Raw genomic sequence first — 55,706 nt, 5'->3', positions numbered from 1 at the left:
GTCAAAGATGCGCTTGGAATGGGCGTCGTGGTCCTCATACTCCATCGCCGGAACCTCGGGCAGCAGATGCTCGCAATCCTCATAAAGGTCCCAGTATTTCTTGCGCGCGACATAGGGGTCGTGCGGGTGGGTAAAGGACACCGTCATCGCCCAGGGACGGTCATCCTTGCCCCGCGCCAGATCGTAAAGCTTGGCCTTGGCGTGATAGGCGACCTCGTCGTCGTATTCCATCTGGTTGGAGATTTCCGCGACGCCTGCCCCGGTCACTGAGCCCATATTGTGATACCACCAGTCGATCCGCTCGCCCGGCTTGCGGTAATCCGGAGTCCAGCCGAAATCGGCCGGGTAGATATCCGTGGTCAGGCGCTCCTCGAACCCGTGCAGCTGGTCAGGGCCGACAAAATGCATCTTACCGCTGAGGCAGGTGTAATAGCCCGCACGGCGCAGGTGGTGCGCGTAGGTCGGGATATCGCTGCGGAATTCGGCGGCGTTGTCATAAACGCCAGTGCGCGAGGGCAATTGCCCGGACATAAAGCTGGCCCGCCCCGGAGCACAAAGCGGCGAAGCGGTATAGGCATTGGCAAAACGCGTCGAGCGCGCCGCCAGTTTCTTCAGGTTGGGCGCATGCAGCCAGTCCACCGGACCATCCGGAAACAACGTCCCGTTCAACTGGTCCACCATCAGGATCAGAATATTGGGTGCAGTCATGCGCCTCTCCTGTTTCATTTTGTGCTGAGCTCCGGCCAATCCGGAAAACGGCAGCTGTTGCTGCGGGTCCTGCCACGCGCGATCTGCACGGCACCCCGGTTCTGTTCTGCCCTACCACGACTTGCCGGTAAGCCAAACAGTTTTTTGTACCGCCATACAAGTTATTGAAGCCACATAACATCGCTTGTATCCGGCGCGCATGTAACGCAAAACTGCGTTATGGGACGAAAACGCATCCGAGATATCCGCAACGAAGAGCTGATCGAAGCCACCATCGTTGCCGTGCACAAGCGCGGTTATGGTGTTGTGACCATGGCCGAAATCGCCGCTGAAGCCGGAGCCTCGGCGGCGTCGATCAACTATTACTTCGGCTCCAAGGAAGGGCTGATGGAAGCCACGATGCGGCACCTGTTGCGCAAGCTGCGGACCGCCATGGTCGAAGGCTACGCCACTGCGCGCACGCCGAAAGAACGGCTATACGCGGTGATGGATGCGAACTTTTCCGACAATCTGTTCACCGTGACGCAATGCAGCCTGTGGATGCAGTTCTGGGCCAATGCGCCCTACTCGCCGCGTCTGTCGCGGCTGCACCGCATCAACAGGACCCGGGTGCGCAGCCATTTTCTGGCCGAGCTGCGGCATCTTCTGCCCGAGGCAGAGATTGAAACCGCGCGGCAGGCCCTGCAGTGCTATATGGACGGTGTCTGGCTGCAGACCGCGCAGTCCGAAGGTCCGGTCGATCCCGAAGCCGCACGGCGCGCGGCGCACAGAGTCGTGGATCTGGCCCTGTCATAAGACCGGCCCAACTGCATACAGGTAGGACCTTCAGACCTTGGTCGCAGGCACCGGCGGTGTGATGGCGCGACGCTTCAGAACCGCCTCGCGCCAGGTGATGAAACTGATTGCTCCAAGGATCAGCGCGCCGCCCGAGACCACCCAGATATCGATCGCCTCGTCAAACACCAGCGCGCCCAGAAGCGTCGCCCAGATCAGCTGCAGGAAGGTCACCGGCTGCGTCACCGCAACCGGCGCCGCCGAGAAGGCAAGCGTCATCGTGTAGTGCCCCGCCGTGGCGAAACAGGCCACCGCAAAGAGAATGCCAAGCTCAGCCAGTGTCGGGGTCACCCAGACCGCCGCCGCAAAGGGCGCCAGCCCCGCCGTCACCCAAAGCGACAGCATGGCTACCACCACAACCGGATTGGTGCCGTCCACGGTGAATTTGGCCAGCAGGTAGGAGCCGCCAAACACCACCGCCGCTGCCAGCATTGCGATATGCCCGGGGGAGATTTCCCGAAACCCTGGCCGCAGGATGATCAGCGCACCAATCAAAGCCGCGATGATCGCCGCGATCCGGCGCAGGGCCAGTTTCTCCCCCAGAAACACAGCCGCGCCGATGGTTACGTAAACTGGTGCCAGATAGTTCATCGCCGTAACCTCGGCCAGCGGGATCTGAGTCATGGAAAAAAACCACAGCATCACCCCAAGCGTATGCAAAACGCCGCGTCCAGCAAACAGTCCCCACAGCTTGGGCGTCAGCTTGGTCTGACGCAGCGCGCCAATCATCGGGATCAGGAACACCAGCCCCAGAAGGTATCTGAGGAAGGCGGATTCGGCAGGGGGGATCCGCCCGCCCAGGTATTTGACCAAGGCCGTGACCGCGACAAAGTTCAGCCCGGTCACCAGCATCCAGAAAATGCCCATCACGGGATTAGTGTCCCGGTCTTTTGTCTGCTGCGCATCACTCATGACGCCAGACAGAACACCCAAACGGCAAAGGGTACAACCCTGAACATGGCAATTATTTTCGGCATCCGCCTTTGCCCGCAAAGCGCTCTGCCTCGCCCAGCACTTGCCCTCCCTCAGATCAACAGGAGGTTCGCTGCAATGGCCCACATTGTCAGCCCGACAACTGCCTCAAGCACCTGCCAGGACCGGGGCTTGGCAAACACAGGCGCCAGTAGACCCGCGCCATATCCAAGGGAAAAGAAAAACGTGAAACTTGCCAAAACGGCCCCAAGGCCAAAGATCAGCGGCGCCGGATCCTGCGCCGAGATCGTGCCCAAGAGAACCACCGTATCGAGATAGACATGCGGGTTGAGCCAGGTCAGCGCCAGCACCGTCGCCAGAACCGGCAGCAGCGGCGCGCTCTGATTGCCCTGCCCCGCCGCCTCCAGAACGGCGCCGCCGCGCCAGGCCGCCAGCAGACTGCGCGCGCCATACCAGATCAGGAAAGCGGCCCCGCCAAAGCGCATGATGGCCTCGATCCCCGGCAGCGCCTGTGTCAGCGATCCGAACCCCAGAACCCCGGCATAGATCAGTACCGCATCCGAGCCTGCACAGGTCAGGCAGATCCAGAATACATGCTGCCGCCGCAGCCCTTGCCGCAGCACAAATGCGTTCTGTGCCCCGATCGCAAGGATCAGGCTAAAGCCAAGGGCAAATCCGGAAACAAGGCTGGCTGACATGCGGGGCGTCTTTCTTTTGGAACTCTTCGCGCTTTGACTAAGCGCCGCAGCCCGGATAATCCAATTAATTATGATAACCCAGATTAAGCATAGCTAATGCAACTCGACCCCAATCACCTTTCCGCGCTCCGGGCCGTTTTACACCATGGCTCGTTCGAGGCTGCGGCCCATGCCCTTGGGGTGACGCCCTCGGCCATTTCACAGCGGATCAAGGCGCTGGAGGACCGTACCGGCATCGCACTGGTCCTGCGCGGTGTGCCCTGCACCGGCACGGCGGCGGGGCTGAGGATTGCCAAACACGCCGAGGATATCGGCCTTCTTGAGGCGCAGCTGGCGCGGGAGCTGGCGCTGGAAAACGGCACGGCCCCGGTGCGTCTGCGCATCGCGGTCAATGCCGACAGCCTTGCCAGCTGGTTCATCGACGCGATGGCCGGAACTGACGGCGTGCTGTTCGATCTCCTGGTGGACGATCAGGATCACAGCGCCGACTGGCTGAAGCGCGGCGAGGTCTCAGCCGCGGTCACCGCCAGCACCCGGCCCGTGCCCGGGTTTGATGCCTACCCGCTCGGCACGCTGGACTATGCGGCAACCGCCAGCCCGGACTTCATGGCGCGCTGGTTTCCAGACGGCGTCACGCCAGAGGCCGCTGCCGAGGCGCCCTGCATGATCTTTAACGCAAAGGACAGACTGCAGCAGCAGTGGCTGGAGCGGAACGTGGCACCCCGGTTGTCGCCGCCCGCGCACTACCTGCCCTCTACCCAGGCTTTTATCGAAGCCGCAGCTGCCGGTCTCGGCTGGGGCATGAACCCGCTTTCCATCATCGGGGAAGAGCTGCACAGCGGCCGTCTGGTGCCACTCATCCCCGACACAATCCTGCCGGTTCCGCTCACGTGGCAGGTGGCGCGGGTGATGGCGCCTGCCCTTGCAGAGGTCACCCGGTCTGTGCAGACATCAGCGCGACGGCATTTGACCCAAGACCGTTAAGACCAATCGGAAAGACCCCTCATGTTTTCACAAGACTCTCTCAGCTATGATCCGCTGCCATTGCCCGACCGGGCCGCGTACACGGATGCGCAGATGCAGGAAAAGGCGACTGAGTTTCTCGCCCATATGCAGCGGCGCCACACGGTGCGCGATTTCACAGATCAGCCGGTGCCCCGACAGGTGATCGAGGACTGCATCCGGGCGGCGGGCACCGCGCCATCGGGCGCCAACCACCAGCCCTGGTTCTTTGCGGCCGTTTCGAACCCAGAACTGAAGGCCCGGATCCGCGCCGAGGCTGAGGAAGAAGAACGCAAGTTCTATGCAGGCGGCGCTGGCGATGAATGGATCAAGGCGTTGGAGCCGATCGGCACCAATGAAGACAAACCGCATCTGACCATCGCGCCCTGGCTGATCGTGGTCTTTGCCCAGCGCTGGGGCGAGTTTGCGGACGGCACCCGTTACAAGAACTACTACGTGCCCGAAAGCGTGAACATTGCCACCGGCGTTTTGCTGACGGCGCTGCATACCGCTGGACTGGTCAGCCTGACCCACACGCCGAACCCGATGAAGTTCCTCAATGGCGCCCTGGGTCGCCCGACCTCGGAAAAGCCTACGATGATCATCGCTGTAGGCCATCCGGCAGAAAATGCTATGGTTCCCTCAGTCGCCAAGTTCAAAAAACCTCTGGAGGAGATTTGCCAGGTCTTCGAATGACAGAAAGCCCGGTGTGACACCCGGGCCAGTCTCTCTGCGGCGCAGCCTTGGCCTGCACGTGGTTCTGCCACGGGCCGGGGTTCTGCTGGTCTGGCTGGCCCTCAATCATTTCTTCTGGCTGCCCGTGTCACTGGCCTGGGGGCTGATCGCGGCGGATGGGGTGTTGCTGGCGTGGCAAAGCCGCGATTTGCTGCGCAGCACCGATGGACACATCCGCAGCACCGGGTCAATGGCGCCGGTCTGGGGCAGCTATCTGGTTCTATTGTTTGCAGGATTTGCGACACTGACGCAGTGGTGGGGCGCCTTGCTGACCGCCGGACAGGTGGAGACTCTGCCCTATGCCAAGCAGCAGGAACAGGCGCGCCAGCAGCTCTATAGTCTGACCCTGTCCGATGATGGCCGCACGCTGATCTTTACAGGCGAAATCACCCACGGGCTGACCCGGCGCATAGCAGCAACGCTGGACGCGGCGCCAGAGGTCCGCTCTCTGCATCTGACCGGCCCCGGCGGGCTGATCTACGAGGCGCGCGGCGTGGCCAAGCTGATCCGGACCCGTGGCCTTGATACCCAGGCTGCCGACCTATGTGCCTCTGCCTGCACAGTGATCTTTGCCGCTGGGCAGGAGCGCCTCCTCGCCCCCAAGGGACAGCTCGGATTTCACGGCTATGCACTGATGTTCGAAGGCGGGCTGCCGCAACTGGACCTGAAGAAAGAGCAGGAGAAGGACCTGTCCTTTTTCCTGCAGCAGGGCATCAGCGAAGGGTTTGTGCAGAGGGTCTTTGAGGTGGCCAACTCCGACCTTTGGATACCGGAGCACGCGGAACTGCGCGCCGCGGGCGTGATCACCGCCGGGGCCGACTGAAAAGCTCAAAACGCCACAATTGCGGTGCCTTTTACGGTGCTGACACGTTACAGGCCGGTTTTTCTTGCGCGACGCATTCCCCGTGCCTAGCCTGAAATCGTTCAAATTCAGGATATGTTATGCGCTTTGTCACTGCCGGTTTATGCCTCGCCTTCTCTGCCGCTCCTGCCTTTGCAGGCCTTGAAATCTGCAACGATGCCGGGCGCAGCCTCAGCGTGGCGATCGGATACGCCGATGGCGACACCTGGGTATCCAAGGGATGGTGGAACATCGATGCGGGCGATTGCAAGACGCCGCTCGGCGGGGATCTGAAGAATCGCTACTATTACTACCGTGCCAATTCTTCGGGTTCGGCCTTTGCCAGCGGTGATTTCACCTTCTGCACCACCTCACAGGCCTTCACAATATCGGGAGATTCCGAGTGTGCCGCACGGGGATATGAGAGCACCGGCTTCCGCAAACTGGACACCGGCAAGACCGCGAAACAGTTCACCCTGACGCTGGTGGACAATTCCACCAGCAAGAGCGAAACCACACCGAAGCCCGCCCCTCCGCCACCGGCACCTGCTCCAGCCACAGGCCCCGCCCCGGCGGGCACCTATGGCGAGCCCTATTCCAACATGGCCAACCTGCAGGACTGCACCTATGAGGGCGCCCGCACCTGCAGCTTTCACGCCGACGGCACCAAGTTCTACGTCTCCGATGACGGGCGCACGCCGCAGTTCGTCTTTGCCATCATGGAGAAACTGGACCCCGGCACGCCCATCGAGGTTCAGGGCGATCTGGAAGCCATTTACGACCGCAGCGCGGATGTTGTGCTGCGCGATATCACCATTCGTCCCTGGACCAACGCGGATTCGATCCTGAACCGGATGCAAGGCAGTTGGTACTCGGTCGATGATCCCAATTCCCAGTTCAACATTCTGGGGTCTGAGCGCGACAACACATATGACGGTGCCATCACCGGACGCGACTATATTTCCGTGTCAGACTGGTGTGACAGTTTTCAGGGCGCAGGCCCTTACCTTTATGCGCGCGAGGAAGAGACCGGCGAGAGCTACTGCTATGCCATCGACAGCATGTCCGATTTCGAAATGACCCTGATGTATCTGCCCGGCGGTAATTTCCTCAGCTACCGCAAGCTGGACTGACCTTTCGGCACCCGGGAGCCCAAACGCAAAAGGCCCGCCAGATTGGCGGGCCTTTGTCTTGTACTACGAAGGTTCTATAGCCGCGTTACAGCTGCGCCATGACCTCGTCCGAGGCTTCGAAGTTGGTGGTGACGCGCTGCACATCGTCGTCATCTTCAAGCGCATCGACCAGCTTCATCAGCTTCTGCATGCCTTCCAGGTCCAGCTCTGTGGTGGTGGTCGGCTTCCAGATCAGCTTTGTCGATTCAGACTCGCCCAGTTCCGCTTCGAGCGCGTTGGAGACATCGTTGAGATCGGTGTCGGCGCAGTAGATGATATGACCATCTTCCGAGCTTTCGACATCCTCGGCGCCCGCTTCGATGGCCGCCATCATCACGGTGTCCGCATCGCCAACCGAAGCCGGATAGGTCACCTCACCCTTGCGGTCGAACATGAAGCCGACCGAGCCGGTCTCGCCAAGGTTGCCGCCGTTCTTGGTAAAGGTCGAGCGCACCGTCGAAGCGGTGCGGTTCTTGTTGTCGGTCATCGCCTCGACGATCACCGCAACGCCGTTCGGCCCGTAGCCTTCATAGCGGATCTCGTCATAGTTTTCCGCATCGCCGCCGATCGCCTTTTTGATCGCGCGTTCGATCACGTCCTTGGGGACCGATTGGCTCTTGGCCTCTTTCACCGCAAGACGCAGGCGCGGGTTCTTTTCAGGATCCGGGTCGCCCATCTTCGCGGCCACGGTGATTTCCTTGGCCAGTTTGGAAAAAAGCTTTGAACGCGCGGCGTCCTGACGACCCTTGCGGTGCTGAATATTCGCCCATTTTGAGTGGCCTGCCATGCGCCAGCCTCCATTTCTACCGATTGATCTTGTCGGGGCGTTTGATACAGCCCTGCATCGCGGGCCGCAAGAGATTGGTGCCAAAGCCACCTCAGCAGCACGCCTCAAAGCTTGAGACACACAAATCCGTCCGGGTTTCAGGCCAGTGCTGGCATCGGCTGCAGCTTTGCGCGACACTGCCCCCATTACCGGAATGACTGTCCCGGCGTTTGCAGGGCTTCATGCCGGATTTAACCAGGGACAGGCAGCAATGACATTTGACCAAGGCATGCTTTTCACCATCTTTGCAGCGGTCTTCGGGATGCTGCTCTGGGGGCGCTACCGCTATGATCTGGTGGCCTTTTCAGCGCTGATGGTAGCGGTGGTGATCGGCGTCGTCCCGGCCAAGGATGCCTTTGCCGGTTTCGGCCATCCTGCGACGCTGGTGGTGGCACTGGTGCTGATCGTCTCGGCCGGGTTGGTGCGGTCTGGCGCGGTGTTCCTGATCACCCGCACGCTGGTCGACAGCAGCCGCGCCCTGGGCCTGCATATCAGCTTGATGGGCGGGATCGGCGCGGTCCTGTCGGCCTTCATGAACAATGTAGCTGCGCTCGCCCTGTTGATGCCGGTGGATATCCAGACCGCGCGCAAGGCGGGCCGCGCGCCGGGGCTGAGCCTGATGCCGCTGAGTTTTGCAACGATCCTTGGCGGCATGGTCACGCTGATCGGCACCCCGCCCAACATCATCATCGCGTCGATCCGCCAAGACACCCTTGGTGAGCCCTTCCACATGTTCGATTTCGCCCCGGTCGGCCTTGTTGCCTCGGTTGCCGGTCTCGCCTTCGTGGCCCTGATCGGCTGGCGCCTTATTCCGCAGCGCGAGAACGCCGCCGGCGCGTCAGAGGCGCAGATTGCCGATTACATCGCCGAATTGACAGTGCCCGAAGAGTCCCCCCTGATCGACAAACGCCTGGGAGAGCTGGACAGCGAGGCGGAAAAGGCGGACGTGGCGATTCTGGGTCTGATCCGGGACGGCAAACGGCTTTATGGTCGTGCCGCCGCATACAGCCTGCGGGCCGCCGACACGCTGGTGATCGAGGCCACGCCCGAAGCGCTGGACGAGTTCCGCACAGCGCTGTCGCTCGATTTTGCCGATGCCGCACGGCAGGAAAAGCTGACCGCCGCGGGCGAAGGGCTGGAACTGGTCGAGGTGGTGGTACCGGAAACCGCGCGCGTCAACGGGCGTAGCGCCCAGGCCGTCGGCCTTGCCTGGCGGCAAAGCACGGTCCTGTTGGGCATTTCCCGGCAAGGGCGGCGTCTGACCAGCCATATCCGCCAGACCACTATCGAGCCGGGCGATATCCTGTTGCTGCTCTGCCCACGCGACCGCAGCGCCGATGTGACCGAATGGCTTGGCTGCCTGCCACTGGCCCAACGGGGCCTATCCGTCACCGCCAATGATAAAACATGGATGGCCATCGGCCTGTTTGCTGCGGCTGTAGCGGCGGCCTCGGTGGGCCTTGTCTACCTGCCAGTGGCGCTCGGGTTGGTGGCGATTGCCTATGTGCTGACCAAGATCCTGCCGGTGGCGGAGATCTATGATCACGTCGAATGGCCTGTGGTCGTTCTTCTGGGCTCGATGATCCCACTCGGCGCCGCGCTGGACAGTTCCGGCGGCACCCAGCTGATCGCCAACGGTCTGATCGGCTTGACCGAGGGCCTGCCTGCCTGGGCGATCCTGACCGTGCTGATGGTGGTCACAATGACGCTGTCGGATGTGCTGAACAACACGGCCACGGCCATTGTTGCGGCCCCGGTGGGTATCCAGATGGCAACGGCGCTGAATGTCTCCCCAGACCCGTTCCTGATGGCGGTCGCCGTGGCGGCCTCTGCGGCGTTTCTGACTCCCATCGGCCACAAGAACAACACGCTGGTGCTGGGTCCCGGTGGCTATCAGTTCGGCGATTACTGGCGCATGGGACTGCCGCTGGAAATCCTGGTGATCGCGGTTTCGATCCCGGCCATCCTGTTCTTCTGGCCGATGTAATCGCGCCTCAAAGAGGCCAGAAAAGCGGGATAAGGGCCGAGGCCAGCAGGCCGATGCTGAGGTTCAGCGGAATGCCCACGCGCAGGAAATCAGTGAACTTGTAGCCACCCGGACCATAGACCAGCATATTGGTCTGATAGCCGATGGGTGTCGCAAAGGACGCCGAGGCTGCCACCATCACCGCAACAACCAGCGGACGCGGATCCAGCCCCATCGCCTGGGCAAGCCCGATTGCGATGGGGGTCACCACGACCGCCACCGCATTGTTCGACACCAGCTCGGTCAGCACCGACGTCAGCAGATAGACCGCCCAGACCAGCAGGAAGGGCGGCAGGCCGGACAGGCCCGGTGCGATGGCATTGACGATCAGCGCAACCGCGCCCGAGCTTTCCAGCGCAGCGCCAATCGCCAGCATCGAGAAAATCAGCGCCAGTAGCCGCCCGTCGACAAAGGAAAACGCCTCATCCGCGTCGATGCAGCGGCTGACCAGCACCAGCGCCACCGCGACAACCGACAGCATCAGGATCGGCGCAACGCCCAGCGCGGCCAGCAGCACGATCCCCAGAAGCGCAGCAATCGCAAGGGGTGCGTGGCTACGGCGATAGGCCCGCTGCGTCGGCTGAGAGACATCGGCCATATCCGTATCCGCCGCCAAACGCTGAATATCCGCTGGGGCGCCTTCCAGCAGCAGGGTATCGCCGACCCGCACCACCAAATCGTCGAGCTGCACACCGATATTCTGATTGCGCCGGTGCACCGCCAGCACATAGACACCGTAGCGGCGACGCAGGCGCATGGCGCCCAGCGAGCGCCCGACCAGACGGCAACCGGGGGTGATCAGAACCTCGACAGTCTTGGTCTCCACCGCGGACACCTGATCGACGCGCTTCAGCTCCTTATTGCTTTGCAGGCTCAGAAGTTCGGTCATCTGTGTGCGCAGCACCACCCGATCCCCGACCTGCAGTTCAACGCCCTTGAGGTTCCGCCGTAGCGAGACATCGCCGCGGATGACGTCGATTAGGCGTACGCCCGGACGTTTGAACAGCTGAACGCCGGAAACCTCACGGCCGATCAGGTTGCTTTCGGGGGGAATGACAGCCTCGGTGAAGAATTTCATCTTCGAACGGTCGCTCAGCAGGTTGGCCAGGTTATCCCGGTCCGGCAGCAGTCGCGGCGCGATGAAGCGCAAGTAGACCATGCCCCAGATCACAAGAATGACCCCTAGCGGCGTGACTTCGAAAATGCTGAAAGCCGCCAAACCCTGTGCCCGGGCCACACCATCCACCAAGAGGTTGGTCGAGGTACCGATCAGCGTCAGCGTGCCACCCAGGATCGCCGCATAGCTGAGCGGGATCAGCATCTTGGAGGCCGAGACATCCAGCGTGCGGGAGATCTGGATGAACACCGGGATCATAACCACCACGACCGGCGTGTTGGAGACGATAGCAGAGGCGCCCACGACGAAGGCCATCAACATGGCAACGGCCAGCTTGGGGCTGACCTCGGCCTGTTTGCGGGCAATCGCGGTAAAGGCATCCAGCGCCCCGGTGCGCACCAAGGCCCCCATGATGATGAACATCGCCGCAATCGTCCACGGCGCCGGGTTGGAAAGCACCGGCAGCGCCGCATCATAAGGCAGAACGCCGGTGATCAGCATCAGAGACACCCCAGCGAGGGCCACCACCTCGGTCGGGTAGGTTTCCTTCAGAAAGGCCAGAAACATCAGTGCGACGATCAGAAGGGTGATCAGGGCGCTGCCGTTCTGAGCGACTTGAAAGACATGCATGTGCGGCAAATATCCCACCTGGTTTGCGATGCTGCGGTCCCGCCCATTATGCCAGACCGGCACAGAGTGTCCCCGATCCCAAATTGCGGGGCAAGCACTTCTGCACCCCGGCCACAAGCATTTGGCATCTCACGATGGTTTCAATGCACATTTGGTGGCCGGAGCGACAGGTCAGTGGATCAGACCGGCGCCGCGCCTTGCAGCAGACCACCGTCCCGGACCATGTGAATTTCCTTGGCCGCGCCGGTGCGGTCGTCTGTTACGATAAAGACACCCGACAGGGTCGCCTCCCCTTCCGCCGGGGTGAAGCGGCTTTTGGGCATGCCAGTCAGGAACCGGCGCATCGGTTCGGCCTTATCCATGCCGATGACGGAATTGTAGTCGCCGCACATACCCGCGTCGGTCAGATAACCGGTGCCTTCGGACAGGAGTTGCGCATCAGCGGTAGGGACATGAGTGTGGGTGCCGACCACCAGCGAGGCCCGGCCATTGCAGAAATGCCCCATCGCCATCTTTTCCGAGGTCGCCTCGCAATGCATGTCGACGATCACCGCCTGCGCCAGCCCGCCGCGCGGGTGCGCCTTCAGCACGCCTTCGACAGCGCCAAAGGGATCGTCATAGGCCCGTTTCATGAACACCTGACCCAGCGCCTGCGTTACCAGCACCTTGCGCCCGCCGGGCGCGTCGAACAGGCGGTGCCCCCGCCCCGGTGCGCCTTTCGCAAAATTCAGTGGCCGGATGATGCGCGGTTCCTTTTCGATGAACTGCATCATGTCCTTTTGATCAAAGGCATGATCGCCAAGGGTCAGACAATCGGCCCCGGCATCAAGCAGAAGCTTGGCGTGATCGCCGCTGAGCCCCATGCCATTCGACGCGTTCTCGCCGTTGACCACAACAAAATCCAGCCGCCACTCCTTGCGCAGTCGCGGCAGGTTTTCGGTGATGGCACGGCGCCCCGCGCGGCCCATCACATCGCCTAGAAACAGAATTCTCATGGCTCAGTCCTAGGCGGCGCTGCGGCAGGGAACAAGCCCTCTGGACGTTCATTGCGCTGTTTTTCGCGCCAAACCCCACTGAAACAACGCAGCCTAAGCCCCCTCCTTATCGGGAAAACTGGAGGATACGGCTTTCGGTCACGATCATGTCAAGCGGCTGATCGGTCGGCTCCAGCGGCAGATCTTCCGCCTCCTGCGCATCAAAGGCAAAGCCGATGGCCAGCGTCGCCCGCTTGCTGCGCAAGAGCTCCAGCGTGCGATCGTAAAAGCCGCCGCCATAGCCAAGCCGCCCGCCGGACCGATCAAAGGCCACCAGCGGCACGATCAGGATTTCGGGTTCAAAGAAGTCATCCACCGCAGGCACCATCGCGCCGAATGGTCCTTCACGCAGCGGCGCATCGGGTTGCCAGCGGCTGAACCGCAAGGGCAGACCTGCACCTTCGATCACCGGTACGCCGACCACACCATGAGCCGCGGCTTCGGCCATGGCAGGCAGCGGATCGATTTCGGTGCGGATCGGCATGTATCCGGACAATGGAACACCGCGATACCCGGCCAGCACCTCGGACAGATGTCCGGCCGCGCCGGGTTTGCCCATATCGAAGGCCTCTTTACGCCGGGCAAAGGCCGCCTTGCGCGCTTGTGCCTTGATCGCTGCCAGATCCGCCATTGCTCCCTCCTTTGCCGGGATTGAATGCCTAGAGAAGAACCAGCCCGGCCAGACCGAGGAAGGCAAAGAATCCAACGATATCGGTCACCGTCGTCACAAAAGCCCCCGAGGCAAGTGCCGGGTCCACATTCATTTTTTCCAGCATAACCGGCACCACGGTCCCGGCGAGGCCTGCCACGACCAGATTGATTACCATCGCGACGCCAATCACCGCGCCAAGCTGCGGCGAGCCGAACCACAACAGCCCGACACAGCCCATCACAACGGCAAAGATCAGACCGTTGACCAGCCCCACCAGAACCTCACGCCGGATCACCCGCCAGACGTTTGATCCTGTCAGGTCGCGTGTGGCCAGCGCACGCACCGCCACCGTCAGCGATTGGGTGCCGGCATTGCCGCCCATCGAGGCCACGATGGGCATAAGCACGGCCAGGGCCACGAACCGGGCGATGGTATCTTCGAACATTGAAATCACCATCGACGCCAGCACGGCCGTTACCAGGTTGACCGCCAGCCAGGGGAACCGCCGCTTGGTGGTGTCAATCACCCGGTCCGACAGGCTGCCTTCGCCGACACCGGCCAGGCGAAGGATGTCTTCTTCGTGCTCTTCATCCAGAACCGCCATGGCATCATCGATGGTGATGACACCCACAAGACGCCCCTCGTCATCGACCACCGGGGCCGAAATCAGGTGATACTGGTTAAAAGCATAGGCCACGTCTTCCTCGTCCTGATCGGCGGGAATGACCTGGAAGGTTTCTTCCCTGAGATCGGTAAGCGGTACCTCGCGTCGGGCCGACATGATCCGGCCAAGAGTGACATTGCCCACCGGATGCAGGCGCGGACTGACCATGACCACGTGATAGAACTGCGCTGGAAGGTCCGACCTTTCGCGCATGAAATCAATCGCCTGCCCCACCGTCCAGTGTTCCGGCGCCATCACCACTTCGCGCTGCATCAGGCGGCCGGCGGAGTTTTCCGGGTAGCTCAGCGATTGCTCGATCGCGACCCGGTCGGAATCCTCCAACGCGTCGAGAATGGCTTCCTGCTGCGGCTCTTCAAGGTCCTCCAGCAGGTCGACCACATCGTCGCTGTCCAGATCCCGGACTGCTTCAGCCAAAACCTGCGGGTTGAGGATCGCGATCACTTCCTCGCGGATCGCCTCGTCCAGTTCTGACAGGATTTCGCCGTCGAATTCGCGGTCATAAAGCCGGATCAGCCGGGCCCGGTCATAGGCGTTCACCTGCTCCAGAAGGTCGGCGATGTCGGCCGCGTGCAGCGGCTCCATCAGGTTCGCCAGCTCGGCCTTGTCGTTGGTATCCACAGCATAAAGGATCTGCGCCACGCGGCGGCGATCCAACATATAGGCGTCGTCCTGGCCCTTGTCGGTCCCGATGGTCTCGTCGCCTGTGCTCATACGCTGCCCCTTCCGATGCTTGTCCCATGAATAGAAGAAGCTGCTACCGGAAAACAATGACAATGACACAATTTACCGCCGCGCGCGCCGCGCGTATCCTGCATGCGGTGAATTCGCACGAAAGGACAGCACATCATGAGCAACGCCCACATCCTGCGGGGACAGGTCCTGTCCTTTCAAGGCTCCCCCTTTGCCACGGAGGCACCGCAGGAAGCGGCAAGGCTGAGCGAGGCAGTGGCCGTGCAGGATGGGAAGATTGCCGCCGTCGGCAGCTTTGACGATCTGCGCCAGAGGTTTCCCGCAGCCGCGTTGCATGATCACGGGGAGAAGCTGATTCTTGCCGGCTTCGTCGATGCGCATGTGCACTATCCACAGACCGCCATTATTGCCAGCTGGGGCAAGCGGCTGATCGACTGGCTGAACAGCTATACCTTCCCCGAGGAGATGCGCTTTGGTGATCGTGCCTATGCCGATGAGATTTCGGCCCGCTATCTGGACCTGACCGCTGCCCATGGCACCACCACGGTCTGCAGCTATTGCACCATCCACCCCGAAAGCGTTGATGCCTTCTTCACGGCGGCGCAGGCGCGCGGGCAACGGGTTGTGGCGGGTAAAACCTGTATGGACCGCAACGCCCCAGAAGGGCTGCAGGATACGGTTCAGTCTGCCTATGACGACAGTGCGGCGCTGATCGCGCGCTGGCACGGGATCGACCGGCTGGACTATGCGATCACGCCGCGGTTCTCCCCCACCTCTACCCCTGAACAACTAGAGGCCATCGGCGCCCTCTGGGCCGCCAACCCCAGCTGCCTGATGCAAACCCATCTGAGTGAACAAACGGATGAGATCGCCTGGGTCAAGGATCTGTTCCCGGATGCCCGCGATTATCTGGACACCTACGAGGCCTTTGGCCTGTTGGGCGCACGTGGCCTTTACGGACATGCCATCCATCTGGAACCGCGCGAACGTGACCGGCTGCGCGAACATGGCGCCGCGCTGGTGCATTGCCCTACCTCGAACACCTTCATCGGGTCCGGGCTGTTCGATATGGCCGGGCTGATGGCCGAAGGGCAGCGGATCGGCCTTGCCACCGACACCGGCGGCGGCTCCAGCTTTTCCATGCTGCGCACGATGGCGGCAGCCTATGAGATCGGCCAGCTGCGCGGCACCCCCCTGCACGCGGCCCAGCTGTTGTGGCTGGCAACGCAAGGCTCGGCCACGGCGCTGCGGCTCGAAGACAAGATTGGCAATGTCGCCCCGGGCATGGAGGCCGATCTTGTGGTGCTCGATCTCGCCTCCACCCCCGCCATCGCCCAGCGCGCCGCCCGCGCCGATGACATCTGGGAGGCCGCCTTTGCCACCATCATGATGGGTGATGACCGGGCTGTGTCCGAAGTCTGGATCGGCGGGCGGCAGGTCTGACGCCCCGCCCCGCCTGCAGCCTTCCGTTACGCCTTCTCGGCCAAGGCGCGGGCCAGCTGCCCATGGCGTTCGATCAGCCGCGGCAGCTCAAGGCTGGTGACCTCGCCTGCCGAGATGATCTGACGCCCTTCCACGAACAGATGCTTGACCTGTGTCGGCCCGGCCAGCAGCAAGGCCGCCGGGTCCCAGCTGCCGCTGGAGGCAACGCCGGTCACATCCCAGACTGCCACGTCGGCGCGTTTGCCGGGGCTGAGCCGACCGCAATCGGGACGACCCAGAATATCAGCGCCGCCACGGGTGGCGATTTCCAGCGCCTCATAGGCGCTCATGGCGTCAGCGCCCTGCGCAACCCGCTGTAGCAGCATGGCCTGCCTCGCCTCGCCGATCAAGTTGGCGATATCGTTGCTGGCCGAGCCATCAACGCCCAGCCCCACCGGCACCCCGGCATCGCGCATCGCCCGTACCGGTGCGATACCGCTGCCAAGGCGGCAATTGGAACAGGGGCAATGCGCCACGCCGGTCCGGGTGCGCGCAAACAGATCGATTTCCTGCGCGTCCAGCTTGACGCAATGCGCATGCCAAACGTCATCGCCGGTCCAGCCCAGTTCCTCGGCATATTGGCCGGGACGGCAGCCGAACTGCGCTTCGGAATAGGCGATATCCTCATCGTTTTCGGCCAGATGGGTATGCAGCATCACGCCCTTGTCACGCGCCAGCAACGCCGCATCCCGCATCAGGTCGCGGCTGACCGAAAACGGCGAACAGGGCGCAAGCCCCACCCGGCACATGGAGCCCTCAGAGGCGTCGTGAAAGCCATCAACCACGCGGATCATATCTTCAAGAATGGACGTCTCTTGCTCGACCAGGCTATCCGGCGGCAATCCCCCGTCGCTTTCCCCGATGCTCATGGCGCCGCGTGTCGGGTGAAAACGCAAACCGACCTCGCGGGCGGCATGGATGGTATCCTCCAGCCGCGCGCCGTTGGGATAAAGGTACAGATGATCAGAGCTGAGGGTACAGCCGGAGAGAGCCAGTTCCACCAGCCCCAGCTGGGCAGAGACGAACATCTCCTCCGGGCCAAAGCGCGCCCAGATCGGATAGAGCCGTTGCAACCAGCCAAACAGCAGCGCGTCCTGCGCCCCGGGCACTGCGCGCGTGAGGTTCTGATAAAGATGGTGGTGCGTATTGACGAGGCCCGGCGTCACCACGCAGCCCCGGCCAGAGACGATCTGCCCTGTCGTGCGCAACCCCTGCCCCACCTTGGCAATCTGACCGCCCCGGATCAGAACATCTGCATCGTGCAATACGCGGTCCGCATCATCCATGGTGATGACGGTGGTGGCATTTTGAATCAGGATTTCCTGCATCGGTTCACACTCCTTTGTCACCCGTTTCGGTTTTGGAAGTGTGAACTGGCCCGACAGAATACGGGTAAAGGACTCGGGCCGTGGCGGTGCTATACAGCACTGCCATGGCCGCGCTCAAGCCCCGGACGGGACCTGATCAGCTGTTTTTCAATAGGGCCAGCGCCGCCGCGTGCAATTCGGCATTGGCGGCGGCAAGCACCCGGCCGCCTTCATGAGCCGGGCCGCCCTCCCAATCAGTTACGACACCGCCTGCAGCCTGGATCACTGCGATCGGGGCCTGCACGTCATAGGCGTTGAGGCCCGCCTCGATAACCAGATCGATCTGCCCCGCCGCCAGCAGTGCATAGGCGTAGCAGTCCATGCCATAGCGCGTCAGCCGGACCTTTCCGGAGACACGTTCGAACCCGGCACGTTCTTCAGGGGTGCCGACTTCGGGAAAGGTGGTGAAAAGGATCGCCTGATCCAGCGCCGTGCCGTTACGGGTCGCCAGATCGCGTGCGCCCTGTGGCCCGGTCATCTGCGCCAGCCCGGCCGCGCCGATAAAGCGTTCGCCGGTGTAGGGCTGATCGATCACGCCCAGCACTGGGCCGTCTGCCTCGGACATGGCGATCAGCACCCCCCAGGTCGGCGTGCCGCTGATGAAACCGCGGGTGCCATCGATAGGATCCAGAACCCAGGTCCGGCCAGAGCTGCCTTCGACGGGAGCGAATTCCTCGCCCAGGATACCATCATCAGGGCGCAGCTGCGCCAGCACCGCCCGCATCGCCAGTTCCGCCTCGCGATCAGCGACGGTGACCGGATCGAACCCGTCCTCCAGCTTGTTGTCCGCTCCAAGAGTGGCGCTGCGAAAATACGGCAGGATCGCTGCGCCGGCCGCATCGGCCATCTTCTGCGCAACGTCCAAATCGGAATCAGGGTTCTGTGTCATGCGATGGCGGTGCCATCTGGCCGCACGCTATTCAAGAAAAAAGACCCCGAAGGGTCTTTTCACTTTCAGGCTGCGTCGCTGAGCACACGGGCCAGCTCGAACAATCGCCTGCGCTGGTTCTCGGGGATCGCGTAATAGGAACGCACCAGATCCAAGGCCTCTTTATCGCCCATCAGATCCTCAGGCACCGACGCCTTGTCTGCCTTGTCGGCAGGGGCCTTATCCTCTTCCTGTAGACCATCAAAGAAGAAACTGACCGGGACGTCCATCGCGTCAGAAATATCCCAAAGGCGGGAGGCGCTGACCCGGTTGGCACCGGTTTCATATTTCTGAATTTGCTGGAACTTGATGCCGACTTTCTCGGCCAGTTGCTGCTGTGTCATACCAATTAGCCAGCGACGGTGACGGATCCGTTTGCCGACATGCACATCTACAGGATGAGCCATGTGCTATCTCCTAGTTATACCAAAGTGGTTCGCGCCCAAGTAGCCGCGATGATTGCTAAATCCGTCAGGATATCAACACTGGCCCGCGTTACCGGACCCTCTAAAACCGCGACAGAGGCTCAACCCCTCAGCTGAGCTTACGACCTCCACGGTTGAATTCAAGTGCGACAAAGGTCAGTCGCGGTTGAAGATATCCAAATACATGATTTCATGCATCATTTTGTCATGCTAATGCGACCAACAACATGTGAAATAATGCCTCCCCATAAATAGCGAGGTGAATTTGCGGCGTCTGTTGTCAAACAGTCACGCAACGAATCACCTTTCGCGCGGCAAAACCAAGAGGACATCATGCAGGCTTATCAGGTCACCGCCTTCGACGCCGCCCCGAAACTGATCGAAATTGCCTGCCCGGCGCCGGCTGCAGGACAGATCGCTGTCAGGATCGCCGCCTGCGGGCTGAATTTCGCGGATCTGCTGATGCAGAAGGGCACTTATCAGGACACCCCCACCCTACCCTTCGTACCCGGCTTGGAGGTCTCTGGCACGGTAACCGCGCTGGGAGAAACGGTAACAGAGTTCAAGATCGGTGACCGGGTTGCAGTCTTCTGCGGTCAAGGTGGCTTGGCTGAAGAAGGTGTGTTTGACGCCAGCCGCGCGGTCCGCATTCCGGACAGCATGAGTTTTGAACACGCCGCCGCGCTGCAGATCGCCTATGGCACCAGCTTGGTGGCGCTGGATCACTGCGCCCGGTTGCAACCGGGCGAAACCCTGCTTGTCACCGGCGCTGCCGGAGGCGTTGGGCTGACCGCAGTGGAGATTGGCAAGCTGATGGGCGCCCGCGTTATTGCTCATGCGCGCGGCGCCGACAAACTGGAGGTGGCCCGGGCCGCTGGAGCGGATCACGTGATCGACGACAGCGAGGATCTGCGCAGCATCGTAAAGGACCTGGGCGGCGCCGATGTTGTCTATGATGCGGTCGGGGGCCCGGTGTGGAAAGCTGCCTTTAGGGCGACTAACCCCTGCGGGCGGCTGCTACCGATCGGGTTTGCCAGCGGCGAAGTGCCCCAGATCCCGGCCAATCATCTTCTGGTCAAGAACCTGACCGTGATCGGCTTTTATATCGGCGGCTACATGAAAGCCCGGCCAGAGGTCATTCAGCAGGCCTTTGCGACCCTGTTCGACTGGCACGCAGCCGGTCGGATCAAACCGCATATCAGCCACGTCCTGCCACTATCGCAGGTCACGGAAGGAATGGAGCTGCTGCGCAGCCGGGCCTCGACCGGGAAGGTCGTTATTACCCCGTGACAGGTAAATAGAACCGGGAAATCGCCATCGCACGGTTATAGGGCCATGGCGATCACATCCCTTTTCGAGAGCCGTTTATTCCCTCAGCCCCTTTGATCAGCCCGCTGCGCGCAACTGCGCCGGACGCAGAGCGGCAAACCCCTGCCGAATGATATTTGCCAGATCGCCAACATACTCGGCCCGCACCCGATCCGCGCCATAGAGGTTGATCTGCTGCACCGGCAAGGCAGGCAGCACGCCGCCGTGTTCGATGACCTCCTGATGCGCAGGTTGGGTGCCCTCCAGCAGAACACCAATGGCAAGGTCCGCGCTCACCGTGGCCTCCACCGTGCGGTCGGATTCGCTGTCCACCGCCATATCCCACTCGATCCCAACCTCATCCAGTGCTGCGGTTGCAGAGGCCCGGAAAATACAGTTGCGGCAAAAGCCAAGACGCAGCGGTTGCTGCCGCCAGGCGGAGCCGTTCACCGCGCCGATCCAGCGTAGCGGCATTTCGTGGATGGGCTCGCCACCCTCGCCCGCAGTTCCTTCGGTTGTCAGGATCAGGTCATAGGCCCCTTTGGCGAAGCCGGCCTTCAGATCGCGGGTATTCGAGGTCACCAGATTGACGCTGACGCGGGGAAAGCTGGTGTTGAACCGCTGTAGTACGCGCGGGATGACCGGATAGACCACGTCATGCGGCACCCCCAGAACAACCTCACCTTCAAAAGCCTGATCGGTCAGCCGGGTGATCACCTCGTCATTGAGCGCGACCATGCGGCGAGCATAACCGAGCAGCTGTTCCCCCGATGGGGTCAGGGCAATGGAGCGCCCCGACCGGTCCAGCAGTTCAAGCCCCAGCAACTCCTCCAGCCGTTTCAACTGCATCGAAACCGCCGATTGAGTGAGATGCAAAAAACCTGCTGCGCGTGTCACGCCACCGTTGTCTGCCACTGCCACAAATGAGCGCAGCGTCGTCAGGTCCAAATTTCTAATCATCACGACCTCTGATGGAAGATATCAAAAACATTCGTTTCCAATATTAATCACACTCCCCCATATACATCAACAGAATTGATAAAGGCCCAAGATACCATCACGAACGAAAGAAAGGACAAGAGTCATGACCTATATCTCCACCACCTCGGTCAGCCCGAAACCCCGCCGCAGCCTCGCGGATCGCATCAAAGGCGCATTCGCTCTGACCCGCCAGCGGCGCGCGCTGGCAAAACTGGACGCTGAGGCGCTGGCAGACATCGGCATCAGCCGCGACGCCGCCAAGGAAGAGGCCCGCCGCCCATTCTGGGACGCACCGGATTCCTGGACGCGCTGACAGAGACCTCACAGATGACAAATGACGACTGAAGGCGCACCCGCTGTAATGGTGCGCCTTTTCATGTTTTTGCGGCAAATCTTTTCATCGCAGACTTGAACCGTATGGGCTTTGACCCGATATTTGACGGGAATGTTGTGCATGGCCGTTGAACCGGCTGTTCCGCGCAACTGGGGAGACTTTTTGAAAACGGAGACCATGATACATGGCACAGTTTGACACCATTCGTTCTACAGCAGGCGCACGCACTGCCGAGATCGATGCGGGCCTGCGCGCCCATATGAACAAAGTCTACGGCACCATGTCCGTGGGCACGTTCATCACCTTTCTGGCCGCCTGGGCCATCTCGGGCCTCGCGGTGACAACCGATCCGTCGGCCGCCTCTGCACAGCTGAGCGCCGACAAATATCTGACCAGCCTCGGCTATGCGATCTACGCGTCGCCGCTGAAGTGGGTGATCATGTTCGCGCCGCTCGCCTTCGTGTTCGGCTTTAGCGCCGCCATCAACCGCCTGTCGGCCTCGGCCGCGCAGCTGGTGTTCTACACCTTCGCAGCCGTCATGGGCCTGTCGATCAGCTCGATCTTCCTGGTTTTCACCGGTGAATCAATCGTTCAGGTATTCCTGATCACCGCCATCGCATTCGCGGGCCTTTCCCTGGTGGGTTACACCACCAAGAAAGACCTTTCCGCAATGGGCACCTTCCTGATCATGGGGCTGATCGGCCTGATCGTGGCTTCGGTGGTGAACATCTTCCTGGCGTCCTCCGCCATGGCCTTCGCCATCTCGGTGATCGGCGTTCTGATCTTTGCAGGCCTCACCGCCTATGACACCCAGAACATCAAGAACACCTACCTGCAGATGGCCGAATCCGGCGATCAGGAGTGGCTGGGCAAAGCCGCGATCATGGGCGCCCTCAGCCTGTATCTGGACTTCATCAACCTCTTCATGATGCTGCTTCAGCTGCTTGGGAACCGCGAATAACGCCACCGGCCATACCAAGATTTCAGCAAGGGGCGGATCACAGCGATCCGCCCTTTCTTTATGCCCAGCCGTTTCTTTTTTGGCTGGGCCTTTTGAACGGACCACAGGATTTAGAAGATGAAGATTACCGATATCACTGCCCGTGACGCAGGGCGTATTGTTCCCTTGCTGCGGGACCTCCATGCACAGCACGCGGAAGAACAACCCCTCCGCTACCCGTCTGCCCCGGCGGACAGTGACATTGCAGACTGGCTGTCAGACTGGATGGAAAAGGACGGGATACAGGCAATCGCCGCGCAAAGCCCCGCAGGCGCCCTGATGGGCTATGCTATCTATGAGATCGAAGACCAGCCTCACCTGCCGGTGATGCGCGGCGGCAAACGGATCCAGTTGCATCATATTGCCGTGGATCCGCCATTCCGCCGTCTGGGAGTTGGTCAAGCACTGGTGACAGAAGTGAAATCCCGCTGTCAGACACTTGGCATCGACACGTTGACCACAAGCTTTGCCGTCTTTGACACGGCCTCAGCCGGGCTGATGAGCAGCATGGGATTGCAGCCGGTTACGACCGTCGCGGAATGGCGCGCCTGAGGCTCATCTCCACAAGCCCCCAGACCAGCTGAGAGGGGGCTCAGGAGCAGCTTAGACCGGTGGCAAGGGCAACCGTGCCCCGGTCGCTGCCGAGCACCTGAACCTCGCCCGAGACGCTGCAGCCGCTTTCGCGCGCCGCAATGGTCTGGAAATCCGCAGGGGTCATGTCAGGCAGGTTGCCAATCACGCTATGTGCAGGGGCGCTGAGCACCGCGAGCCCGGTCGAGCCCGCCCGTACAACGGAGAGCGACAAAGCCCGGCCCTGCACCTCGACCCGCAGGGTCTGGCTGCCCGAGCGCGGCGCTGTCGCAGGCTGCTGAGTTCGACCAGCGGTCAGGGACAGCGGCCCGGCCATCACCGGCGCCGGAACCGGCACCACGCCCGCAATCGTCGCCTCCGGAGAAGGCGCCACGGCCACGGCAAAAACCACGCTGAACAAGATACGCCTGAACATACTATCACCCACTTGTCTCATTTACCCACGTAAACAAGTTACGACCGAAATGAGGCGAAAAGGGGAACTATCCTTTCGTACAGGCGGCTAAACTATCGGGTAATTTTTTCAAATTCGAACAAGCTCTCACCTGCCCTGCGCCTGCAACGACCGCCGAAAACCCGGCTCCAAAAACGAAAAAGGGCCACGCGCGCGGCGTGACCCTTTTTGAAAATCCTGTATGCCGGATGGGCTTACTTGATTTTGCCTTCTTTGTACTCGACGTGCTTGCGCGCAACCGGATCGTATTTCCGGATGACCATTTTTTCGGTCATGGTGCGTGCGTTTTTCTTGGTCACGTAGAAGTGGCCCGTGCCCGCGGTCGAGTTCAGGCGGATCTTGATGGTCGTCGGCTTCGCCATGGTGCTTCTCCTGCGTCCGAAAAGGCAGGGGGCCTCTCGGTAAATTCCTATATGAGCGTGCGCTTTTACCTGCACTGCCCCCCAAGTCAATAGGATTCGGGGGGATATTTTGCGCAGAAGGCCTGTAAGCCGGATTCTGTCCCGAGACTTGCGCCTCATGGACGGCCATTCATCTGCGATACGCATTGCTGCGTACCTCTAGCTGCCAACCCGGCCCCTCTTGGCTAAAGCATGCCTAGCGGCGGTATCCCGTTGCCGGGACCTGCCCGCGCGGGGGCCCTATTTGGCGTTGCTCCCGGTGGGGCTTGCCGTGCCGCCCCTGTTGCCAGGGGCGCGGTGGGCTCTTACCCCACCGTTTCACCCTTACCGCGCCCTGATCCGTTGCCGGGGGCACGGCGGTTTCATTTCTGTGGCGCTATCCGTCAGGTTGCCCTGCCCGGGCGTTACCCGGCACCGTTGCTTTAGGGAGTCCGGACTTTCCTCGCGGAGGGCAAGCCCCCAGCGCGGCCGTCCAGCCTTCTGCGCAGGGCTGCACCTAGGCCCTGGGGGCTGACAGGTCAAGGGTGGTTACAGCAGGCACCTTTCAGACCCAGAGGTCTGCCTGGCCCAGCGGCGCGAAATCCTCCGCACAAAGCGGCCCGCGGGCCTGGGGACGATAGCGCAGCCGCACAGCTGCCAGCAGCGTCTCATCCTCCACCGGGGCGGTATATCCGATGTCGCGGGCATAGGCGCGGAAACGCGCCATATCGGCGCTCTCTGACTCCATCAGGCTCTGCCCTGCCGCCTCCGCTTGCGCTACCTGCCGGGCCAGTCCCTGACGGGCCAGCCGCGCCCAGTCAAACCGGGTACCCGGATCGCATTTGCGTCCCGGCGCCATGTCCGAATGGCCGATCACCCCCTCGGGCGCGATATCCCAGCGGTGCAGGATATCGCCCAGCAACCGCTCCAGCCGCGTCATCTGCGGTTCGGAAAACGGATGATCGCCGCGATTGTCCAGTTCGATACCGATTGACCGGGAATTGAGATCCTCCAGCCCGCACCATTCGCCAGCGCCGGCGTGCCAGGCGCGTTGCGCCTCCTCCACCATCTGCCAGAGGGTGCCATCCTGCCGGATCAGATAATGAGCCGACACCTCGGCCGCAGGATCACACAGCCGCTGCAAAGCAGCCTCAGCCGTCTCCATCGCCGTATAGTGCAGAACCACGAACTGCGGGGTCAGCCCATCACGACGCGGACCGAAATTGGGGCTGGGATGCCAGATTGCCCCGGCCTCATCCCCTGCCCTGTCAGACCCGGACATCAGGAGTCTTCGCGCAGGACCAGACGATAGGGAGACGGGTCCCAGCCGCAGGCGTAGCCATCCCCATCCGGGTCCAGCGCGTAGCGGTCGCGTTTGGGGCCGCCGGCCTCAAGAAACGCCACTTGGGCCAGCTCGGGCGAAGCATAGCCTGCGCAATTACGCGACGAGCGGGCCTTGAGATTGATACCCGTGCGGCTGAAGATGCGGTTGCCCGGCGGGTTGGAAGTGCTGAGCGCGTATTGCACGATATTGGGATCCCGGTTGCCCGCAGAGACCGTGGGCAGCGCCGTCGGCTCCACCACCTGATACTGCGCACGCTGCCGTTTCAGACGCTCTGCATCGCTTTCGATGGTCTGGCGCGACGACACCGCATCAAAGCTGTTTTCGTCCGACAGACGCGGGTTGCCGCCAACGATCTGCGGCGCAGGGTTGTCCGGGCTTGCTTCAAGCGGCGCCTCGCCAGAGTTGGCCTGCGCCGCACTCAGGGCTGCTGCCGTTTCGCGAGCGATATCGGCATTGCTGCCAGTGCCAACCGAGGCTCCAGCCGCAGCGACCGAGGTGGCTCCGCTCTGATCTGTCGGCATTGCCAGGGGCGCGCCAACAACCTGAGGCGAGGGGATCAGTGGATCGCCGTCGATCGTGGTGCCCTGCGCCGGACGGGCGGCGAAGGGATCGCCGTCCACGCCCACCCCGGCCGCGCTGTCCGGCACTGGCGGGCTGCAAGCTGCAAGGGCCAGAAGACTGCCAGCGGCGGCGAGGGAGACGAAGACGCGCATCGGGATCACCTGTTTATGGTCGTATGGTTCATGCTCTTGTTTGAGCCGGTTTTACCACCATTTCCCCGGCTTTGCCACAAACCCGGCGGCCTGCTCCAGCGCATAGGCGGTGTTCAGCAGATCGCCCTCTTCCCAGGGGCGGCCGATCAGCTGCAGGCCCAGCGGCAGACCCTGTGCATCGACACCCGCAGGCACAGAGATGCCCGGCAGGCCCGCAAGATTCACAGTGACGGTAAAGACGTCATTGAGGTACATCTGCACCGGATCCGCATCGGTCATTTCACCCAGGCCAAAAGCAGCAGAGGGCGTCGCCGGTGTCAGGATCGCGTCCACGCCTGCGGCAAAGACATCTTCGAAGTCCTTCTTGATCAGGGTGCGAACGCGGCGGGCGCGGTTGTAATAGGCATCATAGAAGCCTGCCGACAGCACGTAGGTGCCGACCATCACGCGGCGCTGCACCTCGTGGCCAAAGCCTTCGGCGCGGGTTTTTTCGTACATCTCGGTGATGCCATCGCCTGCTTCCAGCGTGGCGCGGTGGCCGTAGCGCACCCCGTCATAGCGTGCGAGGTTCGACGAGGCTTCGGCCGGGGCGATCACGTAATAGGCAGGCAGCGCGTATTTGGTGTGCGGCAGCGAGATGTCGACGATCTCGGCGCCCGCGTCCTTCAGCATGGCAGTGCCATCGGCCCAGAGCTTTTCGATCTCGGCGGGCATGCCTTCCATGCGGTACTCTTTCGGGATACCAATCTTCTTGCCCTTGATGTCGCCGGTCAGCATCGCCTCGAAATTCGGCACGGCCAGATCGGCGCTAGTGCTGTCCTTGGGATCATGCCCGGCCATGGCTTCCAGCATGATTGCCGCGTCACGCACCGATTTGGTCATCGGTCCGGCCTGATCCAGCGAGGAGGCAAAGGCCACGATGCCCCAGCGCGAGCAGCGCCCGTAGGTGGGTTTGATGCCGACGGTGCCGGTAAAGGCCGCAGGCTGACGGATCGAGCCGCCGGTGTCGGTGCCGGTCGCCGCAAGGCACAGGTCGGCCGCCACGGCAGCCGCAGAGCCGCCCGAGGAGCCCCCCGGTGTCAGCTTGGCATCGCTTCCGTCACGCCGCCAGGGGCTGACCACATCGCCATAGGCAGAGGTTTCGTTGGACGAGCCCATGGCGAATTCGTCCATGTTCAGCTTACCCAGCATCACGGAACCGGCATCGACCAGTTTCTGCGAAACGGTCGACTCATACTCGGGCTTGAAGCCTTTAAGGATGTTGGAGGCCGCCTGGCTGTCCACGCCCTTGGTGCAGAACAGATCCTTGATCCCGACCGGCAGGCCGCACATGGCAGGCGCATCGCCTTCCTTGATGCGGGCATCGGCTGCCTTTGCGCGCTCCAGCGCGATCTCGGGCGTCTTGTGCACGAAGGCGTTCAGCGCATCGGCGCCTTCGATGGCCTTCAGGCAGGCTTCGGTCAGCTCGACAGAGGTGGTGTCGCCTTTGCGCAGGGCATCGCGGGCCTCGGCCAGGCCCAGTTTGTTCAGATCGCTCATGTCTTACTCCACCACCTTGGGGACCGCAAAGAAGCCCTCGCGGGCGTCGGGGGCATTGGCCAGGATCTTGTCCTGCTGATTGCCATCGTTCACCACATCCTCGCGCCGCTTCAGACGCTGCGGCGTGACCGAGGTCATCGGCTCGACCCCTTCCACGTCCACTTCGTTCAGCTGTTCGATGAACCCAAGTATGGTGTTGAACTCGTCTGCCAGCGCAGGCAGCGCGTCCTCTTCGACCTTGATCCGGGCCAGTTTGGCCACTTTGGCGGCAGTGCTTTGGTCAATCGACATGGAAACCCTCATCTCGTGTTACAGACGCGTTTACCGCCGCGCCGTCCGCGCCGCAAGCGGGTCTGCACCGAAAACGGGTGTCTATACACAGGCTGGTGGGCGCAGGAGCGTTTATTCGCAGTTATTGTGCATCCGCCACATCGCGGGATCATGACCCTCCGGCACCGCGTCGCAAGGATCAGCCGCATAGCCGCGCAAGCGATTATAGGCGGCGATCTGTTCGCCCGAGAGAAACTGAACCGTCTGCAAATGCCGGGACAGGTGGACATACCGCAGATCCGCCCGCGCCGCGCCTGCTTCGGAGACCAGGCGCCGCAACTCATCGGCGTCGGGGTTGCCTGAGGCAAAGGCCTGATCAAGACGTTCTTCGGCCGCAATGAAGTCCTCTGCGGCCTGCTGCGCGTCGGCGGCCATTTCGTGATGGATCTGGCGCACCTGCTCGATCTGCGCCGCGCTCAGCCCGATCTGCGGTGCCAATTCCAGAAGATGCGCGGGCCCGGGCCAGCCATTCAGTTCCGCCGGAAGAGCAAAGCCCCAGCCTTTGCCCGCGCGCAATTCTGCGATGTCCGCATCCGAAAGGCTTTTGATTCGCCGGGTTTGCTGCCCGGCATAGGGTTGCGCGTCATCACCCTGATGCTGCTGGTGCCCCTGGTGCCCTCCCGCGCCCTCGGCATGGCCGGGCGCAGCGGATATCGGCGCAAGTGCCAGCAGGCTCAGAAGAACGGTGGCCTTCGACCCGATCATTGTCACAGCACTGCCTCCCATCATGTTCTGACGCCCATGAGGGCACATTCACCGCTAGAGCACAAGTTTACTGCGAAACACTGCGGACCGGGTGCCCCTGACCGGGCTTGCAGGACAGCAAACCGATGGAAACAGGCATTCAGCGTGCTAGGGTAAGAGCAGACAAATCAAGGAATTGGGAGAGACACCATGAAGATCATCTGGCTGGGCCACGGCAGTTTCCGTTTTGAAACCGAAGGAAAGGTGCTGCTGCTGGACCCCTGGCTGACCGGCAACCCCAGCCTGCCCGAGGACCAGCATGATGCCGCCATCGAAGGCGCCACCCATATCATCCTGACCCACGTGCATTTCGACCATGTGGTCGATGTGCTGCCGCTCGCGAAAAAACTGAACATTCCCGTGGTTGGCCAATATGACATCATGGGCTTCTGGGGCGAAACCGAAGGGGTCGAAACCGTCGGCTTCAACAAGGGTGGAACCGTCGATCTGGGCGGGCCGAAACTGTCGATGGTGCCTGCTTCGCACAGCTCGACCTTTGCCAAGCCCGAAGGCCCGCGCACGGGTGGGTCGGAAGTCGGCTATGTGCTGCAGGCCGAGGGCAAGACGATCTATATTTCCGGCGACACCGCGATCATGGCAGACATGGACTGGATCGGGGATTACTACAAACCCGATATCGGCATTCTCTGTGCTGGCGGTCACTTCACCATGGACATGAAGCAGGCGGCCTATGCGGCCAAGAAGTACTTCAACTTCAAGACGGTAATCCCCTGCCACTACAAGACCTTCCCCCTGCTGGAGCAATCCGCAGAGGATCTGAGCGCAGGCCTGCCCGGTGTCGAGGTGATCGAACCTGAGGTAATGACCGCGCTTGAGGTCTAAACCGGCTTTGTGAACGCCGCCCGCGCGCGGGCGGCCTTTTCTCTGCAGCAGCAGCCCAGCGCGTGGTCATTGATCAGCCCCATCGCCTGCATGAAGGCAAAGACGGTGGTGGGGCCGACAAACTTCCAGCCACGTTTCTTTAGCGCCTTTGACAGCGCCACGGAGTCCGGGCTGGTCGACCTGGTCTGCGGCTCGGGCAGGCTGTCCGGGTCCGGCTCAAAGCTCCAGAAAAACGCGGCGAGCGATCCAGCTTCTTCGACCAACTCCTGCGCGCGTTTCGCATTGTTGATCACGGCTTCGATCTTGCCGTGGTGGCGGATGATCCCGGCATCCTGCAACAGGCGCTCCACATCCGCATCGGTGTATGTGGCGATGACATTCCAATCAAAGCCCGCGAAAGCGGCGCGAAAATTCTCGCGCTTGGCCAGAATGGTGCGCCAGCTGAGGCCGGACTGGAAACTTTCAAGACAGATCTTTTCGAACAACCGGATATCGTCGCTCACCGGATAGCCCCATTCCGCATCATGATAGGCGTCAAATTCAGGTGCGCTGGCACTCCAGCCGCAGCGCGGCTGGCCGTCTTCTCCCACGACAATCGCGGACATCGCCTTCCTCCCGGCTCGACCAATGAAACAAAAAGCGAACATGGCATGGTGTGCATGGGCCGTCCAGTGCCTAAACGCGCGCGCCACCCTGCCCCGTCGCGCAAGACAGCAGCGCCGCCAGCAGGTCCAGTTCATCCTCCTGCGCCAACCGCCCTTTACTGCGCCAGGCAATGGAGAGCGCGCATTTGACCGCTGCCCATTGCAAAAGACGCTGACGATCCACCGCAAATCCTACTGACCAGAGATCGGCCAGCATCCCGATCCGACGCGGGTCGCGGGTCAAATCGGGGTTCCCATAGGGATGGCGAAAGGCATTGGCCAACTCGTAGGTCCGCTCTCCAACGATTCCCTTGGCATCAAAGGCGCAATACCCGCGCGGCGTCCTCATCACGTTGCCATGGTGCAGATCCCCGTGCAGCGGGCGCACATCTACCTGCGTGTTGAGAAGTTGGCGGGCCAGGGTCTGACACGCGGCAATCGCCGCCTTGCCCCCTACCGCGCAACTTGGTGCAGGTTTCAGATGGAACAGCGCATCAAAACGGTCTTCCAGCCGGGGATAGCCCTCCGGCGCCTGCCCTGCGCCGGGATGCAGGCCAGAGGCGACCTTCACCAGCTCGCGCGCAGCCGTTTCGTCCTCACCGGCAATTGCGAGATCGGCAAGCGACGGCCCCTCCAGCCATTCGATCAGCGCTGCATCCGGGCGCAGGCCATAGACCCGGGCCGCGCAATCCTCCGGCGCAGCCTGCAGAAACCGAAAGCCGTCGGCCTCGCTGCCCATGCCCCGGGCACCGTAGTATTTCAGCACCGCGACACCGCCCCCGGCGCGGGAGACTTTCCAAAGGCTGGCAATGGCGGTGGTCGCGATCCACTCCGGCGCCGTCACCCTGAAAGCGGCAAGGATCTCTTCCGGCGGCTTCACATGCCCTTCCACTCCGGCCCCCTATCGTTTTGCAGTGAAGAACTCTTTCAGAATGGCAGCACAGTCCGCTTCGGCAATCCCTTCGTAGACCTCCGGCACATGGTGTGCCTGCGGATGTGAAAACACACAGGCCCCATGGGCAACGCCGCCGGATTTGGGATCAGAGGCGCCGTAGTAGACCCGCGCGATACGCGCCGCTGCGATGGCCGCCGCACACATGGCGCAGGGCTCCAGCGTCACATAAAGGTCGTAGCCCGTCAGTCGCTCCCCTCCCGCTGCGGCGCAGGCGGCGCGGATCGCAAGGATCTCGGCATGGGCGGTGGGATCGTTCAGCTCGCGGGTGCGGTTTCCGGCCCGCGCCGCGACCGTTCCGTCCGGCGCGATCAGAACCGCGCCCACCGGCACCTCGCCGCGCGCGGCGGCAGCGTGGGCCTCTTCCAGGGCCAAGGTCATGTGAGAACGGAAAACCATGGCCTTCCCTGCCGTAGAATGCCCGCTTTCGCAAGACGCCGGAATGCTCTATGGCGAGGGGATGAGCAAAACACCCGCATCCCCTAAGCGCCCGCACCGCCCCAAAGGCCCGGCGGGCAAAGCCGCGAAACCGTCGCGTCCCGACGCCACTGCAGGCGACAAGAGCACGGGTACGCCCGAAGGTGACCGGATCGCCAAGGTTCTGTCGCGGGCCGGCGTTGCCTCGCGGCGCGAGGCCGAGCGGATGATCGCCGAAGGGCGGGTTGCGGTGAATGGCAAGGTGATCGACAGCCCCGCGCTGAACGTCACCACGCGGGACCGGATCCTGATCGACGGCCAGCCCCTGCCCGAGGCAGAGGCGCCGCGCCTGTGGCTCTACCACAAACCGGCCGGACTGGTGACCACCACCAGCGACGAGATGGGTCGTAAAACCATCTTTGACGAACTTCCCGAAGATCTGCCGCGGGTGATGACCGTCGGGCGGCTTGACCTCAATTCCGAAGGGCTGCTGCTGCTGACCAATGATGGCGGCATCAAGCGCAAGCTGGAACTGCCCTCAACCGGCTGGCTGCGCCGCTACCGGGTGCGTATCAAGGGCCGCCCGCAAGAAACGGATTTCGAGCCGCTGCGCAAGGGGCTGGTGATCGACGGCGAGACGTTCCAGCCCATGGCCGTGGCGCTGGACCGCCAGCAGGGGGCGAACGCCTGGCTGACCGTGGGACTGCGCGAAGGCAAGAACCGCGAAATCCGCCGCGCCATGGAGGATATCGGGTTTTCCGTCAACCGCCTGCTGCGCCTGTCCTACGGCCCGTTCCAGCTGGGAAATCTGAAACCCGGTGAAGTCGAAGAACTGCGCCCCCGGGTGATCCGCGATCAGCTTGGCCTGGAAGACGACACCGAAGAGACGCCACAGACCGACCGCCCCCAGCGGCGCAAACTGATGCGCGGCAAGCGCCCCGGCGGCCGCAAACCCGGCACTGACGCCCCTGCCCCCTATAGCGGCGGCGGCGCTGGCAAACCGCGTGGCAAATCGCAGGCCAAACCACAAGGAGCCCCGACGGGCAAATCCGGCCATACTGGCGGCGGCAAGCCTGGACAGCCCGGCAAACCGGATACCCGCGGCAAGGGACGCGGCGGCAATGGCGCAAAGCCCGGCAATCGTCCAATCGGCAAGAATCCCCGCCGCTGAGGCATTTGCCCGACACTTCCCCCTAGCAAGGCGGCCTGCAATCCCTTAGATTTCAGGCATGTAAATCGTGTCATGGGGGAACCCGCGTGCAGAAAGTCGCCTTCGCCGCCCTGCTTGTTCTGATGTTCGGACTGAGCACCGGATGGATTGTGGGAGGCTGATCCATGGCACAGAGGTATGGCGGCAAATACAGCCCCGATGGCGCCGGTGATCCGGCCGCCTTGGGTGACACATCCCCGCCGACGGGCAAAACCAACTCCTTTCGCAGCGCACAGGTCGATCCTGTCGGCGCCCGTGCCAACACCATGTTCGTGCCTGGAGGCGTGCTGCTGATCCTGTCGCTGAACGACGGGGCCACGGGTCTGGCGCTTGGCGGGATTGCAGCTGCCCTCTGGACCGGGGCCGCCTTTCTTCTGCGCGAAGGGTTGCGGGCCGAAACCGCCTTTGCCGCGCGCCGTGTCGCGCGCAAACCGGCCTTGCCGCGCAAGATCCTCGCCTCGGTTTTGACCGGCGCCGGGGCCGCGCTGGCCGCCTGGAAGGCCGAACCGGGGATCATGATCGCCGCCGTCTACGGACTGGCAGCCACCGGGCTGCATCTGGTCGCCTTTGGCCTTGACCCTTTGCAGGACAAGGGCGTGGAGGGCGTGGACGATTTCCAGCAAAGCCGCGTTGCCCGCGCCGTGGATGAGGCCGAAGCCTACCTTGACGCCATGCGGGACGCGGCGCTTAGGGCGCGTGACCGGCAGCTGGAGGCGCGTGTGGATCAGTTTCAGGCTGTCGCCCGAGACATGTTCCGCACCATAGAAGAAGACCCGCGCGACCTGACCGGTGCGCGCAAGTATCTGACCGTCTATCTGCAGGGCGCGCGCGATGCGACGATCAAATTCGCAGACATCTATGCCCGCAGCCAGGATCCGCAGGCCCGCAGCGACTACCTTGCCCTGCTGGAGGATCTGGAACAGAATTTCGCGGCCCGTACGCAAAAGATGCTGCTCGAAGACCGCAGCGACCTGACCATCGAAATCGACGTGCTGCGCGACCGCCTGCAGCGCGAAGGGGTCCACCTGGACCGCAATTGACACTTTGACCCGAGGAACGCCACCGATGTCCGAGACCGTTCAGAAGAAAGCAATCGAAGCCGAGGCCATGGTCACGGAGGTGACGGGCGTCGCGCTTGCGGATCCCACGGGTGACATCCAGCCGCTGGAGCAGGCGGATGAAGTCACCAGCGAAGCGATCCGTCGCCGCATGGGCGAAATCGACATGAGCGACAGCAACTCGATCATCGGCTTCGGATCCGGCGCGCAGGCCGAATTGCAGACCATCAGTCAGGCGATGCTGGCCGATGTGCGCAACAAGGACGTCGGACCCGCCGGGGATTCCTTGCGGGATATCGTCACCACGATCCGCGGCTTTTCCGTCTCGGAACTGGACGTGCGCCGCAAACCCACCTTCTGGGAGCGCCTGCTGGGCCGCGCTGCGCCCTTTGCCAAATTCACCGCGCGCTATGAAACAATCCAGGCGCAGATCGACAAGATCACCGATGATCTTCTTGGCCATGAACACGGGCTGTTGAAGGACATCAAATCGCTCGACATGCTTTATGAAAAGACGCTGGCATTTTACGACGAGCTGGCGCTCTATATCGCGGCAGGCGAGGCCAAGCTGGGTGAGCTGGACAGCAGCGAAATTCCCGCGCTGGAAGAAGCCGTCGCAGCAGCCGCCGAAGCCGACCAGGTGATCCGCGCGCAGGAACTGCGCGATCTGCGCGCCGCCCGGGACGATCTGGAACGCCGGGTGCACGACCTGAAGCTGACCCGGCAGGTCACCATGCAGTCGCTGCCCTCGATCCGTCTGGTGCAGGAGAACGACAAATCGCTCGTGACCAAAATCAACTCGACGCTGGTCAATACCGTGCCGCTCTGGGAAACCCAGCTGGCGCAGGCGGTCACCATCCAGCGCTCGGCCGAGGCTGCTGCAGCGGTGCGCGATGCCAATGATCTGACCAACGAGCTGCTGACCTCCAACGCGGCCAACCTGCGCGAAAGCAACAAGGCGATCCGGCAGGAAATGGAACGCGGTGTGTTCGATATCGAAGCGGTGAAACAGGCCAATGCGGATCTGATCGGCACCATTCAGGAAAGCCTGCAGATCGCCGATGAGGGCAAGGCCAAACGCGCCGCTGCCGAGGGCGAGCTGAAAAAGATGGAAGCCGAGTTGCGCGATACGCTGGCCGCCGCCAAGGCGCGCCGCGATGGCATCGGCGACAATGCCGGCACAGCGGTTCCGTCCTGACCTGATGATCTGGCAAAAACGTCATAGGTCGGCGGCGATTTGTGCCGAAGGCAGCGCCGGGCGGGCAATATCCGCGCCTGTACGCCTTGCCGCGCTTTTGGGGCTGGGCCTGCTGTCGGCCTGCATGCCCATGGGCCGCAGCGAGTCCGTCGTGCCAAAACCACGTCCGGCTGCCATGGTCGCGCCCGCTGCGCCCTCGGCCGCCAGCGCAGAGTTGCGGCAATATTACCGTGTCCTGCAGCAGGACCTGCTGACGCGAGGCCTTTTGCGCACCGATGGCGGCGGACCCGATACGCCTTATGATGCCCAGGATCTGGCGGAAAACTTCGAAGCGATTTCCTTTTTCAACGAATACGCCGGGCGCGGTGGCGGCGCCACAGGCGGCCTGAGCCGCTGGTCCGGGCCGGTGCGTTTGCAAGCAGAATTCGGTCCCTCCATCCCTGAAAGCCAGCGCCGCGCCGATGGCGGGCGGGTTGCCGAATACGCGGCGCGGCTGGGCCGGATCACCGGCCACCCGGTTTCGGCGGTGGCGAAGCGCGGCAATTTCCACGTCCTCTTTGCCAGCAAGGACGATAGCGCCTTTGTGGCCAAGCGGGTGCGCGAACTGCTGCCCAATATCAGCCAGAACGATTTCCAGCTCTTCGTGAACCCGCCGCGCACGCATTATTGCTTTGTTCTGGCCGGCGGCGCCCAGGGCAGCCCCTTCGACTATATTCGCGGCGTTGCGCTGATCCGCGCGGAGCATCCCGATCTGGTCCGGCAAAGCTGCATCCACGAGGAAATCGCACAAGGCCTGGGCCTGCTCAACGACAGCCCCCGGGCGCGCCCGTCGATTTTCAACGACGATGACGAATTCGCCTTTCTGACCAGCCATGACGAAAAGCTGTTGCAGATGCTGTATGATCCAAGACTGAAAACCGGGATGAGCGCAGAAGAAGCCCGCCCGATCACCCGCATTATCGCCCGCGAAATCATGGGACAGCCCCTGTAAGGTGGCCCTTGCGCCCATCGATGAGGCTCCCAGCAGGCACACCGTAGGAAGAGGACCTGAGATATGGGTATTTTCGACTTTCTCACCGGAGAGTTCATCGACGTCATTCACTGGGTCGATGACACCCGCGACACCATGGTCTGGCGGTTTGAACGCGAAGGCCATGAGATCAAATATGGCGCCAAGCTGACGGTACGTGAAGGACAGGCAGCCGTGTTCGTGCACGAAGGCCAGCTGGCGGATGTCTTCACCCCCGGTCTCTATATGCTTGAGACCAACAACATGCCGGTGATGACGACGCTGCAACACTGGGACCACGGGTTTCAGTCGCCATTCAAATCCGAGGTCTATTTCGTCAGCACCACCCGGTTCAACGACCTGAAGTGGGGCACCAAGAATCCGATCATCTGTCGCGATCCGGAGTTCGGCCCGGTGCGTCTGCGCGCTTTTGGCAGCTACTCGGTGCGGGTGGTGGATCCGGCGCGCTTCCTGACCGAGATCGTCGGCACCGATGGCGAATTCACTATGGATGAAATCAGCTTCCAGATCCGCAACATCATCGTGCAGGAGTTCAGCCGCGTCGTTGCCAGCTCGGGCATTCCGGTGCTGGATATGGCCGCCAATACCGCCGATCTGGGCAAACTGGTTGCGGCTGAGATTTCCGCCACCGTGGCCGAATATGGCCTGGCGATCCCGGAGCTCTATATCGAGAACATCTCTCTGCCGCCTGCGGTCGAACAGGCCATGGACCGGCGCACCCAGATGGGGATCGTGGGCGATCTTGGCCAATACACCCAGTTCGCCGCTGCCGAGGCGATGGACGCCGCAGCCCGCACCCCGAACAGCGGCATGGGCGCCGGTTTGGGAATGGGGATGGGCATGGCGATGGCCCAGCAGATGGGCAATGCCATGTCGCAGGGTGCAGCGGGTCAGCCGTCAGGTCCCTGGGGCGCCCGCCCCGCGCCCGCTGCGGCGCCGATGGCCCCGCCGCCGCCCCCGGTCGAGCACGTCTGGCATATCGCGGAAAACGGTCAGACTTCCGGTCCCTATTCCAAGGCGCGTCTCGGACGCATGGCGCAGGAAGGGCAGCTGAAGCGCGACACCCACGTCTGGACGCCCGGCCAGGATGGCTGGCAGCGGGCCGGTGATGTGGCCGAACTGGCGCAGCTTTTCACCATTCTGCCGCCTCCGCCCCCACCGCCTCCGGCGGGCTGACTCCGGGGCGCCAACCGCGCGCTCCGGGCCTTGACTGTCGGCCTGACACAACTGAGCCGGGCCGACATGTCGTCACTATTGCAGGCTCTTGCGCCAGACCATCATGTGTTTGGTGAGTTCCTTGGTCTTTTCATCGAACGGCTTGCCCAAATCCAGATCGTGTTTGGCCGCATCCAGATCGCCACGTTCGATCTTTTGTGCGATGGCGCCGGCAAATTGGTGGAACTCGGAATGCAGTTTCTTCGCACGCACATAGTTTGCATCCCCTGCCATACCGGCTTCCGTACTAGGCGAATGCAGCCACTGGCCGAATTTGCACTTGTCATCACAGCAGATGTCACACGAAGGCGTTTCAAGTCTGCCGCTGATGGTGCCCGTGCGAAGGTGAAGTTTCCATGTGCTATGGGCCTTGATGGCTTCGGAAATCTCATCCTGGATAGCCGCTACAGACATACTCATACTCCTTGTTACTGAACACTTCTGCCGTAGCCCTTCACAGGTTAATCAAACATTAAGCTCACATCTCAACCCTCACCGTGAATTCCCCTTGATCGACTCGGTTCCGCCGGGAAACATAAATAAAAATCAATTAAATAAACAACGACCGGAAAAAATCGTTACAATTTGAGAGAGCGCCGTGCCATCTTCCCCTCCTCCCCCTCCGCCTGCCACCGAAAACACTGATTCTGCCGCTGTGCCGGATGAAACCCATCGTTTTCCCTGCGAGCAATGTGGCGCCGATTACCGGTTCGACCCGCAATCCGGAACCCTGACCTGCAGCCATTGCGGCCATACCGAAGAGATCAACGGGGGCCCTTGGCGCGGCGGCGCCCTGCGCGAGTTGGACTTTCGGGCCGCGCTGGATCGTCAGCTGCCAGAGGCCGACATGGAAACCACGCGGGTTTCCAAATGCCCCAACTGCGCGGCAGAGGTCGAATTCGATCCCACCACCCACGCCCGCGAATGCCCATTCTGCGCAACGCCCGTGGTCACGGACACCGGCGAAAGCCGCCACATAAAACCCAAGGGCGTCCTGCCTTTCGCCATCGACGAACGCGCGGGCCACAAAGCCATGACAGACTGGCTTGGCCGCCTGTGGTTCGCGCCAAACGGGTTGAAGGAATACGCCCGCAAGGGGCGCCGGATGGAGGGGATCTATGTCCCCTACTGGACCTATGACGCCGACACCCGCAGTTCCTACTCAGGCCAGCGCGGCACGGTCTACTACGTGACCGAAACCGTCATGGTCGATGGCAAACCGCAGGCCAAGCAGGTCGCAAAGGTGCGCTGGCGACCGGTGTCAGGTCGGGTCAAACGCTTCTTTGACGATGTGCTGGTGCTGGCGTCGAAAAGCCTACCCAAACGCTATACCGATGCGCTGGAACCCTGGGATCTGTCGGCGCTGGAGCCGTATCAACCGCAATATCTAGCCGGGTTCCGGGCCGAAGCCTATGCGATCTCTTTGCAGGACGGTTTTGAGCAGGCCCGCGCCCATATGGACCGGGTGATCGAACGGGATGTGCGGTTTGATATCGGCGGCGACCGTCAGCGAATCTCGCATATCGACACGCAAGTCTCAGACGTTACCTTCAAACACATTCTGCTGCCGGTGTGGCTAGCGGCCTATAAATACCGAGGCAAGACCTATCGTTTTGTGGTCAACGGACAATCCGGACGGGTTCAGGGCGAACGTCCCTACTCCGCCTGGAAAATCGCAGGCGCAGTTGCCGTCCTGGCTGTCCTGATCGCCGCAGCAATCTATATCGGGAACCAGCAGTAAGCCTGCGACGTTCAAGCCCCCCGGACATGCCGATGCGCACAGCCCCGATCCGGGGCTATGCGCCACGTGTCGCCGGACTGCCCGGCATTCTGTCCAAGGCCGAAAAAGCCTCAGGATTTGGAGATCTTGATCTTCTTCGCGGTCTCTGGCTGTTCCAGCGCCTTCTTGGGAACGCTGATATGAAGCACACCATCCTCCATATGCGCCGCTGCCGCAGCGCCATCAGCATCTTCCGGCAGGCGGAAGGCACGGCGGAATGCACCATACTGGCGCTCGCTGAAGTACCAGGTATCGCCTTTCTTCTCGGTCGAGGTCTTCTTTTCGCCGCTGATGGTCAGAACGCCATTGTCCACCGTCAGTTCCACATCCTCATCGGTGACACCCGGTAGTTCCATGGTGATGTCATAGGCTGCATCCCCCGAAGAGGCCTCGGTCGCCGGGCTCAGCCAATCTGCAACCCGGGCACCAAATGCACGAAAGGGATCATAAAGCGACGGCCAGAAACCGCTTTGTTCGGTCTTTTCTACCATTGATCTTCCTCCTGTTTCGAACGCGGGCAGCGTATCTCAACCGGTGAGGTCTCGATTTGATCCATCTCAATTCTGGCCTTGAACCCCGTGGCACCGCTGGCCATTGTGGCGCCGCACCACAGCAGGAGAGTTGCAGATGACCACGAAGTCAGCCGATCTGACCGAACTGGACGCCCTGATGAAGGACCGTCACAGCTGCCGGGCCTTCCGCCCGGATCCGGTTGACCGGGAGGTGATCGAGCAGATCCTGCGCTGCGCCCAGAAAGTCCCGTCCTGGTGCAATGCCCAGCCGTGGAAAGTGACCATCACCAGCGGCGCCGAAACCGACCGTCTGCGCAACGCGCTGACAGAGGCTGCCATGGCGGGCGGACACGCACCGGACCTGAGTTTTCCGGACGGCTATTCAGATGAATATCAGGCGCGGCGCCGGGAATGTGGCTGGGCGCTGTACGAAGCGGTCGGAGTGACCAAGGGTGACCGCGCCGGATCTGCCCGGCAGATGATGGAAAACTTCAACCTTTTCGGCGCGCCCCATTGTGCGATCCTGTCCTCACCTGCCGAACTTGGCCCCTATGGCGCAATGGACAGTGGCGGTTTCGTTGCCGCCTTTACCCTAGCGGCGCAGGCGGCAGGGGTCGCCAGCGTCGCGCAGGCCGCGGTCGCGTCCTTTGCGCCGATGCTGCACGAGATGCTGGAGATCCCGCAGGACCGGCTAATCCTCTGCGCGATCAGCTTTGGCTATGCCGACCCGGATCATCCGGCAAACAGGTTCAGAACCACCCGGGCCCCCCTGCCCGAATTCACCGACTGGCGCGGCTAAGTCATCGACAGAAAAGGACGACAATCCCCATGCGAGCCCTCATTCAGCGCGTCAGCGAAGCCTCAGTCACCGTCGATTCCGAAGTGACCGGCGAGATCGGGGCCGGGCTGTTGGTTTTGGTCTGCGCGATGGAGGGCGACACCGAAGCCGAAGCCGATCATCTGGCGGCGAAGATTTCCAAGCTGCGCATCTTTCAGGACGACGCGGGCAAGATGAACCGCTCGGTCCGCGACATCGGCGGCGCGGTTCTGGCGGTGAGCCAATTCACCCTGGCGGCAGATACAAGACGCGGCAACCGGCCCGGGTTTTCCGATGCCGCCGATCCTGAAACCGGCGCGCGGCTTTATGCCTATTTCTGCGAGGCGCTGACCGGTCTTGGCCTGCCGGTGGCCACCGGGCGGTTCGGCGCCGACATGAAGGTGCGCCTGCTGAATGACGGCCCCGTTACGATTTGGATGGACACCGCCGGGTAAGAATTTTTCCGACCAGACCGGTCCTTTGCCCACGTGTTGTCGGGGGCGATTCTCTCTTCTGCCGCCGCGATTTGGCCATATCTGCACGCAATCCCGGCATCGCACTACGAATGCGCAAAACCGGCATACGCATGTCGTTTTTAGTGAATTTTTGCCTTCCCCCGGTTTTCATTCACAAAAATGCGGCATACCACTGGCAAAACGCGACCTGTCGCTGGCATGTGTCCCGCCGCTTTGGCCCCGGACGCCGCTGCGGAACAGGTATTAATGCTTGCTAGGCCGCCGCAAATGCGCAAATCTTGAATAGCCAATCAAGAAAAAGCTGTTTGAAGCGGCAAATTCAACTGGGAGACTTCAATGAAAGATCAACTGTATTTCCTCGCGCGTCAGGCTGCCACGGGCATGATGAGCCGCCGCGAATTCATGGGCCGCGCCGCTGCGCTGGGTCTCACCGCTGCTGCAGCCAACTCGCTGCTGTCCACCGAAGTCATGGCCGCAGGCCCCCAAAAAGGCGGCACCATCCGCGTCGGCCTGCAGGGCGGCAGCACCACCGACAGCCTGGACCCGGCGCTGGCCACCAATCAGGTTGCCCTGTCGCTGATCCGTCTTTGGGGTGAATCCCTGGTCGAGCTGGCCGACGACGGCGGCATCCAGGGCAAGGTCGCGGAAAGCTACTCCGCCTCCGCAGACGCACGTGTCTGGACCTTCAAGATCCGCCAGGGCATCACCTTCTCCAACGGCAAGCCCGTGACCGCCGAAGACGTGGCGCAGACCCTCGACCGCCACTCGGGCGAAGACACCAAATCCGGCGCACTGGGCATCATGCGCAGCATCACCAACATCTCGACCGAAGGTGACAGCGTCATCATCGAGCTGGACAGCCCCAACGCCGACCTTCCCTACCTGATGACCGACTACCACCTGGCCATCCAGCCCGGCGGCGGCAAGGACGATCCGGCAGCCGCGATCGGCACCGGCCCCTATATCCTGAAAGAAGTCGATATGGGCGTGCGTTTCGTTGCCGAGAAGAACCCCAACTACTGGGGTGATCTGGGCAATGCCGAAACCATCGAATACGTGGTGATCAACGACAACACCGCCCGCGTTGCCGCGCTGCAATCGGGTCAGGTCGACATGATCGACCGGGTACCCCCGCGCACCGCGAAACTGGTTGACCGCGCGCCGAACATCAACGTGCATTCCACCAGCGGCCCCGGCCACTACGTGTTCATCATGCACTGCAACACGGCGCCCTTTGACAACAACGACGTGCGGATGGCGCTGAAATACGGCATCAACCGTCAGGAAATGGTCGACAAGATCCTCAATGGCTACGGCACGGTCGGCAACGACTCCCCGATCAACTCGTCCTATCCGCTTTATACCGAGTTCGAGCAGCGCGAGTTCGATCCGGACAAGGCGATGCACCACCTGAAGAAATCGGGTTACGACGGTGAGATCCTGCTGCGCACTTCGGATAACTCCTTCCCGGGCGCACCGGATGCGGCGGCCCTGTTCCAGCAGTCCTGTGCAACCGCAGGCATCAACGTCAACGTCAAGCGTGAGCCGAACGATGGCTACTGGTCCGAGGTCTGGAACAAGCAGCCCTTCTGCACCAGCTACTGGGGCGGTCGTCCGACCCAGGACCAGATGTACACCACCGCTTATCTGTCGACGGCGGACTGGAACGACACCCGGTTCAACAACGAAAAGTTCGACCAGCTGCTTCTGGCGGCTCGCGCCGAGCTGGACACTGCCAAGCGGACCCAGATGTATGCCGACATGGGCGCCATCCAGCGCGACGAAGGCGGCCTGATTTGCCCGATGTTCAACGACTTCGTCGATGCGACCTCGGATAAGCTGGCAGGTTGGGTCGACGGTGCAAAAGGCTTTGCCCTGATGAACAGCTACGCACCGCACAAAATGTGGGTGAAGGCATAACATGCCCCTCCTGTTAAAACTTTTGGCCCAGCGCATTGCGCTGGGTCTTCTCCTGCTGTTTCTGGTTTCTGCCCTGATTTTTGCCGGGACAATGATCCTGCCCGGTGACGTTGCGCAATCGATCCTGGGACAGTCCGCCACGCCCGAGGCGCTGGCCAACCTGCGTGCCGAGCTTGGCCTGAACGAGCCCGCGCTGCAGAGATATTTTGACTGGCTCGGCGGTATCATGACCGGCGATCTGGGAACCGCCCTTACAAGCGGCAGCGACATTGCAGAAAGCATCGGCAAGCGCCTGTCGAATACGCTTTTCCTCGCTTTCTGGGCTGCCGTCATCGCGGTACCTCTGGCAATCTTCCTTGGCCTGCTGGCCGTGCGGTTCAAGGACCGTTGGCCCGACAAGCTGATCTCGGCTGTCACGCTGGCCTCGATCTCGATCCCGGAATTCCTGATCGGCTATGTGCTGATGTACCTGATCGCGGTCAAACTGCGCTGGTTCCCGTCGGTTGCGATGATCAACGACAACATGTCGCTGGGTGAAAAGCTGAGCTCCATCGCCCTGCCCGTTGCGGTTCTTACCCTCGTCGTTCTGGCGCATATGATGCGCATGACCCGGGCTGCGATCCTCAATGTGATGCAATCGGCCTATATCGAAACCGCCGAGCTGAAGGGCCTCAACGGCTTCCAGGTGATCTTCCGCCACGCCTTCCCGAACGCCATCGCGCCAATCGTCAACGTTGTGATGCTGAACCTTGCCTATCTGGTGGTTGGTGTCGTCGTGATCGAAGTCGTCTTCGTCTATCCCGGCATGGGCCAGTATCTGGTCGATCACGTGTCGAAACGGGACGTTCCTGTGGTGCAGGCCTGCGGTCTGATCTTTGCCGCCGTCTACATCGGTCTCAACATGGTTGCAGATATCGTTGCCATCCTGTCGAACCCGCGTCTGAGGCATCCGAAATGAAAAATATCCCCATTTCCGCCCTCATCGGGCTGTTCTTTACAGCGCTCTACTTCCTGATGGCCATCCTGGCGCCGCTGATTGCCCCCTATGGCATGGCCGAGGTCGTCGGTGACGTCTGGGAGCCGTCCTCGTCCGAATTCTTGCTCGGCACCGACAACATCGGCCGCGATCTGCTGACCCGCATGATCTATGGCGGGCGCACCACCATCTTCATCGCAACCATGGCCACGGTGGTTTCCTTCACACTTGGTTCGGTTCTTGGCTTCTTTGCCGCCGTCACCGGTGGCTGGGTTGATCAGGCACTGTCGCGCTTTGTCGATCTGGTGATGTCGATCCCGACGCTGATCTTTGCCCTCGTGGTTCTGTCGGTGACACCGGTCACTGTTCCGATGCTGATCATCGTGATGGGTCTTCTGGATTCCACCCGTGTCTACCGTCTGGCCCGCGCCGTTGCGGTGGATATCGAGGTCATGGACTATGTCGAAGCCGCCCGTTTGCGCGGCGAAGGCACCGTCTGGATCATCTTCCGCGAAATCCTGCCCAACGCACTGTCACCGCTGGTGGCTGAGATGGGCCTGCGCTTCATCTTCATGGTCCTGTTCGTCTCCACCCTGTCGTTCCTGGGTCTGGGCGTGCAGCCCCCCGAAGCGGACTGGGGCGGCATCGTGAAAGAGAACAAGGATGGTATCGTCTACGGCATTTCTGCCGCACTGATCCCTGCCTTTGCCATCGCTACCCTGGCGATCTCGGTCAATCTGGTTGCCGACTGGGTGCTGAACCGAACCACCTCGCTGAAAGGAGGCCGCGGATGAACGATCCACTGATTAAAGTCCGTGACCTGAAAATCGGGGCAACGGTCTATCCGCCGGGTGAACGGCCGCATGACATCGAAATCGTGCATGGCGTCAGCTTTGATCTGGAAAAGGGCAAGGTGCTCGGTCTCATCGGGGAATCCGGTGCCGGCAAATCCACCATCGGTCTCGCCGCCATGGCCTATGGCCGCGGCGGTGTGAAGATTACCGGTGGAGAGGTCTGGATCAACGGGCGTGATATCCTGAAATCCTCGCTGCGCGATGTGCGCCGCCTGCGCGGCGGTGAAGTGACCTATGTGTCGCAATCCGCAGCTGCTTCGTTCAACCCGGCCAAGAAGATCATGGAGCAGGTGACCGAGGCCGCGGTGGAGCAAGGCAAGTTCTCCAGGAAAGACGCCGAGGCCCGTGCCCGCACCCTGTTTGCCAAGCTGGGCCTGCCGGATCCGGACAATATCGGCGAACGCTACCCGCACCAGGTGTCGGGTGGTCAGCTGCAGCGTTGCATGACGGCGCTGGCGCTCTGCCCCGAACCCGATCTGGTGGTCTTTGACGAACCGACAACCGCACTGGATGTGACAACCCAGATCGACGTGCTGAAGGCGATCAAGGAAGCGATCCGCGATACCGGTGTGGCGGCGCTCTATATCACCCACGATCTGGCGGTGGTGGCACAGGTCAGCGATGACATCATGGTACTGCGCCATGGCGACATGGTCGAATACGGTGATGTGGATCAGATCATCAACGCACCGCAGGAAGACTACACCAAGGCGCTTGTCTCGGTCCGCTCGATCGAGCATGAGGAGAAGGCCCCGTCAGGCGATCCGGTCCTCAGCATCCGCAACATTACCGCGCGCTACAAGGGCACCAAGTTCGACGTGCTGCATCACGTCAACGCCGATCTCTACCCTGGTCAGACGCTGGCGGTGGTGGGTGAATCCGGTTCCGGCAAATCCACCCTCGCCCGCGTGATCACCGGCCTTCTGCCGCCGCGCGAAGGGGAAATCGAGTTCGCAGGCCGCGTGCTCTCGCCCGATCTGGCAAGCCGGACAAAGGATGATCTGCGCGAATTGCAGATGATCTACCAGATGGCGGATGTGGCGATGAACCCACGCCAGACCGTGGGTACTATCATCGGGCGCCCGCTGGAGTTCTACTTCGACATGAAAGGCACCGAAAAGCGCAAGCGGATCATCGAACTTCTGGATGAGATCGAACTGGGCGAAAGCTTCATCGACCGCTACCCGGCCGAGCTGTCGGGCGGCCAGAAGCAGCGTGTCTGCATCGCGCGGGCGCTGGCGGCCAAACCCAAGATGATCATCTGTGACGAGGTGACATCGGCGCTCGACCCGCTGGTGGCGGACGGCATTTTGAAGCTGCTGCTGAACCTGCAGAAGATCGAGAACGTCGCCTATCTGTTCATCACCCACGATCTGGCGACGGTGCGGGCGATCTCGGACAATATCGCCGTGATGTATCAGGGCCGCGTGCAGCGCTATGGCAGCAAGACCGAGGTGCTGTCTCCGCCGTTCGACGATTACACCGATCTGCTGCTCGGCTCGGTGCCGGAAATGCGGCTGGGCTGGCTCGAAGAAGTCATCGCGAACCGCAAGATGGAAAGCGCCGGGAACTGATCCGGCGCCTCGGTCACAAAACACCACAGGCCCGCGCAGCTGCGTGGGCCTGTGCCGATAAGGGCGGTCTCACCCGCCGGGCAAATGCCAAGACAAGGATTGCCAATCATGGACAACAAACTCCTCCTCATCATTCTGGACGGTGTGCCGTGGCGCAATTTTCGCCGCCTGTTCGGAAATCTAGAAGGCTGGGTCGATAGCGGCGATGCCCGCGTCTGGAAACACCGCGCCGTGCTGCCGTCGATTTCCGCCAGCTGCTATGCCTCGATCCACACCGGCGTGGCCCCGGCGGAACATGGCTGCACCGGCAACGGCAACGTTTTCCGCCTGTCGCACAAGGACGTCTTCAGCCAGGTCCGCAGCGGAGGTGGCACGACCGGAGCCGTGGCGCATAGCTTCTGGTCCGAGTTCTTCAACCGGCACCCTTTCGATTTCGTGCGCGACATTGAATACGATGAACCCGAAAGCGAGACCATCAACCACGGTCGTTTTCACAGCATGACCGGTTACGGTCTCATCAATCAGATGACGCCCTCGGATGTGGATCTCTTCGGCACGCTCACCAACCTCGCCCACCGGTTCGATCTGAACTATGGCATGCTGCACACCTGCACGCTGGACAGCATGGGGCACCGGTTCTTCCACGACTGCCAGGAGATGGACCATGCCTGCGCGGTCATGGACGAGATGCTGGCGCCCTTCATTCCGCGCTGGCGCAAGATGGGTTACGAAGTGATCGTCACAGCCGACCATGGGCAGGACGAACGCGGCCACCACGGTGGACGCAGCCCGCTGCAACAGGAAACTGCGCTCTATTACTTCGGCGATGCAGAAGGGCCCCATGCGGACACTGTCATCGACCAGCTGCAACTGGCGCCGACGATCCTGAACCGGTTGGGTGCGCCCATCGCCGATACGATGAAGGCCAAACCTTTTCTGAGCTGACGCAAAGGGAGCCCCCATGCTGAAACCCGCAGTTGCCTGCCTTGCCCTATTCGCCGCTCCGGCAGCCGCGGGCGATTTCTTCCATGATCTGTGGTACACGCGGAACGCCATCATGGACCGGGCCGGGTATTGCTTTGGTTCCGCTCTGGGTCAGGCGGTGTTCGGCACGGGGCCCTGCATCGGCAAATCGGTCAGCCTGACGCCGCAGGATCAGCAACGGGTCGCGCAGATCCAGGGAATGGAGCGCGACCTGTCCTGCCGGGTGAATACCAAACAGCACCATCTGGATCTGGATGATTTGCATATCCGCAGGCAGCTGTCGGATCTGCCGATCCCGGACGAGATACAGGGCGCGTGCCTCGGCTGGATGGGCCCCGCGACCGCGCTGCATGCCGGGCATAGCGAAGCCAGCCCCGTGATCGGGCAGATCCTTCCCGATGATACCGTATCCTATAGCCACTGGCCCGATGCGGGCTGGACCTACGTGACCACATCTGCGGGACATGGTGACTGGCGCGTCAAAAGCGGCGGCTGGCTGAACTATGAAAAGGCCGGAGAGGTCCCCTGCCGGGATTTCGCGGGCTGATCACCCGCCCCCAGCCCTAATCGTAAGGCCAGATTTCCTGGCCCAGCGCCTCAATGGCGAGCGAGATACGTTCGAAACTGTCGCGGGCGCGGCCAACTGAATGGCGCGCGCGCAGATAACCGTGCACCAGCCCTTCTTCGTTGATCCAATGGGCCTTGCCCCCGGCCGCGAGGATGCGGTCCCGGTAATCGCGGCTGTCATCGCGCACAGGGTCGCAATCGGCGCTGATCAGAATGGTCGCGGGCAGTCCGGAAAAGTCGCCGTCCTGCAGCGGCGCATAGGTGGGATCGCCTTGGGGCACCTTGCCATCCTTGCAGCGTACCCCCTGATAAAACAGGATTTCATCCCTAGTCAGCATCGGTGCCTTGGCATGCTCGAGGTAGGATCCCGCATTCACATCGCCGCCAAAGGCCCCATAGATCATCACCTGCCCCAGAATGCGATCCGTCCGCCCCCGGGCATAATGGGCGACCGCCGCACAGAGGTTGGCGCCAGCGCTGTCGCCAGAGAGGACAATACCGCCCTCATATTCTGACAGGATCCATTCAAAGGCCGCCCAGGCGTCATCGAACATCGCCGGGTGCATATGCTCGGGCGCCAGACGATAGTCGACTGCAACCACGCGATATCCAGTCTGGGCGCAGATCTCGGCGCAGACGTCATCGTGGCTTTCCAGCCCGCCAACGACAAAGCCGCCACCATGGCAATACATCACCGTGCGCGTCGGGTCCCCGGCAGTATAGATCCGCACCGGCACCCCATGGACCTGCCGGTCCTCGGTCTCGACCACATCAGGGCGGGGCGCCAGAAAACTGCGGGCCATGGCGTTGTAGATCTCGCGTTGCTCCGCAACCGAACGCTCTGCCGTATCCGCCGGATAACAGTCGTTGGTGCGGCGAATGAACGCCCAGGTTTCCGCGTCGATCAGTTGTTCGTAGTCCATGATCTGGAAGCCTCCCTTTTGCCTGCTGAGGCAAACCCTAGGCCACGCCATGGCAGGAAGGGAATGCCCAAAACGACACAAAGCGCCCTTTCAGGCGCTTTGTGCAGAATTCTGATATCGGACCGGTGTCAGCCCTGATCTTGCGGCAGATGCTCCCACGGGCGGGTAAAGCCCCCCAGAACCTGACCGATTTCGCCATCGCTGGCGCCGTTGGCCTCGACCTGCGCGACAAGGCCGCGCTTCTTGTCGTCGATCACTGCTTCAACGCGGGTCGGCAGCCCCGCCTTCAGCAGCGCTTCGTTGTAGATCCGGGTGATGGCATTCTTGCGCAGGTCCGGTTTGAAAACCTTTCCAACGGCCGTCTTCGGCAGCTCGTCCAGCACCGTCAGATGTTTCGGGATCGCTGCGCGTTCGTGGATATGCACCTTGCAGTAATCCATCAGTTCTTCTGCCGTGGCGGTGGCACCATCGACCAGTTCCACAAAGGCGCAAGGCACCTCACCAGCGTGAATATCGGGCTGTCCGATCGCCCCGGCAAAGGCGACAGCCTCATGCCCGAGCAGCGCCTCTTCGATCTCGGCGGGATCGATATTGTGACCGCCTCGGATGATCAGGTCCTTGGCCCGCCCGGTGATCCAGACATAACCATCGGCATCGACACGCCCCAGATCGCCGGTGCGCAGGTATTTATCGTGGAAATAGAGATCAGCGTTCTTTTCCGCCTCGGTATAGGTATTGCCCGCATAGACACCGGGGTTGGACACGCAGATCTCCCCGACCTCGTCGGTGCCGCATTCCACCAGACCGTCGGCAGTGGATTTGATGATCTTCACATCGGTATAAGGGAACGGAATCCCGATCGAGCCGATCTTCTTTTCTCCATCCACCGGGTTACAGGACACCAGGCATGTGGCCTCGGTCAGACCGTAGCCTTCGACAATATTGACGCCGGTGGCCTTCTCAAACCGGCGGAACAGTTCGACCGGCAGCGGCGCCGAGCCGGAAAAGGCCGTTTTCACCGTCGACACATCCGCATCAACCGGGCGCTGCATTTTGGCCGAGATCGCGGTCGGCACGGTGATGATAAAGGAAATTTTCCAGCGTTCGATCAGCTTCCAGAAATTGTCGAACACCCCATCGCCGCGATAGCCCTGCGGCGTCGGGAAAACCACATGCGCGCCCGAGGCCACTGCTGCCATCACGATCACATGGCAGGCAAAGACGTGGAACAGGGGCAGCGGACACATGATGTTGTCCTCTTCGGTAAAGAGCAGGCTATGCCCGATCCAGCCGTTGTAGATCATCCCCGAATAGGTGTGCTGCGCCACCTTGGGCATGCCGGTTGTACCACCAGTGTGGAAATAGCAGGCGACGCGGTCCTCGGTGCTGTCGGCAAACTGCAGCGTGGTGGGCTGGCGCCGCACTTCCTTGGTGAAGCTCTTGTAATCGGCGTGAGCCAGCTGCGCCTTATTCTCCAGCTTGGGCCGTACCAGGGGCACGATCCAGGATTTCGGCGGCGTCAGATAGCGGTTCAGGTCCACCTCAAGGATGGTGTTCACATGCGGCGCATGGCGCACCGCCTCGGCCACCTTCTGGGCCACGTCGGTCTTCGGGAAGGGTTTGAGCGTCACCACGACCTTGGCGTTGGTTTCCCGCAGGATCGAAGCAATCTGCTCCGGCTCCAAGAGGGGGTTGATCGGGTTCACGATCCCCGCAACGGCACCCGCCAACATGGTCACCAGCGTTTCGGTGCAGTTCGGCAGGATATAAGCGACAACGTCCTTCTCTCCGACGCCCAGCTCGCGGAACAGATTGGCCGCCTGGGTGACCTGATCCTTGAGCTGGCTCCAGTTCAGGGTTTCCGCCTTGTCGTTCGGGCCGGAAAACAATTGATAGCTGATTGCATTATTGGTCGGGAACTTGCCTGCCGTGCGGTCCAGCAACCCGTACAGAGTGGTCGGCAGGTTCCGCGCCTCCCACGGCATCTCGTTTTCAACTGCCTTGCAATCTTCCACTGTGGCAAACGCCATTGCTTTCCTCCCCTGCCCCCTGTCCCGGGGGATTATCTCCTACGATCAAGATGGTTGTAAAACCCGCGCTGTGCAAGCGCAGCGCAAGGGTCACGTCAAGGCAGGGGCGCATTTAACGCTGCGACAAATCATTAGCTTACGAAGGGGAAACCGGCCCGTGGGGCGGAATGTGTCCGTGCAGGAAGGTTACTCGGCGGCAAGCCCGTCAGTGAACTGGAGGCGCGCCAGACGCGCGTAAAGCCCGCCTTCGGCAACCAGTGCATCATGGGTGCCGGTGGCTACGATGCGGCCCTCCTCCATCACCACGATACGATCAGCCTTTTTCACCGTCGCAAGCCGGTGCGCTACGATCAGCGTGGTGCGGCCTTGGCTCAGCTCATCCACGGCAGCCTGCACCAGACGCTCGCTTTCGGCATCCAGCGCCGAGGTTGCCTCGTCCAGCAGCAGAACAGGCGCATCGCGCAGGATGGCCCGGGCGATGGCGATCCGCTGTTTCTGACCACCAGACAGCATCACACCGCGCTCCCCCACATAGCTGTTATAGCCTTCGGGGAGGGCCGAGATGAAATCATGCGCAGCAGCGGCGCGGGCGGCGGCTTCGACCTCTGCATCAGTGGCGTCAGGGCGACCAAAGCGGATGTTTTCCCGCGCGGATGCGGCAAAAATAATCGGATCCTGTGGCACCATGGCGATATGTTTGCGGAAGGCATCCCGGCGCAGATCGCTGAGCGCAACACCATCCAGGCGCACCGCACCGGCGTTCGGGTCATAAAACCGCTGGATCAGCTGAATGATCGTCGTCTTGCCTGCGCCCGACGGGCCGACAAAGGCCACCGTTTCACCCGGTTCGATGGAGAGAGAAACATCGTCCAGCGCCAGCACATCGGGGCGCGCGGGATAGCGGAACATCACGTTTTCAAAACTGATTTCGCCGCGCACCGGCTCAACCAGCGCCTTGGGCGCGCTGGGATCGTTGACGGCATCCTCGGCATTCAGCAGCTCGACCAGCCGTTCGGTGGCACCGGCCGCCCGTTGCAATTCGCTCCAGATTTCCGACAGGGCGGCGACGGAGCCCGCCACCAGAACCGAGTAGATGACGAATTGGATCAGGGTTCCTTCGGTCATCACACCGGCGCGCACGTCGATGGCGCCCATCCACAGCACCCCGACGATGCCGGAAAACACCAGGAAGATCACGATGACCGTCAGAAACGCCCGCGTGCGGATCCGCTTGCGCGAAACGTCATAGGAGGTTTCGGTCATCTGCGCGAATTGCAGGCGGCTTGCGTCCTCATGAGTAAAGGCCTGCACGGTCTGCACCGCACCCAGCGCCTCTCCGGCATTGCCAGAGGAGGCCGCGATCCAGTCTTGGTTTTCGCGGCTGATAGCTCGCAAGCGCCGTCCCAGCACCAGAATCGGCACAATAACGGCGGGGACGATCAGCAGCACCAGACCAGTCAGCTTGGCCGAGGTCAGCAACATCAGGAACAGCCCGCCGCCAAACAACAGCATATTGCGCAGGGCAATGGAGACAGAAGAGCCGAGAACCGACTGGATCAGCGTGGTGTCGGTGGTGATCCGGCTCAGCACCTCGCCGGTCATGATCCGCTCGTAGAAAACGGGGCTCATCCCGATGACCCGGTCGAACACCGCCTTGCGGATATCAGCTACGACTCGTTCACCCAGCCGCGTCACCAGCGCATAGCGCAGGCCGGTGCCCACGGCCAAAAGGGCCGCCATCGCCAAGGCGGCTATGAAATACTGGTTCAGCAGCGCATTGTCGGAAATACGGAAGTTGTCCACCACCCGGCGCACGGCCAGCGGCAGGCTTAGCGACACGCCAGCGGTCAGGACCAGTGCGCAGGTGGCAACGAACATCAGCGCCTTGTAGGGGCGCATAAAGGGCCACAGCGCCGCCAGCACTCCGATTTTGCGCGAACTTTGCCGCTCTTCTTTCGCGTTCGGGGCTGCCGTCTTGCGCGCCATTGCTGATCCTTATGACAATTTCCTGGCAAAGCCATGAGCCTTGCGGTCCAGTGTGGTTCATGGCCCTCAAGGCCCCGCAGGTCAAGCGTTCCGCCCAAGGGCATCTGGACGCACACCGAAACAAAGGCCGCAAACAGGCCCTGAAGCTGCAACCAAACAACGGAAGACCGTCCCGGTTAAACATCAAATCAGCGCATTGGTGAATTTCTGGAGCGGGTAGCGGGAATCGAACCCGCACCTTAAGCTTGGAAGGCTCTTATGATACCATTTCACCATACCCGCTCAGAGTAATCCGTGATTTATTTGAAGCCGCAGGTGAGGTCAACCACCTTCTTGGCCACAAAACCCAGGATAAGGGATGCGCGCCCCTCCTGGCGCGAAAACTTCTATAACAAAGGGGCTTGCGTGGAATTCCTGCCCGAACCTGAGGGCAGCACACGCCCGCTCCAGCGGTCATGTCCCATCAATGTGCAACCGGCTGCGGCTCTGATCTTTCGGCCTTTGTAACAATCAGGATAGACAGGCGCCTGAGCGGCCCTAATTGTCACCCTACGCCATCGTTTTACCGCCACAATCGCTGCATTGGAAACCGCCTCCATGACCACGAAGACCGCCATTCTGACATCCCACGGGCAACCTTCGGCGCCAGAGCCGCCGGAACGCGCCCTTGCCGCCTTGGCGGCAGAGGTGGCGGTGCATCTGCCAAGTTGGGATATTCGCTCCGCCACCCTGGCCAATCCCGGCAGGCTCGATGCGGTGATGGCAGATGGCGCGATCATCTATCCCTTTTTCATGGCACGGGGCTGGTTCACCGCCAAGGTCCTGCCCGAGCGGCTGTCGGGACGCGTCTACACAATGGCCTGCCCCTTTGGGCTGGATTCCTCCCTGCCAGAGCTGACCGCAGCTGCCCTGCAAGACGCGCAAAGAGAGGCCGGATGGGCCGACACCCCCCTCTCCGTGCTGCTCGCTGCGCATGGCTCAGCCCGCGGCCCAAAGGCAGCCGAAGCCGCAGAGGCATTCGCCACCCAGCTGCGCGCGCTTCTACCCAGCGCGCAGATCAGCCCCGCCTTTGTGGAGCAAGCCCCCGGCATCGACACCATCGCACGCACCCTGCCCCGCCGGACCCTGTGCCTGCCGTTTTTCGCTCAGGCCGGTGATCACGTACGCGAGGACATTCCAGAGGCTCTCAACAGCGCCGCGTTCGCGGGACAGGTCCTGCCGGTTGTCGGCGCCCTGCCCGGCACCCCTGCCCTGATCGCAAAGGCCATTGCCGCCGCCGACAGCGGGTAAGACCAGCCAATCGATCGGCAAGCCATGACAAACGCATGCCAGCTAGTCGGCATCTGCTTGTTTTCAGGAGATATGTCGCTGTTGGTATTTGGAGGCGAGTACCGGAATCGAACCGGTGTACACGGATTTGCAATCCGCTGCGTCACCACTCCGCCAACTCGCCCTCTGCCCCGTCGCCAAGGTCTTTGTGGTGTGGCGCTGGAAGTAGCGTGATTCATTTCCAAGCACAAGGCCAAACCTGCATTCCGCGCCATTCATGGACAGCACTTGTCCCATCTTCGGGACAAGCGCCAGCGAAGGTTCAGCCTTTCAGGCGGAACCTCTGGATTTTTCCGGTTTCCGTCTTGGGCAGCGCTTTGGTGAAGACTACTGAACGCGGGTACTTGTAGGGCGCAATGCTCGCCTTCACGTGGTCCTGCAACAGCTTGACCAGCGCATCCGAGGGCATATGTCCGGCGGTCAGCACCACATGCGCCTCGACGATCTGGCCGCGCGCCTCGTCCGGGGCGCCGACGACAGCGCATTCAGAAACGGCTTCATGCGCCAGAAGCGCGGCTTCCACCTCGGGGCCGGCAATATTGTAGCCGGAGGAGATGATCATATCGTCATTTCGGGCGGCGAAATGCAGGTAACCCTCTTCATCCATGACAAAGCTGTCGCCAGTGACGTTCCAGCCGCACTGGACATAGGTTTTCTGGCGCTCGTCCGCCATGTAACGGCAGCCGGTTGGCCCCTTGACCGCAAGGCGGCCAATCTCTCCGCGCGGCGCCTCATTCCCATCGGCGTCCAGCACCCGCACCTGATAGCCTGAGACGGGTTTGCCGGTGCAGGCCGGCTTGTGGTCGGTGAACCGGTTGGTGATGAAGATATGCAGCATTTCGGTGGCACCGATGCCGTCCAGCATCGGTTTTCCGGTCTTCGCCATCCAGTCATCATAGACCGGCGCCGGCAGGGTTTCCCCGGCCGAAACAGCCGCCCGCAGCGACGACAGGTCGGCGCCGTCCTCCATCGCCTGCAGCATCACCCGATAAGCAGTGGGCGCGGTAAAGCAGACGGTCGCCTTGTATTTCTCAATGATTTCAATTAGGTTTGGCGGTGATGCATTTTCCAGCAGCGTCGCGGCAGCGCCAAAGCGCAGCGGGAAAATTGCCAATCCGCCAAGGCCAAAGGTAAAGGCCAGCGGCGGCGAGCCGACAAAGATATCCTCCGGCTGCACATCAAGCACTTCGCGCGCATAACCGTCCGCGATGATCAGAAGATCGCGGTGGAAATGCATCGTCGCCTTGGGGGATCCCGTGGTGCCCGAGGTAAAGCCCAGCAGCGCTACATCATCGCGCCCGGTTTCAACCGCATCAAAGGTCACCGGTTTTTCCAGCGCCAGACGGTCGAGTTCCGCATCGTGGTTGGAGGTGCCGTCAAAGCCGACCACCGAGGTCAGGAAGTCCGAGGTCTTGGCGCAGGAGACCAGCTCGTCCATCAGCCGCGTATCGCAAAGCGCGTGGCTGATCTCGGCCTTGTCGACGATGGCGGCCAGCTCTCCGGCGCGCAGCATCGGCATGGTGTTGACCACCACCGCGCCCGCCTTGGTCGCGGCCAGCCAGCAGGCCACCATGGCCGGGTTGTTGGCCGAGCGGATAAGCACCCGATTGCCGGGTTTGACGCCGAGATCCTCGGTCAGCACATTGGCCAGCCGGTTGGTCCAGTCCGACAGCTCCTTGTAGGTGCGGCGCCGTCCGTTACCGATCAGGGCGGTGTGATCGCCAAAGCCCTTTTCCACCATGGCATCGGTCAGCTCGACCGCGGCGTTCAGCCGTTCCGGGTAGTCAAAGCCCTCTAGCAGGAAGTCCGGCCATTGGTCCGCAGGTGGCAGGTTATCGCGGGTGAAGGTGTCGCTATGTGCGGTCGGTCCCAGCATCTCATTTGCCTCCTTCAAAGGCGCCAAGTGT

The 55,706-nt window shown here is 61.8% G+C and carries 56 protein-coding genes, 2 tRNA genes and 1 other RNA gene (2 of these 59 cut by a window edge); 27 read left to right on the top strand and 32 right to left on the bottom strand.

From position 1 onward, the window contains the following. A protein-coding gene (gene betC, locus SM766_RS04220; RefSeq protein ID WP_274832501.1) for a choline-sulfatase crosses the window boundary here: on the bottom strand, positions 1–708 show its start. It extends 801 nt beyond the left edge of the window; only the first 708 of its 1,509 coding nucleotides appear in the window; it begins with the start codon at positions 706–708; its stop codon lies beyond the left edge, outside the window. A gap of 219 nt (positions 709–927) precedes the next feature. Between betC and betI the strand changes: the two genes are divergently transcribed. Further along, the gene (gene betI / locus SM766_RS04215) at positions 928–1,503 is read left to right on the top strand and encodes a choline-binding transcriptional repressor BetI (RefSeq protein ID WP_065270764.1); all 576 of its coding nucleotides are present in this window, start codon (positions 928–930) and stop codon (positions 1,501–1,503) included. 30 nt (positions 1,504–1,533) lie between these two features. Here the strand turns inward: betI and SM766_RS04210 are convergent, their stop codons facing one another. Both SM766_RS04210 and SM766_RS04205 read right to left on the bottom strand, forming a co-directional pair. Then, complete coding sequence (locus tag SM766_RS04210) at positions 1,534–2,454, bottom strand: DMT family transporter (RefSeq protein ID WP_490363346.1); 921 nt, start codon at positions 2,452–2,454, stop codon at positions 1,534–1,536. A 113-nt stretch (positions 2,455–2,567) separates the two neighbouring features. Next, positions 2,568–3,173 carry a LysE/ArgO family amino acid transporter gene (locus tag SM766_RS04205; RefSeq protein ID WP_274828355.1) on the bottom strand — a complete coding sequence of 202 codons (606 nt, stop codon included), beginning with the start codon at positions 3,171–3,173 and terminating at the stop codon, positions 2,568–2,570. Positions 3,174–3,269: 96 nt separating this feature from the next. On the opposite strand from SM766_RS04205, the gene SM766_RS04200 reads away from it, so the two are divergent. From SM766_RS04200 to SM766_RS04185, 4 genes are all read left to right on the top strand, one after another. After that, the gene (locus SM766_RS04200) at positions 3,270–4,157 is read left to right on the top strand and encodes a LysR family transcriptional regulator ArgP (protein ID WP_368947028.1); all 888 of its coding nucleotides are present in this window, start codon (positions 3,270–3,272) and stop codon (positions 4,155–4,157) included. 21 nt (positions 4,158–4,178) lie between these two features. Further along, the gene (locus SM766_RS04195; protein WP_368947027.1) at positions 4,179–4,871 is read left to right on the top strand and encodes a nitroreductase family protein; all 693 of its coding nucleotides are present in this window, start codon (positions 4,179–4,181) and stop codon (positions 4,869–4,871) included. 13 nt (positions 4,872–4,884) lie between these two features. Continuing rightward, positions 4,885–5,733, top strand: coding sequence for a COG3904 family protein (locus tag SM766_RS04190; RefSeq protein WP_368947026.1), 849 nt, complete (start codon positions 4,885–4,887; stop codon positions 5,731–5,733). A gap of 119 nt (positions 5,734–5,852) precedes the next feature. Further along, entirely contained in the window at positions 5,853–6,884 is a 1,032-nt protein-coding gene (locus SM766_RS04185; protein WP_065270770.1) for a DUF1036 domain-containing protein, read from the top strand. Between the two features lie 85 nt (positions 6,885–6,969). Here the strand turns inward: SM766_RS04185 and SM766_RS04180 are convergent, their stop codons facing one another. Then, complete coding sequence (locus SM766_RS04180; protein WP_065270771.1) at positions 6,970–7,710, bottom strand: YebC/PmpR family DNA-binding transcriptional regulator; 741 nt, start codon at positions 7,708–7,710, stop codon at positions 6,970–6,972. Positions 7,711–7,960: 250 nt separating this feature from the next. On the opposite strand from SM766_RS04180, the gene SM766_RS04175 reads away from it, so the two are divergent. Then, on the top strand, positions 7,961–9,736 hold the full coding sequence (locus SM766_RS04175) for an SLC13 family permease (RefSeq protein WP_368947025.1): 1,776 nt from the start codon (positions 7,961–7,963) through the stop codon (positions 9,734–9,736). A 7-nt stretch (positions 9,737–9,743) separates the two neighbouring features. Here the strand turns inward: SM766_RS04175 and SM766_RS04170 are convergent, their stop codons facing one another. The 4 genes from SM766_RS04170 to mgtE form a co-directional block, all read right to left on the bottom strand. After that, positions 9,744–11,522: an SLC13 family permease gene (locus tag SM766_RS04170; protein WP_274835733.1), complete on the bottom strand. Its 1,779-nt coding sequence runs from the start codon at positions 11,520–11,522 to the stop codon at positions 9,744–9,746. Between the two features lie 179 nt (positions 11,523–11,701). Then, entirely contained in the window at positions 11,702–12,517 is an 816-nt protein-coding gene (locus tag SM766_RS04165; RefSeq protein ID WP_347509904.1) for a TIGR00282 family metallophosphoesterase, read from the bottom strand. 106 nt (positions 12,518–12,623) lie between these two features. Further along, positions 12,624–13,187: a 5-formyltetrahydrofolate cyclo-ligase gene (locus tag SM766_RS04160; RefSeq protein ID WP_347509903.1), complete on the bottom strand. Its 564-nt coding sequence runs from the start codon at positions 13,185–13,187 to the stop codon at positions 12,624–12,626. A 28-nt stretch (positions 13,188–13,215) separates the two neighbouring features. Beyond that, on the bottom strand, positions 13,216–14,604 hold the full coding sequence (gene mgtE / locus SM766_RS04155; protein ID WP_065270774.1) for a magnesium transporter: 1,389 nt from the start codon (positions 14,602–14,604) through the stop codon (positions 13,216–13,218). 135 nt (positions 14,605–14,739) lie between these two features. Between mgtE and guaD the strand changes: the two genes are divergently transcribed. Next, complete coding sequence (gene guaD / locus SM766_RS04150; protein ID WP_368947024.1) at positions 14,740–16,026, top strand: guanine deaminase; 1,287 nt, start codon at positions 14,740–14,742, stop codon at positions 16,024–16,026. A 26-nt stretch (positions 16,027–16,052) separates the two neighbouring features. Here the strand turns inward: guaD and SM766_RS04145 are convergent, their stop codons facing one another. The 3 genes from SM766_RS04145 to SM766_RS04135 all read right to left on the bottom strand — a co-directional run bounded on the left by SM766_RS04145 (position 16,053) and on the right by SM766_RS04135 (position 18,767). Next, positions 16,053–17,393 carry an 8-oxoguanine deaminase gene (locus SM766_RS04145; protein WP_368947023.1) on the bottom strand — a complete coding sequence of 447 codons (1,341 nt, stop codon included), beginning with the start codon at positions 17,391–17,393 and terminating at the stop codon, positions 16,053–16,055. 136 nt (positions 17,394–17,529) lie between these two features. Continuing rightward, positions 17,530–18,321 carry a histidinol-phosphatase gene (gene hisN / locus SM766_RS04140; protein ID WP_274828344.1) on the bottom strand — a complete coding sequence of 264 codons (792 nt, stop codon included), beginning with the start codon at positions 18,319–18,321 and terminating at the stop codon, positions 17,530–17,532. 65 nt (positions 18,322–18,386) lie between these two features. Beyond that, positions 18,387–18,767: a helix-turn-helix domain-containing protein gene (locus SM766_RS04135; RefSeq protein WP_065270778.1), complete on the bottom strand. Its 381-nt coding sequence runs from the start codon at positions 18,765–18,767 to the stop codon at positions 18,387–18,389. Positions 18,768–19,118: 351 nt separating this feature from the next. On the opposite strand from SM766_RS04135, the gene SM766_RS04130 reads away from it, so the two are divergent. After that, positions 19,119–20,075, top strand: a complete 957-nt coding sequence (locus tag SM766_RS04130) for an NADPH:quinone oxidoreductase family protein (protein WP_368947022.1) — start codon at positions 19,119–19,121, stop codon at positions 20,073–20,075. Positions 20,076–20,171: 96 nt separating this feature from the next. Here SM766_RS04130 and SM766_RS04125 read toward each other — a convergent pair whose 3' ends face one another. Next, positions 20,172–21,053 carry a LysR family transcriptional regulator gene (locus SM766_RS04125; RefSeq protein WP_065270780.1) on the bottom strand — a complete coding sequence of 294 codons (882 nt, stop codon included), beginning with the start codon at positions 21,051–21,053 and terminating at the stop codon, positions 20,172–20,174. 124 nt (positions 21,054–21,177) lie between these two features. Here SM766_RS04125 and SM766_RS04120 point away from each other — a divergent pair, with 124 nt between their 5' ends. The 3 genes from SM766_RS04120 to SM766_RS04110 all read left to right on the top strand — a co-directional run bounded on the left by SM766_RS04120 (position 21,178) and on the right by SM766_RS04110 (position 22,960). Then, a complete protein-coding gene (locus tag SM766_RS04120) occupies positions 21,178–21,387 on the top strand; it encodes a DUF1127 domain-containing protein (protein ID WP_065270781.1) in 210 nt (69 codons plus the stop codon). Between the two features lie 205 nt (positions 21,388–21,592). Continuing rightward, complete coding sequence (locus SM766_RS04115) at positions 21,593–22,369, top strand: Bax inhibitor-1/YccA family protein (RefSeq protein ID WP_274867239.1); 777 nt, start codon at positions 21,593–21,595, stop codon at positions 22,367–22,369. A gap of 117 nt (positions 22,370–22,486) precedes the next feature. Beyond that, the gene (locus tag SM766_RS04110; RefSeq protein ID WP_065270783.1) at positions 22,487–22,960 is read left to right on the top strand and encodes a GNAT family N-acetyltransferase; all 474 of its coding nucleotides are present in this window, start codon (positions 22,487–22,489) and stop codon (positions 22,958–22,960) included. A 40-nt stretch (positions 22,961–23,000) separates the two neighbouring features. Here the strand turns inward: SM766_RS04110 and SM766_RS04105 are convergent, their stop codons facing one another. From SM766_RS04105 to SM766_RS04070, 8 genes are all read right to left on the bottom strand, one after another. Continuing rightward, positions 23,001–23,414 carry a hypothetical protein gene (locus tag SM766_RS04105; RefSeq protein WP_065270784.1) on the bottom strand — a complete coding sequence of 138 codons (414 nt, stop codon included), beginning with the start codon at positions 23,412–23,414 and terminating at the stop codon, positions 23,001–23,003. A 233-nt stretch (positions 23,415–23,647) separates the two neighbouring features. Further along, entirely contained in the window at positions 23,648–23,815 is a 168-nt protein-coding gene (gene rpmG, locus SM766_RS04100; protein ID WP_065270785.1) for a 50S ribosomal protein L33, read from the bottom strand. A 109-nt stretch (positions 23,816–23,924) separates the two neighbouring features. Next, positions 23,925–24,338, bottom strand: an RNA gene (gene rnpB / locus SM766_RS04095) — RNase P RNA component class A. A 60-nt stretch (positions 24,339–24,398) separates the two neighbouring features. Beyond that, entirely contained in the window at positions 24,399–25,115 is a 717-nt protein-coding gene (locus SM766_RS04090) for an N-acetylmuramoyl-L-alanine amidase (RefSeq protein ID WP_368947021.1), read from the bottom strand. Beyond that, positions 25,115–25,891 (bottom strand): hypothetical protein, encoded by a 777-nt coding sequence (locus SM766_RS04085; RefSeq protein ID WP_368947020.1) that lies wholly within the window; start codon positions 25,889–25,891, stop codon positions 25,115–25,117. Before SM766_RS04085 ends, SM766_RS04090 begins: the two co-directional genes overlap by 1 nt. Before the next feature lie 51 nt (positions 25,892–25,942). Continuing rightward, positions 25,943–27,430 (bottom strand): Asp-tRNA(Asn)/Glu-tRNA(Gln) amidotransferase subunit GatA, encoded by a 1,488-nt coding sequence (gatA, locus tag SM766_RS04080; protein WP_274828336.1) that lies wholly within the window; start codon positions 27,428–27,430, stop codon positions 25,943–25,945. Between the two features lie 3 nt (positions 27,431–27,433). Then, on the bottom strand, positions 27,434–27,721 hold the full coding sequence (gene gatC / locus SM766_RS04075; RefSeq protein WP_065270789.1) for an Asp-tRNA(Asn)/Glu-tRNA(Gln) amidotransferase subunit GatC: 288 nt from the start codon (positions 27,719–27,721) through the stop codon (positions 27,434–27,436). A 111-nt stretch (positions 27,722–27,832) separates the two neighbouring features. Continuing rightward, positions 27,833–28,465, bottom strand: a complete 633-nt coding sequence (locus SM766_RS04070; protein WP_368947019.1) for a Spy/CpxP family protein refolding chaperone — start codon at positions 28,463–28,465, stop codon at positions 27,833–27,835. Between the two features lie 189 nt (positions 28,466–28,654). Here SM766_RS04070 and SM766_RS04065 point away from each other — a divergent pair, with 189 nt between their 5' ends. Continuing rightward, positions 28,655–29,347: a metal-dependent hydrolase gene (locus tag SM766_RS04065; protein ID WP_368947018.1), complete on the top strand. Its 693-nt coding sequence runs from the start codon at positions 28,655–28,657 to the stop codon at positions 29,345–29,347. Here the strand turns inward: SM766_RS04065 and SM766_RS04060 are convergent. From SM766_RS04060 to SM766_RS04050, 3 genes are all read right to left on the bottom strand, one after another. Beyond that, complete coding sequence (locus tag SM766_RS04060) at positions 29,344–29,952, bottom strand: DNA-3-methyladenine glycosylase I (protein WP_368947017.1); 609 nt, start codon at positions 29,950–29,952, stop codon at positions 29,344–29,346. The two genes, SM766_RS04065 and SM766_RS04060, sit on opposite strands and share 4 nt — an antisense overlap. 70 nt (positions 29,953–30,022) lie before the next feature. Continuing rightward, positions 30,023–30,871: an aminoglycoside phosphotransferase family protein gene (locus tag SM766_RS04055; protein ID WP_368947016.1), complete on the bottom strand. Its 849-nt coding sequence runs from the start codon at positions 30,869–30,871 to the stop codon at positions 30,023–30,025. 21 nt (positions 30,872–30,892) lie between these two features. Next, positions 30,893–31,342, bottom strand: a complete 450-nt coding sequence (locus SM766_RS04050; RefSeq protein ID WP_368947015.1) for a nucleoside deaminase — start codon at positions 31,340–31,342, stop codon at positions 30,893–30,895. Between the two features lie 61 nt (positions 31,343–31,403). Between SM766_RS04050 and SM766_RS04045 the strand changes: the two genes are divergently transcribed. From SM766_RS04045 to SM766_RS04025, 5 genes are all read left to right on the top strand, one after another. Beyond that, the gene (locus tag SM766_RS04045; RefSeq protein WP_368947014.1) at positions 31,404–32,531 is read left to right on the top strand and encodes a pseudouridine synthase; all 1,128 of its coding nucleotides are present in this window, start codon (positions 31,404–31,406) and stop codon (positions 32,529–32,531) included. A gap of 164 nt (positions 32,532–32,695) precedes the next feature. Then, positions 32,696–33,610 carry a 5-bromo-4-chloroindolyl phosphate hydrolysis family protein gene (locus SM766_RS04040; protein ID WP_368947013.1) on the top strand — a complete coding sequence of 305 codons (915 nt, stop codon included), beginning with the start codon at positions 32,696–32,698 and terminating at the stop codon, positions 33,608–33,610. A 25-nt stretch (positions 33,611–33,635) separates the two neighbouring features. Beyond that, complete coding sequence (locus SM766_RS04035; RefSeq protein ID WP_274828328.1) at positions 33,636–34,826, top strand: toxic anion resistance protein; 1,191 nt, start codon at positions 33,636–33,638, stop codon at positions 34,824–34,826. 124 nt (positions 34,827–34,950) lie between these two features. Then, the gene (locus SM766_RS04030) at positions 34,951–35,817 is read left to right on the top strand and encodes a DUF2927 domain-containing protein (protein WP_368947114.1); all 867 of its coding nucleotides are present in this window, start codon (positions 34,951–34,953) and stop codon (positions 35,815–35,817) included. Between the two features lie 63 nt (positions 35,818–35,880). Next, positions 35,881–37,032 (top strand): SPFH domain-containing protein, encoded by a 1,152-nt coding sequence (locus tag SM766_RS04025; protein WP_065270797.1) that lies wholly within the window; start codon positions 35,881–35,883, stop codon positions 37,030–37,032. Positions 37,033–37,107: 75 nt separating this feature from the next. On the opposite strand, the gene SM766_RS04020 is transcribed toward SM766_RS04025, so the two are convergent. Further along, the gene (locus SM766_RS04020) at positions 37,108–37,485 is read right to left on the bottom strand and encodes a CZB domain-containing protein (protein WP_368947012.1); all 378 of its coding nucleotides are present in this window, start codon (positions 37,483–37,485) and stop codon (positions 37,108–37,110) included. Positions 37,486–37,669: 184 nt separating this feature from the next. On the opposite strand from SM766_RS04020, the gene SM766_RS04015 reads away from it, so the two are divergent. Then, positions 37,670–38,812, top strand: a complete 1,143-nt coding sequence (locus SM766_RS04015) for a TFIIB-type zinc finger domain-containing protein (RefSeq protein ID WP_490363345.1) — start codon at positions 37,670–37,672, stop codon at positions 38,810–38,812. Between the two features lie 110 nt (positions 38,813–38,922). Here the strand turns inward: SM766_RS04015 and SM766_RS04010 are convergent, their stop codons facing one another. Then, positions 38,923–39,342 carry an Hsp20/alpha crystallin family protein gene (locus tag SM766_RS04010; protein WP_274835752.1) on the bottom strand — a complete coding sequence of 140 codons (420 nt, stop codon included), beginning with the start codon at positions 39,340–39,342 and terminating at the stop codon, positions 38,923–38,925. 136 nt (positions 39,343–39,478) lie between these two features. Between SM766_RS04010 and SM766_RS04005 the strand changes: the two genes are divergently transcribed. From SM766_RS04005 to SM766_RS03970, 8 genes are all read left to right on the top strand, one after another. Continuing rightward, positions 39,479–40,162 carry a nitroreductase family protein gene (locus SM766_RS04005; protein ID WP_274839555.1) on the top strand — a complete coding sequence of 228 codons (684 nt, stop codon included), beginning with the start codon at positions 39,479–39,481 and terminating at the stop codon, positions 40,160–40,162. A gap of 29 nt (positions 40,163–40,191) precedes the next feature. Then, entirely contained in the window at positions 40,192–40,635 is a 444-nt protein-coding gene (gene dtd / locus SM766_RS04000) for a D-aminoacyl-tRNA deacylase (protein WP_368947010.1), read from the top strand. Between the two features lie 357 nt (positions 40,636–40,992). After that, a complete protein-coding gene (locus tag SM766_RS03995) occupies positions 40,993–42,576 on the top strand; it encodes an ABC transporter substrate-binding protein (protein ID WP_065270802.1) in 1,584 nt (527 codons plus the stop codon). 1 nt (position 42,577) lies between these two features. Continuing rightward, positions 42,578–43,534 (top strand): ABC transporter permease, encoded by a 957-nt coding sequence (locus SM766_RS03990; protein WP_065270803.1) that lies wholly within the window; start codon positions 42,578–42,580, stop codon positions 43,532–43,534. After that, a complete protein-coding gene (locus SM766_RS03985; RefSeq protein WP_368947009.1) occupies positions 43,531–44,346 on the top strand; it encodes an ABC transporter permease in 816 nt (271 codons plus the stop codon). Before SM766_RS03990 ends, SM766_RS03985 begins: the two co-directional genes overlap by 4 nt. After that, on the top strand, positions 44,343–45,980 hold the full coding sequence (locus tag SM766_RS03980; protein ID WP_368947008.1) for an ABC transporter ATP-binding protein: 1,638 nt from the start codon (positions 44,343–44,345) through the stop codon (positions 45,978–45,980). The genes SM766_RS03985 and SM766_RS03980 overlap by 4 nt, the downstream gene beginning before the upstream one ends. A 108-nt stretch (positions 45,981–46,088) precedes the next feature. Beyond that, the gene (locus tag SM766_RS03975) at positions 46,089–46,925 is read left to right on the top strand and encodes an alkaline phosphatase family protein (RefSeq protein WP_065270806.1); all 837 of its coding nucleotides are present in this window, start codon (positions 46,089–46,091) and stop codon (positions 46,923–46,925) included. Between the two features lie 16 nt (positions 46,926–46,941). Beyond that, positions 46,942–47,511, top strand: coding sequence for a DUF4453 domain-containing protein (locus SM766_RS03970; protein WP_368947007.1), 570 nt, complete (start codon positions 46,942–46,944; stop codon positions 47,509–47,511). A gap of 16 nt (positions 47,512–47,527) precedes the next feature. On the opposite strand, the gene SM766_RS03965 is transcribed toward SM766_RS03970, so the two are convergent. The 4 genes from SM766_RS03965 to SM766_RS03950 form a co-directional block, all read right to left on the bottom strand. Next, positions 47,528–48,454, bottom strand: coding sequence for an alpha/beta hydrolase (locus SM766_RS03965; RefSeq protein ID WP_368947006.1), 927 nt, complete (start codon positions 48,452–48,454; stop codon positions 47,528–47,530). 128 nt (positions 48,455–48,582) lie between these two features. Further along, entirely contained in the window at positions 48,583–50,484 is a 1,902-nt protein-coding gene (locus SM766_RS03960) for an acyl-CoA synthetase (protein ID WP_368947005.1), read from the bottom strand. 186 nt (positions 50,485–50,670) lie between these two features. After that, entirely contained in the window at positions 50,671–52,470 is a 1,800-nt protein-coding gene (locus tag SM766_RS03955; RefSeq protein WP_368947004.1) for an ABC transporter transmembrane domain-containing protein, read from the bottom strand. 208 nt (positions 52,471–52,678) lie between these two features. Further along, positions 52,679–52,752: transfer RNA gene (locus SM766_RS03950), tRNA-Gly, on the bottom strand. Between the two features lie 315 nt (positions 52,753–53,067). Between SM766_RS03950 and SM766_RS03945 the strand changes: the two genes are divergently transcribed. Then, positions 53,068–53,760 (top strand): CbiX/SirB N-terminal domain-containing protein, encoded by a 693-nt coding sequence (locus tag SM766_RS03945; protein ID WP_368947003.1) that lies wholly within the window; start codon positions 53,068–53,070, stop codon positions 53,758–53,760. Positions 53,761–53,849: 89 nt separating this feature from the next. Here the strand turns inward: SM766_RS03945 and SM766_RS03940 are convergent. The 3 genes from SM766_RS03940 to SM766_RS03930 all read right to left on the bottom strand — a co-directional run. Then, positions 53,850–53,923, bottom strand: a tRNA-Cys gene (locus tag SM766_RS03940). Between the two features lie 138 nt (positions 53,924–54,061). Continuing rightward, positions 54,062–55,675, bottom strand: coding sequence for an AMP-binding protein (locus SM766_RS03935; protein ID WP_368947002.1), 1,614 nt, complete (start codon positions 55,673–55,675; stop codon positions 54,062–54,064). A gap of 1 nt (position 55,676) precedes the next feature. Then, positions 55,677–55,706, bottom strand: partial view of an acyl-CoA dehydrogenase family protein gene (locus SM766_RS03930; RefSeq protein ID WP_368947001.1) — the final stretch only. It continues 1,131 nt past the right edge of the window; the window shows 30 of its 1,161 coding nt (coding positions 1,132–1,161); its start codon lies beyond the right edge, outside the window; it ends in the stop codon at positions 55,677–55,679.

The sequence above is a fragment of the Pseudophaeobacter sp. A-200-2 genome (genome assembly GCF_041008815.1).
Lineage (GTDB): Bacteria > Pseudomonadota > Alphaproteobacteria > Rhodobacterales > Rhodobacteraceae > Phycobacter > Phycobacter gallaeciensis_A.
Note: the sequence above shows the minus strand (reverse complement) of the source record. Positions and strands in the feature narration are given on the sequence as shown.

What these genes read in the sequence shown, in the direction of transcription:
- betI (WP_065270764.1), top strand. Translation starts at nt 928, where the DNA reads ATGGGACGAAAACGCATCCGAGATATCCGCAACGAAGAGCTGATCGAA.
- SM766_RS04210 (WP_490363346.1), bottom strand. Translation starts at nt 2,454, where the DNA reads ATGAGTGATGCGCAGCAGACAAAAGACCGGGACACTAATCCCGTGATG.
- SM766_RS04205 (WP_274828355.1), bottom strand. Translation starts at nt 3,173, where the DNA reads ATGTCAGCCAGCCTTGTTTCCGGATTTGCCCTTGGCTTTAGCCTGATC.
- SM766_RS04200 (WP_368947028.1), top strand. Translation starts at nt 3,270, where the DNA reads ATGCAACTCGACCCCAATCACCTTTCCGCGCTCCGGGCCGTTTTACAC.
- SM766_RS04195 (WP_368947027.1), top strand. Translation starts at nt 4,179, where the DNA reads ATGTTTTCACAAGACTCTCTCAGCTATGATCCGCTGCCATTGCCCGAC.
- SM766_RS04185 (WP_065270770.1), top strand. Translation starts at nt 5,853, where the DNA reads ATGCGCTTTGTCACTGCCGGTTTATGCCTCGCCTTCTCTGCCGCTCCT.
- SM766_RS04180 (WP_065270771.1), bottom strand. Translation starts at nt 7,710, where the DNA reads ATGGCAGGCCACTCAAAATGGGCGAATATTCAGCACCGCAAGGGTCGT.
- SM766_RS04175 (WP_368947025.1), top strand. Translation starts at nt 7,961, where the DNA reads ATGACATTTGACCAAGGCATGCTTTTCACCATCTTTGCAGCGGTCTTC.
- SM766_RS04170 (WP_274835733.1), bottom strand. Translation starts at nt 11,522, where the DNA reads ATGCATGTCTTTCAAGTCGCTCAGAACGGCAGCGCCCTGATCACCCTT.
- SM766_RS04165 (WP_347509904.1), bottom strand. Translation starts at nt 12,517, where the DNA reads ATGAGAATTCTGTTTCTAGGCGATGTGATGGGCCGCGCGGGGCGCCGT.
- SM766_RS04160 (WP_347509903.1), bottom strand. Translation starts at nt 13,187, where the DNA reads ATGGCGGATCTGGCAGCGATCAAGGCACAAGCGCGCAAGGCGGCCTTT.
- mgtE (WP_065270774.1), bottom strand. Translation starts at nt 14,604, where the DNA reads ATGAGCACAGGCGACGAGACCATCGGGACCGACAAGGGCCAGGACGAC.
- guaD (WP_368947024.1), top strand. Translation starts at nt 14,740, where the DNA reads ATGAGCAACGCCCACATCCTGCGGGGACAGGTCCTGTCCTTTCAAGGC.
- SM766_RS04145 (WP_368947023.1), bottom strand. Translation starts at nt 17,393, where the DNA reads ATGCAGGAAATCCTGATTCAAAATGCCACCACCGTCATCACCATGGAT.
- hisN (WP_274828344.1), bottom strand. Translation starts at nt 18,321, where the DNA reads ATGACACAGAACCCTGATTCCGATTTGGACGTTGCGCAGAAGATGGCC.
- SM766_RS04135 (WP_065270778.1), bottom strand. Translation starts at nt 18,767, where the DNA reads ATGGCTCATCCTGTAGATGTGCATGTCGGCAAACGGATCCGTCACCGT.
- SM766_RS04130 (WP_368947022.1), top strand. Translation starts at nt 19,119, where the DNA reads ATGCAGGCTTATCAGGTCACCGCCTTCGACGCCGCCCCGAAACTGATC.
- SM766_RS04125 (WP_065270780.1), bottom strand. Translation starts at nt 21,053, where the DNA reads ATGATTAGAAATTTGGACCTGACGACGCTGCGCTCATTTGTGGCAGTG.
- SM766_RS04120 (WP_065270781.1), top strand. Translation starts at nt 21,178, where the DNA reads ATGACCTATATCTCCACCACCTCGGTCAGCCCGAAACCCCGCCGCAGC.
- SM766_RS04115 (WP_274867239.1), top strand. Translation starts at nt 21,593, where the DNA reads ATGGCACAGTTTGACACCATTCGTTCTACAGCAGGCGCACGCACTGCC.
- SM766_RS04110 (WP_065270783.1), top strand. Translation starts at nt 22,487, where the DNA reads ATGAAGATTACCGATATCACTGCCCGTGACGCAGGGCGTATTGTTCCC.
- SM766_RS04105 (WP_065270784.1), bottom strand. Translation starts at nt 23,414, where the DNA reads ATGTTCAGGCGTATCTTGTTCAGCGTGGTTTTTGCCGTGGCCGTGGCG.
- rpmG (WP_065270785.1), bottom strand. Translation starts at nt 23,815, where the DNA reads ATGGCGAAGCCGACGACCATCAAGATCCGCCTGAACTCGACCGCGGGC.
- SM766_RS04090 (WP_368947021.1), bottom strand. Translation starts at nt 25,115, where the DNA reads ATGTCCGGGTCTGACAGGGCAGGGGATGAGGCCGGGGCAATCTGGCAT.
- SM766_RS04085 (WP_368947020.1), bottom strand. Translation starts at nt 25,891, where the DNA reads ATGCGCGTCTTCGTCTCCCTCGCCGCCGCTGGCAGTCTTCTGGCCCTT.
- gatA (WP_274828336.1), bottom strand. Translation starts at nt 27,430, where the DNA reads ATGAGCGATCTGAACAAACTGGGCCTGGCCGAGGCCCGCGATGCCCTG.
- gatC (WP_065270789.1), bottom strand. Translation starts at nt 27,721, where the DNA reads ATGTCGATTGACCAAAGCACTGCCGCCAAAGTGGCCAAACTGGCCCGG.
- SM766_RS04070 (WP_368947019.1), bottom strand. Translation starts at nt 28,465, where the DNA reads ATGATCGGGTCGAAGGCCACCGTTCTTCTGAGCCTGCTGGCACTTGCG.
- SM766_RS04065 (WP_368947018.1), top strand. Translation starts at nt 28,655, where the DNA reads ATGAAGATCATCTGGCTGGGCCACGGCAGTTTCCGTTTTGAAACCGAA.
- SM766_RS04060 (WP_368947017.1), bottom strand. Translation starts at nt 29,952, where the DNA reads ATGTCCGCGATTGTCGTGGGAGAAGACGGCCAGCCGCGCTGCGGCTGG.
- SM766_RS04050 (WP_368947015.1), bottom strand. Translation starts at nt 31,342, where the DNA reads ATGGTTTTCCGTTCTCACATGACCTTGGCCCTGGAAGAGGCCCACGCT.
- SM766_RS04045 (WP_368947014.1), top strand. Translation starts at nt 31,404, where the DNA reads ATGAGCAAAACACCCGCATCCCCTAAGCGCCCGCACCGCCCCAAAGGC.
- SM766_RS04040 (WP_368947013.1), top strand. Translation starts at nt 32,696, where the DNA reads ATGGCACAGAGGTATGGCGGCAAATACAGCCCCGATGGCGCCGGTGAT.
- SM766_RS04035 (WP_274828328.1), top strand. Translation starts at nt 33,636, where the DNA reads ATGTCCGAGACCGTTCAGAAGAAAGCAATCGAAGCCGAGGCCATGGTC.
- SM766_RS04030 (WP_368947114.1), top strand. Translation starts at nt 34,951, where the DNA reads ATGCCCATGGGCCGCAGCGAGTCCGTCGTGCCAAAACCACGTCCGGCT.
- SM766_RS04025 (WP_065270797.1), top strand. Translation starts at nt 35,881, where the DNA reads ATGGGTATTTTCGACTTTCTCACCGGAGAGTTCATCGACGTCATTCAC.
- SM766_RS04020 (WP_368947012.1), bottom strand. Translation starts at nt 37,485, where the DNA reads ATGTCTGTAGCGGCTATCCAGGATGAGATTTCCGAAGCCATCAAGGCC.
- SM766_RS04010 (WP_274835752.1), bottom strand. Translation starts at nt 39,342, where the DNA reads ATGGTAGAAAAGACCGAACAAAGCGGTTTCTGGCCGTCGCTTTATGAT.
- SM766_RS04005 (WP_274839555.1), top strand. Translation starts at nt 39,479, where the DNA reads ATGACCACGAAGTCAGCCGATCTGACCGAACTGGACGCCCTGATGAAG.
- dtd (WP_368947010.1), top strand. Translation starts at nt 40,192, where the DNA reads ATGCGAGCCCTCATTCAGCGCGTCAGCGAAGCCTCAGTCACCGTCGAT.
- SM766_RS03995 (WP_065270802.1), top strand. Translation starts at nt 40,993, where the DNA reads ATGAAAGATCAACTGTATTTCCTCGCGCGTCAGGCTGCCACGGGCATG.
- SM766_RS03990 (WP_065270803.1), top strand. Translation starts at nt 42,578, where the DNA reads ATGCCCCTCCTGTTAAAACTTTTGGCCCAGCGCATTGCGCTGGGTCTT.
- SM766_RS03985 (WP_368947009.1), top strand. Translation starts at nt 43,531, where the DNA reads ATGAAAAATATCCCCATTTCCGCCCTCATCGGGCTGTTCTTTACAGCG.
- SM766_RS03980 (WP_368947008.1), top strand. Translation starts at nt 44,343, where the DNA reads ATGAACGATCCACTGATTAAAGTCCGTGACCTGAAAATCGGGGCAACG.
- SM766_RS03975 (WP_065270806.1), top strand. Translation starts at nt 46,089, where the DNA reads ATGGACAACAAACTCCTCCTCATCATTCTGGACGGTGTGCCGTGGCGC.
- SM766_RS03970 (WP_368947007.1), top strand. Translation starts at nt 46,942, where the DNA reads ATGCTGAAACCCGCAGTTGCCTGCCTTGCCCTATTCGCCGCTCCGGCA.
- SM766_RS03965 (WP_368947006.1), bottom strand. Translation starts at nt 48,454, where the DNA reads ATGGACTACGAACAACTGATCGACGCGGAAACCTGGGCGTTCATTCGC.
- SM766_RS03960 (WP_368947005.1), bottom strand. Translation starts at nt 50,484, where the DNA reads ATGGCGTTTGCCACAGTGGAAGATTGCAAGGCAGTTGAAAACGAGATG.
- SM766_RS03955 (WP_368947004.1), bottom strand. Translation starts at nt 52,470, where the DNA reads ATGGCGCGCAAGACGGCAGCCCCGAACGCGAAAGAAGAGCGGCAAAGT.
- SM766_RS03945 (WP_368947003.1), top strand. Translation starts at nt 53,068, where the DNA reads ATGACCACGAAGACCGCCATTCTGACATCCCACGGGCAACCTTCGGCG.
- SM766_RS03935 (WP_368947002.1), bottom strand. Translation starts at nt 55,675, where the DNA reads ATGCTGGGACCGACCGCACATAGCGACACCTTCACCCGCGATAACCTG.